The following is a 52,724-nucleotide window of genomic DNA, read 5'->3' as shown; positions in this document are numbered from 1 at the left end:
ATCGCTCCATTCAATCCGAAGGTACTTTTGGCATCATGAAAAATAACCGCTGGTACAAAAGAATCGTTCGAAAAGGCATGGAACAAGTACGTTTAGAGATTTTCCTGGTTTCTATCGGGCATAATCTTTATAAATACCACAATAAAAGACTACGTTTGAAGAAAGCCGCATAAACTGTAGAAAAACAGTTTTTATGGGGAAAGGGGTTGTGTACCCTTTTTAAGGTAATTGCCCGCTTGTTTACTCAATATGCATAGAAAAAGAGGATGTGGACAAAATGATTTCTCATTTTGTCACATCCCCAATTTTTTGTTAAAATACGATTTGTGAAGAATTATCTTTCTGTAACTGTTGATTTTCTTGAGCGGGTTTCAATTGTTCCTGTTTTGTTGGATCTGTTTTTCCTGATATAAGTGAACCTTGTGTCGTTTGATCTTCTTTATTTGATTTCAGTTGATCCTGTTTCTTTTGATCTTCTTTATTTAATTTTATCTGATCTTGTTTCACTGTGTCTTTTTTAGTTAATTTAGCCTGATCCTGTTTTTTTGTGTCTTTTTTAATGAATTTGCTATCTTGTTTCGTTTGGTCTTTTTTATCTTGATTTAATGTATCTTGTTTCATCGGATCCGCTTTACCCTGATTTAACGTATCCTGTTTCATTGGATCTGTTTTATCTGGATTTAACTGATCTTGTTTCGTTGGATCTGCTTTACCCTGATTTAGCGTATCCTGTTTCATTGGATCTGTTTTATCTGGATTTAACTGATCTTGTTTCGTTGAATCCGCTTTACCCTGATTTAGTGTATCTTGTTTCATTGGATCTGTTTTATCTGGATTTAACTGATCTTGTTTCGTTGAATCCGCTTTACCCTGATTTAACTGATCTTCACCCTGTTGGCCTGTTTGAGTTGGAGTCTGCCTGATTTGATCTTCATGCTGTTTCTGCTGAGTAGCTGGTGGGATTGTCTCCGTTTCAGGTATTGCGGCACTCACACTTGCTGCTGATAATGTAAACATAAACATACCAACAATCAACATCGATATTTTTTTCATCAATAAACCATCTCCTAAACTAAATTTTACATCCGTATGGTGTAACTCATTTACGATACAAGTCTTATATTACAAGGATACTATTGGATTTCCTTTTGTTTTACATTTGATTTTCATTTTAAAATAAAAAAGCAAAAAATACCTATAGATTAAACAATTTTTAATCTATAGGTATTTTTTTATATAGCGAAACGCTATTCTCAATATAAACGTTTTCCATAGTAAACGTTCATTTAAATTCTTACTTCAATTTCCCCGCACGGATATCATCCGTCATTCCCACATAAGGTTTTTTTGATATCAATGTTTCATTATTCACACCAGCATTATGCAAAAATGTTATATCCGCAAATTCTGGAACAACATACTTCGGATACGTATCATACTTTTCACGAGATGTTCGCATGAGATCAAGATGATCATTTTGATAACACACCGTAATTTCCGGATGTTCATGGACCCATTTCGGGAAAAATATAATCCCATGCATTCTTTTTTCATTTGGCATAAAATTCAAAGCAACATCGGTTCCGGTAGGCTCAGTCCAAGCAACTTTATAAACACCTTCTGTGAGTTTCACAATATTGACTTCTTGATCACGCACCCATCGTCCTGCAACCATACCACTATGAATACGATAGTCAATTGTATGATCATTTTTTATATAGATTTCATATTCCCAACCATTTTCATACGTATAAATCATATGACTGCCAATAAATTGTTCCATCTGTAAATCCTTCTTTCATTTTATTTGTTACATGTTGTTTTTGACATGTTTATATTGTAACTCATAAAAATAGACCAAGTCAAGCATCTTCTGCCAGTCTTGGTCTATTTTTATTTAAAAAACAAAATGAACATCGGCTAACCGCTGTTTTACAGTTGCAATGATCTCCTGTTCTTCTGCTTCACCACCTGCTTCAAATGTCACAGAAAATCGGACATAGGCGCCTGCGTCATCCCACGGAACCGTTGAAAGCATTTTTTCGACAATAAGATATTCGGAAAAATCTTCTGCACTGGCAAAACTGCGGCCTCCTTTGATTCCCTTTGGCACCTTCACATAAAGATAGAAAGAAGCCTTCGGTTTCTTTACTGAAAAACCAAGACTCTTTAACGCTGCGACCAGTAAATTGTGGCGACGTGAATACTTCAGACTCGTTTTTTCGGTAATTTCAGGATGCTTGAGACAATATACCCCTGCTTTTTGGATGGCTGCAAACTGTCCGGAATCATTATTATCCTTAACTGCAGCAAACGCTTTCACTACCAGCTCATTTCCACAAATAAAAGCCAATCTCCAGCCTGTCATATTATATGCTTTAGACAACGAATGTATTTCCACCCCTACATCCTTTGCACCATCCATTGACAAAAAGCTAAATGGAACTTCTCCATCAAACGTGAGTGCAGCATAGGCGGCATCCGATACAACAATAATATTATGTTTTTTGGCAAACTCAATAACCTTTGCAAAAAATTCTCTACTTGCCACAGCTCCAGTCGGATTGTTTGGATAATTTATATAAAGCAATTTTGCCCGCTTACACTGCTCAACCGTCAAAGAATCTAAGTTCGGTAAAAAGTTATTTTCTGCTAAAAGCGGCAGATTAACCACTTCACCACCGATTGCCTGTGTTGTCGTTCCCATCACCGGATATCCGGGAACCGTCATAAGCGTAATGTCACCCGGATTAATGAAGGCCAATGGCAAAAGTGCCAAAATAGGTTTAGACCCGATACCATGATTCACCTCTGACACAGGATTTAACCCTTGCACATGATAAACGTTATTCATATAATCTGCAGCCGCTTCTTTGAAATCAAGCAAACCATTATCGGTATAGCCACGATTTTCTTTGCATTTAGCCGCTTTATATAAGATCTCGATCACTTCTGGTTCTGCCATCCAATCCGGTTCGCCGACCCCAAAATCAATTAAATCCATATTAGGATTCTTTTTCTGTGCTGCCCGTTTTGCTCTCTTAATTTTTTCAAATTTATACAAAACTGTATCTTTGCCAAATTGATTCCCGCCAATTCTTTCTGCAATCATCTGTTGAATAAAACTTTCCGTCATTATAAATCCCTCCAATTTTATCTGTGTTTTACAACAAATATTTGTATCATACAAGTATTTGTTGTAAAAATACTTTACTCTATTTTGGCTTTCTCCAATGCTCCCAATAGTGCTTCAACTGCACTCATAATCTCACGCACATGGCCGCGTGGTAAATTTTTGATGACATTACGATAATACATTTTTATACTCGCTTCCAGACGAATTGCCGCTGCGTGCCCTTGCTCAGTAAGTATCGCTTCTACAATCCGTTTATCGAATGTAGATCGCTGACGCATAAGCAGGTGATCCCGCACTAAATTATCCATGATCCGGGTAATCGTACTCGCTTCCAGCTTCATCTTCACACTAATTTCATTAATCGTAAGCGATCCATGCTTAAGAATTTCCAATAAGATATAACACTGCGAATGTGTAAAGCCATGTATGCGAATTTGTTCTTTCTCAAACATCTGAAATCCCCGAACTGTTTTTTGCAACAACTCGCCGATATCTTCGATACAACGATTATATTTCTCATCATTCAAAATTACATCCAGCATCTTTATCACCCTCTTATATATTTGTATCATACAAATATATAAGAGTCAAGAACTTAACAATAAATTTCCTTATTTCCTTAAAATTTTACTGACATAAAGCAGGGCAGGTCTCTTTTATAGATTTATAACTGTGACCTTACCCTCTTCATTTTACAAAAACATTCACATATCAGCTTACGATATGCACCGTACCTTCTTTACGAGACACAGCTTTAGGAATATTCCCCGCTATATAACCAAGTGCAGCTGCACCACAAACTTTATGATTTTCCGGAATTCTAAGTGAAGTCAACATAGATCTTACAGGTATATCATCACAAAACCAAGTCAGTTGATTGATCCAGCATGAACCAATGTTGAGTGCATGCGCCGCTAAAAAAATATTCTGCAAAGCTGCGCCCGTATCCGCCAATGCATTTGAATACTCTCGTTCATTCGATACAATAATCAAAGTCGGTGCGTGATAATAAAAATTATAAGATTCATTTGCCGCTGCTGCTTTTCCGGCTTTTTTAGAACGGTACATCGTATTATCAATAACTAAATTTGAAAAAGCGTTCCGTACCCATTGATTCAATTCTTCCAGCTTATCTGTATTTTGTACAACTGTAAAATGCCACGATTGTGAATTACCCCCACTTGGTGCATATTTCGCTGCTTCAAGAATACTTTCAAGTTCAAGATCGGCTATTTGTTCTGTTTTATATTTACGAACACTGCGACGTGTCAAAATATTTTCTAAAATAGGATTCATCGTATCTTCCTCTCATAAAATCTGCATGCTGTTTCACAGCTCAATCATAAGACAATTAAAACGTAATTGTTTTAGCAGCACCTTTCATATCTTTCAAAGTTGCCTCAGCATTTTCTATGTAGAAAAGTTCAAACAGCGAATCTTCTACGCTGTAAACGTTTTTCAGCATCGGCACAGCATCCAAGGCCGCCTGCTTTATTTGTGGTGTTGTATTAAAAACAGCGTTGCCTTTTAAACGTAACCATTCTCCTGTTTTAGAAGCTGTGCTGATTTCAATTTTCGGATTTACTTGAAGCTGCTGATATACAGGCTTTTTATTATTGGTACCAAAATATAGTTTTCCTTCAAATTCCATCGCTAATCCAAACGGACGAACCTTGGGAACATCGCCATCAACCGTGGCCAGAAAAAACGGTGAATTATCCTGCAAAAATTTTAAAACCTCATCCATTATACAACACTCCTCATAATAAATTTGATCGTACTTTTAATATAACGCAGGACTCATCAATTTATTGCATAAATTTTTAAATTTCTTAAACAAACTTGCCTTAACGTTGATAAGACTAGTCATTAAATGAAAAATAGGAACATAAATTTATGCTCCCATTTTTTCTGTTTTATGTCCAGATAGTACAATTACGCTTAAAAGCATTTTTGTACTCTATCAGTTTCACAACCTATTTACTTTTGAGTTCTTTATAGATCGCTTTCGCTGCCTTAACAGGATCATCTGCGTGAATAATACCACTTCCAACAATAATAATATCAGCACCTACTTTCTTATATTTATAAAGAGTACTTTCTTTGATTCCTCCCGCTACAGAAATCTGAGATTTTTTACTTACTTTCTTCATTTCTGCCAAATCTTCTAATGCTGTTCTGCCAACAGCCTGTTGATCAACTCCTGTATGAACTGTAAAACAGTCAACACCAATTTCCTCCAATTCTAAAATTCTTTTTTCCATATCTTTTACACAAATCATATCAACAAAAACTTTTTTCCCATATTTTTTTGCAGATTCCAGACAGCCTTTTACTGTCAAAGTATCTGTTACACCAAGAACTGTACAATAATCTGCTCCTGCTAAATATGTTAGTTCTGTCTCGTAATCTCCAGCATCCATAATTTTAGTATCTGCCAAAATATATTTTTCTGGGAAATACTTTCTAAATTCTCGTACGCTTCTCATGCCTTCTTCAATAATAAATGGCGAGCCAATTTCAATAATATCAATATACTCTCTTATTTTTTCTACTAATACTAATGCATCGACTAATTTTATGTCATCTAATGCCAGTTGTAGTTTCATGAACAATTCCTCCTAATTTATCTTCATTTATAGAGGATATACTAATTAAAAATATCTTCCATAATTTCTATATCCAGCTCTAGTATTAATGACTTATTTTTCATCTGGATGAAGTATAACTTTACCTATCAATTCTTTTCTTTCCATTAATTTTTTAAAAATTTCTGGTCCTTTACTTAAAGGTAATCTATGTGTAACAATATGCTCTGTGTTGATTTTGTGCTCCGCAAAAAACTTCACGCTATCCGACCATTCTTTTCCAGGAAAAGGTGCTGAAACATTACTCCATGAACCAAAAACTGTTAATTCACTTCTTAAAATTTTTTCAAAATAATATCTCTTCACATGAACATCACCATAAGGGATGCCTAAGAACAATATTTCCCCACCTTTTTTAGCATAAGCAAAAACTTGTGAAGCAGTGATAGGTGACCCCGCAGCTTCAATAACAAGATCTGCTTTCAGTCCATCCGTATTTTTTGCAATAAGTTTTTCCGTATCCTCATTTAATGAATTAATAACGACATCTGCACCAACCTTTTTTGATAGTTCTAACTTAGCATCATCTATATCAATTGCTATAATTTTTCCTACACCGAAAATCTTAGCCCATTGAATAGCAATCAGACCAAGAGTTCCGCCCGCGCCAACTATTGCTACACTCTTGCCAACGGTTAAAGATGTTCTATATAATCCATGAATTACAACAGATGAAGGTTCAACTAAAGATGCTGCATCAAAAGAAAGTGTATTCGGTATTTTAACAAGATTTTGTGAAGGCAAACAAATATATTCGGCAAAAGCTCCTGGTCTTTTGGCACCAATAGCATTGTTAAAATCACTTCTATTAAATTCACCTTTTTTATAATAATAATCTTCTCCGTCAAATACGACTGGGCAGCCTACGACTCTATCATTAATTGAAACATTTGTAACTGCTTTGCCAATCGCTACTACTTCTCCAGAAAATTCATGTCCCCAAATCATTCCTATAATATAAGGTCCTAAAAGTCTATATCTAGATACATCAGACCCACATATCCCTGCTGCTTTAATTTTTACAATGACATCATTGTCACTGTGCATTATCGGTTCTTCTGCTTTTTCAAATCGTATATCTCTAACTCCGTATAATTTTAAAGAATCCATTTTAATCTCTCCATATTCAATTATTTTAATATTTTTTGTAATTTTAAAATATTTTCTTTTTTATCTCCATCAAACAAATAACTTCCGACAACAAACATAGAAGCTCCAATATTTGAAGCTTTTTTAATTCGGTTTGGGTCCATTCGACCATCTATCTCAATTTCAACCATTCGATTATCAATCAGCTCCTTTGTTTCTTTGATTTTACCGTAAATATTATCAATGAATTGTTGATTCCAATGTCCTGGATTAATAGACATAAGTAAAACAAAATCGATGTCTTCAATCATATATTTTAAAACAGCAGGTGGCGTCGCTGGATTAAGTGCGATACCTGCACGTACCCCCTTGTTTTTAATATTTTTCACCACTTCATGAGCATGAAGTGTAGATTCATAATGTATAGAAATGAAATCAGCACCAGCATCTATAACTCTATCAATTATTTTTTCTGGTCGAGCAACCATCAAATGAACATCTATTTTCATAGATGTATTTTCTTTTATTCGTTTTATTTGGTCAGGACCAAATGCAATATTAGGAACATAGTTTCCATCCATCATATCAATATGTAAAATATCCATATGATTTTTTTCTAAAAAGACAATATCATCTCTTAAATTTAACAAATCAGCATTAAAAACTGAAGGAATAATTTTTATCATATTCATGTAAATTTCTCCTATTATTAACTCCATATATATTTTATAGATTTAATATTAACTATAATTTTCTTACATTTATTGGAATATTGTACTTAACCAATAAATAAGAACGCCCCAAATAGGTGAACCAACAGATACATCTGTTCCTAATCCGTTAATACTCAACCCAGCTGCATTGAGCATTGCTGTAGCTCCAGGTGCCACATAAGCACAGGTATACATTGAAATTATGCAATAAATGAGCGTAGAAATAACCGATCGAAATAAATTACCATTACTAGCAAGTGTACAAACTACTGCAAAATAACAGACTGACGTCAGCATTCCCACCGGGAAAAATTGAACACCTGGTAAAATTAAAGCAAACAAAATCACGAGCGGTATCGTAACAACTGTTGTTGTAATAGTCGTGGGGTCCCCCAACCCTAGAGCAACATCCATCCCAATAATTATTTCTTTTTCTGTTTCTATCCTCTTTTTTATAAAACTATTTGCTGCTTTTCCAACCGGAGCTAAACCTTCCATCATAATCCCAACCATTTTAGGCATCAATAGCATAACTCCTGCAATTCCTATCCCCATGGTGACCGTATTAGAAAAATTTTGTTTTGTTAGGATACCAAGTAATGCTCCTACAAACAAACCTATAAGAACTGGATCTCCCATAATTCCTAATCTCTTATTTGCCTTTTCTATACTGAAATCTATTTTGTTTAAGCCTGGAATCAAATCAATAATCTTATTAATAATGAGAGCTACAGGAAAAGTCCACGCAATTAAATTAACGGTTGTACAGGTAGTTCCTTCCAACCCAAAGTATTTTTGCCATCTTGGTGCTAATTGATCTCCTACAAAAATTGCAATAACTGACATTAAAATTGTAACTAAAAACCCAGCAATAGCACTACTAAATAATACATATGTTAAAAATCCTGGTATTAAAAAATGCATATAATTCCATATATCAATATTCATTGTTCTTACGGCACCAAATCTAATTAATGCTAAATTGATAAATAAACCGACTGGAATTGCGAGTGCTGCGAAAGGAGCCATCCATGAAGCTGCACCAACAGCAGCCCAGCCAATATCAATAATCGTATAACCTGATCCTAATTTTTGATAAAATGAAACAGCTGGTTCTAATGTCGAAGTTAATAAAGTTATAATTAAACCTAACCCTAAAAATCCTAACCCAACTGTCAGCCCTGCTTTAATAGCATCTCTTAATTTCATTCTAAAAAACAAACCTAATGAACAGATAATAATAGGCAAAATAGCCTTAGCACCTAATCCTAAAACCTCTTGAATACCTGCCAACATTGTTTCCAAAATAAAACATCCCCTTTATATATTTTTCACTGAATCGAATAAGCATCAGGAATGATATCCTTCCTATTTCATTGTTTTAATTGTTGATAAATTCCCAATATTTGTTTTTTGACTTTTTCTCGCAAAGCATCTTCATTAATTCCTGTAATAAACCCTGTAATACTTATATGAGGTATTTGCGTTTTACCCGTATAATTATTTGTTGTCAAAATAAGATCTACATTTTTTTCCATGGAAGATATTTCAGTCATAGTACACTTAATAATCTCAAAAGAAGAAATCTTTAAATTCTTACATATTTCTTTTACTACATCAGCACCAATCGTAGAAGTAGCTATTCCACTGCCACAAGCAATCAATATTTTAATTTTTTTCATGTTCATCATCCTCACTTTAGTATTGATCATTATGCTTTGTCTTATAATATGGACCTCAAGAATCATGCTGGATCTAATAAACGCCCCCCCAATGAATCAGTTGATAACAAGCTTATTATTTTTTCCGAAGAAGCAGCTTTTTTCATTTTTAAAATTAATTTTTTATTTTTTATAATACAAATAACCTCCTTCAAAAACTTTATATGATCTTGATCATTGTTCATACCTAAAAAAAACACATATTCGACCGGTATTTCTATCTCTGGATCATCCATTTTATTCATGATTACAGGTTTATCTAAAATAACAACACTTACAAATGATTTTTTTACATTTTTGCAATCACTATGAGGTATTGCTACAAAATAATCTTCCAATGCTAACCCTGTAGGAAACTTAATTTCTCTTGATATAAGACTTTCAGAATATTGCTCATTGACAAAACCCTTATTATATAAATTTCTTGCAACTGTCTTGAATAAATCTTCTTTGTTGGGAAATAATTTATGAACCCATACAAGTTCTGGATAAACATATTGATCGATCATGTTAGTAAGCTCCTTTATTAATAAATTTATACCATCAAACTTTAATCCATAATAGTTAAGATGTTATGATTTAATGTTTTACTAAATTCTAAATATTTTAACTATTTTTTTTATAAAATATTGATAAGATGTACCGTTTAAAAAAAACTGTACTCCTTTTTCTTTTACTAAAAAGTGTATCAATTTAGGGAAAAAGGTATCCCACACTTCAAATGTTTCTTTTGCAACATTGATTAACAACACCATCTGTACATATTTCGTATTCCAAAGAATCGGTTTTTTTAAAACCAACACTGGTATAATTGTCTTATCAAGATCATTATATAAACAATGTGGAATTGCCAATAGATTGCTCATTTCGGTAGAAAACAAAGATTCTCGTTCCTTGATTGAAACTTTCCCAATTTCACTTATCATTCCTTTTTGTATCATCTGATCTGTCATAAAGTCTAAAATATCCTCTTTATTATCAAAATCCATTTGTGTATAGAAAAAATCCTCTCGAAAAAATTGTAAAATAAGATCTTTATTAAACATCTCTTTATTAAATATTTTTGACTCAATAAAGACAATTTCATCTAAATTTAATAAATAATTAACGTTTATTATTTTATCAGATTTGATATGATCGATAGGTATTGTTGTTAAGACCACATCCACCAAACTTATGATTTGTTCATTTAATTTATAACCAGGTATAGTGTTTACTATCTGTATACGATCTTGAAAATATTCTTGTATCCTTGCTTTCAATAAAACTGTAGTTCCAATCCCCGATCCACATACTAACAAGATTTTTTTTACATTTGCATTCTTTAAATTACCACGACGACTGAAGGCAGCCGCAAAATGAATTGCAATATAACCGATTTCATTTTCATTAACTTTAATATTTTTTTCCTGTTCAATAACTTTTCCTGCCATTGCTGCAATTTGAAAGGGCAATGGATATTCTTTTTTTATTAAATCTAAAGCCTCATTGTGAATATTCATATTGTTTTTCAGTCGGTTCATGGCAATGTCAAGATGCAGCGACAACCAATGGAGTAAGGTTTTATCTTCTGAAAAATCAATTCCACAAATTTGATTTATCATATTCATTATATTTTTTATCAAATTTTCTATTTCAACATTCACCTTTATATTTTCAAATTCAGAATATTTTTTGCTAGTAATGATATGTTGAGCAAGATAGCAAGTCTCATTTAAATTAATTTCCAAGCCAAAGCTAAGATAGATTGATTTAACAATATATCGTGCTGCCTCAAAAGATTTTGTTTGCTCTATTTTTGCAATTTGATCATCATTATAAATAATTAACTGTCCAAGACTAGCTCGTTTCATTAAAATAACAATATGTATTAATAAATTATCAATAGATAAATCCGTTAGCTTTAACATATTTTGCTCAATTACTTGAATTACAATTTTTTTCAGCAAAAGTAAATCTATATTAGCAAAAAAAGGCTGATAAACTTGACATACACTGCTTTTATATTTTGTGAAAATGTATTCAGAAATAGCATACCGGATTTGTTCTTCATTCCCGTATATTTTCATGCCCTTATTTTTGTAATTAATAATTTCCAAATGATATTTCTCCAAATTATTTTCTATCATTTTGATGTGTAGTTTTAATGTCGAAAGACTCATATAGAGTTTATCTGCCAACTCTGCCTGCGAAATACAAGTATCATTTAACGTGTTAATGATAAGTTGTTCTAAAATATAATCTGTTTGTTCACAATCATTCAGATTTTTTTTCAAAGTATTAAATTTATCTTCGTCCAAAATTTCTAAGGAATAACCATTTTTTACAGAGGAATGTATTATACAGCCCGAACTTTCGATATATGTTTGAATATATTTAATATCTCGCCGAATTGTACGCTCCGAAACACCAATAAGTTGTGCTAATTCATTACCTGATAATCCTTGAGCAGATTCCAATAACAATGATATAATCTGGAATTCTCTGGCTTGCAGCATGTTCATCACCTCTATTCGTTGATTTCATTTTAACAATAAACAATAAAGAAGCATAGCTATATTATGTCCGTTAAAACGGACATAATATAGCTATGCTTCGATTGAACTAGGCTTGTATACATCGACTTACTTAATACAATGATGCTTTCCCCAGCGTATTTAAGATATCAAATTTATGATGAATTACTTTTTTTGCTTCCTGTATACACGATGAGAAAATCATGTTTGGCTCATACTGATCTGGATTTTCCCGAAAAAAACGCTGACATTCTGTAAAAAAAGCACTTTTAACATCACTTGAAATATTAACTTTACAGATGCCTAATGAAACAGATTTCGTTACTTCATCATCGGGATTTCCCGAACCGCCGTGCAATACTAAAGGAATATCCAAACGTTTATTCAATTCTGCCAGCAACGGTAGATTTAGTTTAGGCGTAAAGTTTTTTGGATATAAGCCATGTGCTGTACCTATAGCAATTGCTAACGTATCAATGCCTGTTTTTTGAACAAAGTCCTGTGCTTGATCAGGGTCTGTATACGTAACATTGTCTACACCTTCATCCGCATAGTTCATAGCACCAATTGTGCCTAACTCTGCTTCTACTGAAACATTCAACGCATGTGCTATTTCAACAACCTTTTTAGTAACTTCAATATTTTCTTGATACGCATTTTTCGAAGAATCAATCATAACCGATGTATATCCATTTCGAATAGCACGCAACACATCATATAAATCAGCACCATGATCTAAGTGAATAACCACAGGTATTGGTGCTTCATAAGCAGCCTGCTTAACTGACTCTATAAAAACATCCGTTAAATATGCAATTTCATCAGGATGAATTTCCAAAATGACTGGAGAATTTGTTTCAGTTGCCGCATCTATAACGGAACGCAAGATTTCAAAGCTTCCAATATTAAAAGCAGGAACTGCAAATTGATTTTTTTTAGCTACGCACAGTAAGTCATTCATTGTATAAAGCATAGTTTTTCTCTCCTTTATTATAATTCATAGTTATTTTTTCTTTTTAAAAATGCCACACAGAAACAAGTTACAATACTTCCGGCAAGTAAAGCTGCGACATACATTGGTAAATTGCCGATGACATTTGGTATTGGCAATATCCAAATACCTCCATGCGGTGCCAAAGATGTACATCCAGCACCAAGTGAAATAGCCGCAGCTATCGCTGAACCTGCCATCAAAGAGGGAATAACACGAAACGGATCGGCTACAGCAAAAGGAATTGCCCCCTCGGTAATATATGAAAGTCCCAAAACCCAACACGACTTTCCCGCCTCACGTTCTTCGACCGTAAATCTTTGTTTAAATAAAACAGTTGCCAGTGCCAAGCCAAGCGGAGGTGTCATACCAGCAACCATACAGGCGGCAATGGGACCATAGACTCCAGAAGACATTAAAGCAATTGAAAAAGTAGAAATCGCTTTATTAATTGGTCCCCCCATGTCAGATGCCATCATCATGCCAATCAAAAGACCAATCCAAATCCCATTGGTTGTTCCCATATTATTTAAAAAAGTTGATAATGTATCCAGTAAAAATTTAACAGGTGTACCAATAATAAAAATCATAATAAACCCTGTAATACAAGTTGATAAGAGCGGTACAATAATAAGGCCTTTTAAGCTTTGTATTGATTTTGGTAAATGAATCTTTTTAAGTAAAAAAAGTGTTAAATATCCTGCGATAAATGCACCTGCTAATCCACCAATAAAACCTGCACCAATACTTTTTGCCAGCATTCCGGCAACCATACCCGAACAGATACCAGGCTTTCCTGCAATGGAATACGCAACCCCAGCGGCTAAGACTGGAACCATTAATCCAAAGGCAACCTCACCACCAATTTTATTGAAAGCTGCTGCCAAGATATTATAGGAAGGATCATTCGGATCACCGGCATGAATACCAAACATAAAACTACAAGCGATTAAGATACCACCGGCGATAACAAACGGCAGCATAAAATTAACACCCGTCATCAAATGTTTATATACACCTGTTTGCTGATTTTTTTGTTCTTTTTCCTCTTCAGCTAAATGAAATATACTAATATTTTTTCCTTCAACAGCATCCATGATAATTTGTCTCGCATTTTTAACAGCTTTGTCGATTGGTACTTCAATGACTCTTTTTCCTTCAAAACGTGTCAAGTCGACATTTTTTGCACAAGCAATGATAACAAGATCTGCCTCTTCAATTTCCTGTGGTGTTAAAATATTTTCAATCTCAATACCCTGTGTTTCAATTTTGACTTCATACCCCAATTCTTTCCCGCATTTCTCCAATGCTTCGGCAGCCATATAGGTGTGAGCAATCCCTGTCGGACACGCTGAAACTCCAACGATTTTCATACTAATCCCCCCACTTAAATTTTCTTATTTTAAAACATTTTATAATAAAACATGTTAAAAAATACGTAAAGCCTCAAACATAAAATCTTCATTTTCAGCTGCTAAAATGTTTTTTCTAAAATTCTCATCCATAAATTTTCGGGCAAGTTTATTTAAGATTTTCAAATGGGCATCATTACCATTTTCCGGAACTGCAATCATAAAAAGAATCCGCACCGGTTCATTATCAATCGAATCATATACGATATTATGTGCTAGTTTCCCTACCGCAATAGCTGTTGTTTTCACATATTTTGATTTAGCGTGTGGTATCGCGATGCCATAACCAATGCCTGTGCTAAATTCTGCTTCACGCTTTAATACATCTTCTACATACCCCTTGACATCCGTAATAATATTGTTTTCTTTAAAACATTGTGCAAGTTCAAAAAAAGCATCACTTTTTTCCTTTGACTGCATAGCCAAAATTATATTTTTTTTATCAAGAATGGATGAAATATCCATCTGCATGACCTCCTATGTATCATCTCTACGTTTAGAATACGCCAGAGTAACTTCCATATTCAAGCTGTTATAGATCTCGAATTTTTCCATATTCAATTCATAAATAAGGTATTTATCTTGATTTTTCAAGATGCTCTAACTCTGTCAATATTTTCTTAATATCCTCCAAATTAGCTGATTTTTTTATTTTCTTAATCAGAACATCATCTTTTATAATCTCATAGAGTGTTTTAAAAAAATACTGATTTGTCATACTGGTCGAAAAATTGACAGCCAAAATAAAAATCAAATCAACATTATATTCATCCCAAACAATTGTTTTTTTCAAATTAACAATCACTAAAGCAGAAACTAACACCAATTCTCTCGACCCATGTGGTGCAGCTATATATCTTCCCAATGCTGTTGATGCACGATTTTCACGCTCTAGCATACTCTCTGCGTAGCCTGCTTTTACATAACCTTTCTTAAATAAATATTCCCCATACTTCAAGAAAACTTCTTCCTTCGTTTTTAAGTCATCATTAAAATACAATAAATTTTCTGATTCTGATTTTCCTTCTTTAAAAGCATCTAAGACAAATTTACCTAAAATCCAATGACGAATCCGAGAGACATCCTCTTTTGTAAACATTTCCTGAATCTGAATCAATTTAGCCTGATCATTTTTAATCATATAGGTTGCATCAAGAATTAAATCATATTGTCCGATTGCCAAATAATTAAAATCATCACTAACACAAGTTTTGACGATCTGAATTTCCCGCACTTCCTTCTGAATGGCACTCTCTAAATATTGTGTAATCGTAATACCCCCATTACAAATCAAGCAAGTCTTAATATAGTTCCCCCGTTCGCGTCGATTAATCGCAGCAGCAATATGAAGGCAAATATATCCAATTTCATTTGAGTCAAAAGCTACTTGCTCGTATTTTTCTAATTCTTCAATAGAAGTCAACACCGCAAGATATATATTTGTAAACTCATGTCGAATCCGATAAATCAATGGATTTTCGATTTTTGCCCCATATTTTATTCTACGAATAGCAGGTTGCAAATGTAGCAGAAGATTATGGATCAAATCCTCATCATTCGCTAAATCAACCTGCAAGCACTGTGATACATTTTGTAAAAACTTCTCAGCTAAAGGTTGACTTAATTTTGTCGGATTCTTCTCGATAAGATTGTTTTTTTGCAAACGTGTTTCCAAAAGATATTCTGTTATTTCATACAATTCATTTTCAGGAATCTTAATTTTGAACATTTCTTCAATATGAATTTTCATCACCTGTGCCCCTAAATATTCATGAAGCTTTTTTACATCCTGCAGTGGTTTTATAATGATTTTGTGTATACATATCCTATTAATTAAAATATTAAGTTTTATAATTAAATAAAATAAGGAATTTTCTGTCATTTTTTGATTCAGTATAATTTCTGCCAGTAATGCAATTTGAATCGTCTTATCCGTAACCTCTTTGGTAAAAATCATGACAATTCTATTGTAATGATTTCGATCCAATCGATCAAAACTTGTAAGATTTAAGGTATCTTCATTAAGTGGAATATTAAGGCAATAATCTTTATAGGCCTCACGAATGAACCGTTCATTTCCCTCAAGCCAAATTCCATGATTTTCTTTTTTCATCAATTGAATATTTCGCCTTTTTAACCAATCTTCAATAGCAATAAAATGGGTATGAATGCTTGTTTTACTCATAAATAACATATCGCCAAGTTCCTGTGTAGTACATGGCTTAGCCGAAGTGAATAACACCTGTAAAATAAAAGAATAATCTGATAATTTTAATAAATTATTTTTAACAATCCTATTTATATTTTCAGCAGCAATCATACTACGAAGAGCATCTAACTCTTCCTCTGTTCCAATAAGTCGAATTCCTAATTTTTGTTTTTTTTCAAATACCACAGGTCGGATAAACGCTTGAAGTTGGTGCTGATTTAAATAATTATGGATTGTTTTTGTGGATACATGAAGTTGTTCCGCAATTTGCGCTACGGACATATAACTGCCACATTCCAAAAGAATCTCAATGATATTTTTTAACAATTCACTTTTCACCATACTTCCCTCCTGGATCTTTTATTTTATTTAAATATATGTTCATGATTAAATCATACCAGTTCATTCCTACTCTATACAATCTGTAAAAGTTCTTTTTTTTTACATGATTACCACAAAAATTATAAACATTACTTTTCTATAGACTTACAATTTTAAAAGCACCTTTCAAATTCGAAAGGTGCTTTTTCGTACAGTCAATTTATATTCATAAGCGTTTTGTCAATATTCCATGTGCGCTTAACATTTTTTGTATGCATCGATCGCTCAAACATAGAAACATATTACTTTATATACCTTTGATAAGCTGCAAGCCAAACAAATAACCGAAAAAACTTTTGCTTTAAAATTCACACAAATCACACACGAAATTGATTAACAGCCATTTGTAAATCTCCTGCCAAAGTAGCCAAAGACTGACTAGCTGTTGCAATTTCTTCCATCGACGCCAATTGTTCTTCCGTTGCTGCAGAAACACTTTGTGTCTCACTAGCTGCTTTTTTACTGAGATCATCAATTTTTTGTACAGAAACGACAATTTGCTGGCTTCCAGATGCCATTTGCTGTATAGATGATGAGATTTCCTTCACCTGATCAGAAACCTCACCTACAGCCATCATAATATCCTTAAATGCGATTCCTGTATCCCTGATTACTTTCGCACCAGTTTTAACTTCTAGTGTACCTGCATTCATAGCAATGACTGCTTGTTCTGTTTCACCTTGAATATGAGCAATCAATTCAGCTATTCTTTGTGCAGCTTCCTGAGACTGTTCGGCCAGCTTTCTCACTTCTTCGGCTACTACAGCAAAGCCTTTGCCTTGCTCTCCTGCCCGAGCGGCTTCAATTGCTGCATTCAAAGCCAGCAAATTCGTCTGACCAGCAATTCCTGAAATCGTGTCCACAATTTGTCCGATTTCTTTTGATCTCTCGCCCAGCTGAACTACAACCTGAGCGGAGCTATTTACTGTATTTTCAATTTGATTCATCTGACGGACTGCATCTTCCGCTTTTTGGTCACCATCTTTTGCTTTATCCGTAGCCTTCGCTGAACTTTCGGCAACTTGGCTGGCATTAGCCGCTATTTGTTGGATTCCAGCTGACATTTGTTCTACCACTGCCGATGCTGAATTTGCTGCATCCATTTGTTCGGTCGCACCAGCGGCCACATCCGTAATAGACGTAGCAATTTGGGTTGTTGCTTGAGCCGACTGTTCAGAATTTGCCGTAAGTTCCTCACTAGAAGCCGCTACCTGTTCTGCATTGATATTGACTTTTTTTATTAAAGTTTTCAATGCCACTACCATAGTATTAAATGCGACTGCCAGTTCCCCTACTTCATCTTTTCGATCAATTATCACCTGTTGTGTCAAATCACCGGCCGCCACTTTTTGTGCAACCCCAACCAATTCATTAATCGGACGCGATATACTACGAGCCGAAAAGAGCCCGATGAGCATACCTAAAATGGCAGCAAATATTCCGGCAAAAAGTGCTATCATCTTCGCATGACCTGCCAGTTCAACAGATCGATCCAAAGAAGCGGTAACGTTCTTATTTCGCAAATCTTGGTATTCATCTACTTTATCATTTAGAGCTTTCGCTGTCGGTGTCATTTCATTGATCATAACCTGCAAAGCTTCTGCATCCGCCCCTGCTTTTAGCAGGGGAAACAGCTTGTTTTCTGCAATAGAAGAATATTTATCATCTAGAGCTTTTACTTCTTTACTTAACCTTTTTCCATCTTCAGTGACAGAACTATTAATAAGATCATCTTCAATATTGCTATTCTCTTGAACGATTTTCTTATAATCATCCAGCATTTGCTGGTTTTTTGTAATAAAATAACCTCTCACATACCCAACTTTATCAGAAACATTGTTATTTAGCTTACTCGTCGTAAGTGTACGAGGTAAATCACGTGTTTTAACAGTATCGACAATTTCTGCTACATCGTTTACTTTCCACACCGTATATGAAAATCCCACTAAAGCTACCATAACCACCATAAAAAAATAAATCAACATTTTTGCCCTTAAATTCATTCTCACATTCTCCATTCCCCTATAACAATTTCATTTTCGTAACGAATCAAACCCAAATTCCGTCAATGACGCTGCTTTTCAAAACCATCCCCTGACTTAAGTCTCAATTTCTAGATTATTCTTTCCAATAGCGATGTAACACAATTGTATTATGTTACATATATCTATATACTAATGTATTATAATGTATTATATTTATATAATAAGAAACATTAGATAAGGTGAGAGTAATAATGAAATATGTAGAACCAATTCGTGACAAACAACAAATTAATGAAATGAAACAGTATTTAAAAAATCGAAATATCCGTGACTGCCTGCTTTTTGTCCTGGGAATTAACAGTGGTTTAAGAATTTCTGATTTATTATCACTAAAGGTAACTGATATTAAAAATCGTGATCGAATTATTATCCAGGAGAAGAAAACTGGTAAAATAAAAGATTTCCCACTATCTGAAACGTGTAAAAAAACGATAAATGAATATCTTTTAAGTACAAACCGCGACAGTGGCTGGCTTTTTAAAAGCAAAAAAAGTCAGCAGCCAATTACCCGCGTACAGGCTTATAGAATCATGAATATTGCGGCTCGGGCAATCGGTATAACGGAAGCAATCGGGACACATACACTACGAAAAACATTTGGTTATTGGGCATATAAAGGCGGTGCCGATGTAACCAGAATTCAAAAACTTTTGAATCATTCTGCACCTAGTGTTACTTTGGCCTATATAGGTATTACAAAAGATGAATTAGATACAATTTATATAAATTTAAATTTATGATAAATGACATTATTTAGTATAAATAGAAGGAATAGAATTGGAAATGTCGTATCTAAGATATAGAGTGTATTTTTTTCTCTTCAAGTAACACAATACAATTGTGTTACTTGAAGAGAAAAAAATGTCAAAAACCCGCTTACGTAGTATATTTCAAAACTAAAAAATCACTCATTTGATGAAGATAGGTGTGTTTTTCTAAAAATAACGGCCAAAACAAAAAGCAGCAGAAAAATCGCAAGGATTTTTCTGCTGCTTTTCTTACATCAAAAACGATTTATGAACCAAGTTTAGGACGAAAGTGTCTGTATAATAACACGAGCGACAAAAACAGCGTCAAGACTTCCGCTGCTGGCACCGTCAGCCAAATACCTTTTATGCCAAAAAATTGCGGCAAAACAAGAACGCCCACCCCAATCCAGACAATACCTTTACTTAACGCAATCAAAACGGAACTTTGAGGGCGGCAAATAGCCGTAAAATAACCTGATGCAATGATATTAAATCCATTTACTAAAAATGCCAGTGCATATAAGTGTGCACCATATACGGCAAACGCAATCACACGTTCATTGCCTGATTCAATAAACACTTGAATAATTTCCTGCGCATACAGTGAAATCACCGCAAACAAACCGATACCAATCACTACAGCCGAACCGCAAGCAAGCTTCAAAGCCTCTTTGACCCGTTCCATTTTTCCGCTGCCATAATTATAGCTGATAATGGCCCCAACACCGTCTGATAAACCGATCAGTATATTATTACCGATAAAAGACAAATAGCCAATCGCGGTAAAAGCAGCTACACCGACTTCGCCAACATAGCGCATGAGCGTAATATTAAACAAAAAAGTCGTGACACCCGTTCCGATTTCGGCAACGCCTTCAGAAGAACCCGTATAAAGAATCTGGTGTGCCAAAGGTTTTTTAAAGCTGCCCTGAAATAATTTCAGACTGGTTTTACCCATAAGAAACGGCAACAGCGACAAGATAAAAGCGATTGTATAACTAATTCCGATAGCAAAGGCCGAACCTTCTATCCCCCAGCCCAATTGTACAATCAACAAATAATTCAACAACATGTGCCCGATGACAGCCACGACCAGAATCATCATCGAATAGAAGGGATTCCCCATAATTTTTAACACATAATCCAAAACAAACATAATAGCAAAAAACGGTAAAAACCAGCTCGTATAATAAATATACATCGTTACCATTGGCAGCAAATGTTCATTCGCCCCCAATAAACCAGCCATTTCTTTTGTAAAGCAAAGAGCCGAAGCTGCCAGCAGAACCGAGCTGCCCGTAATCAAACTAAGTGCTGTTATAAACGTATCATTTGCCGCCTTAATATTGTTTGCACCCAAATATTTACCTACCAGACTTTGCGTACCAATACCGATAACGACACCCAATGCAATTAACAAACTCAAAAAAGGCATCGCAATATTCACACTTGCTAATGCATCTACGCCAATATAGATACCAACAAAAAAACCATCAACAATCGTGTTTAAGCCCAAAAACAACATTCCTGAAACGGCTGGAATTGTATATTTCAGAAACAATGTCGTAATCTTCTCTTCACCTAAGATATTTCCATTCATCATTATCACCCAATTAAGATGATAAAGCTTGGAGTAGATCCAATGTCAAGTTTTTGCCAAAGCAATCCATATTTCATAGTAATCCAGACCATCTTTATGAGAACTGGCCATATAACGACCAACCATATCTCCGGCGACTTCTCTTCCTGATTCTTGAATATATTGTAAGGTTTTTTGCAATATATCATTTTCACTCTCTACATAAGTCGTTCCAAGAATCGTATATAAATACTCTGCTTCCGGCAGCGATAAAAAGTTTTTAGCCTCCCACGACGGAAGCATACTAAAATTTGCTTTTTCAATACTAAAGCCAACATGTGCTAAACAAAAATTTGCATTTTCTACGAGATCCGCCGCATCTACAAACAGCATGTAACGTATACGATCATCAATCCAGTCTTCTTTTTTATATTCGCGAATCATACTAACAAGATCGTCTTCCTGATGACTCATAAGTTTATATTGAAAGCTTGGTGCCGTAACTATTTTAAACTGCCCCAAACGTTCCTCGCATGATTTATATTGTAACGCAACCTGTGTAATCATCGTCTGCAACTTTTGCAGTTCCTGTATCCTATGCTCAACAAGTTTTTGATTTTGATAAAGGATATTTTTGATATCACCAACATCCATTTTCGTGATCATCTGTTTAATATCCTGAATTGATAACTCCATATTACGAAAAAATAAAATATCCATTAAAACGACAATTTCATCATATGAATAATACCGATACCCATTTTCCTGATTTTTGTGTGAAGCCAACAGTCCCATTTTCTCATAATAACGCAGCGTATCCGTCGAAACAGAAAAAAGCTTTGCCACTTCACCGATAGACCATGTTTCGTTCATATGTAAAAACCTGCCTTCATTAATAACAGCCTATCTATGTAGAACTGTTGACTTCCGTCCTGGATGATTGTTGCCCAGTTGTTCCCATTGTTCAGGGGAAAGATCACTTATCTCACCGACCGTTTTTGCCATTTGATAAATTTTCATAACTGCTTCCGCGGCTTCCAGAATACTTACTGCATTTTCCATCGTTTTGCCAATACAAACACAGCCATGATTCGCTAATAAAATAAGTTCATGCTCTTTCATTGCCTCTTCAATACCATCGGCAATATGAACCGTACCTGGTTCACCATATGGCAAACAGGGAATATCTCCAAAAAACAAACCAAACGTCGTCGAACATCTGATATTGATACTTTTATTACAATAAGCATAGGCTGTTAAATAAGGCGCATGAGCATGTACTACAGCATTGCAATCAGGACGAGCCCGCAGGGCTGCTTCATGTAAAAGATATTCACTTGATCTTTTCCGTGTCCCGCCAATTTGCTGTTCCCCTTTCATAACAGCAATCATATCTTCTGTAAGTAAAGTTTTTCTGGTACCGGATGGAGTAATATAAAGCTCACCTGCCGTTCGATCCAAAATTGATATATTACCTTCAAGCGGATTTACGAGCCCCTGCGCCTCTAAAATTTTTGCATACTGAATAATTTCTTTTTTTAAATTATGATCCATATCCATACTCCTCAACAATAATTTAACGATTCATGAAATAACTCTATGTTCTTATTATATAAGACCCGATTGCTGCAAACAAGAAAAAGCTAGTGGAATGCGATTTACAAAAAATATTACTTCATAATTAAACCTGTGATTAATATTTCTTCTCAGGCAAAACCTTTAGTTTATTTTGTCGCAGCATTACACATAGATGTCTTTCGCCCCTCTCGATTTCCCTTCTATGCGGAAATTTTCAGACTATGGCGTAGAGAATCTTTTTGTTACACTTGGTTTGTCAAAAAAGTGACAAAATACAAAAGGAGCGATTTTATGAAAACAATGAAAGCCCTTCTTGTCGAAGGCGTAAAGGAACTTGTCTATAAAGACGTTCCCATTCCGCAAGTAAAAGAAAACGAAGTTCTCATTAAAGTACATGCCTGCGGTATTTGCGGGTCGGATATTCCCCGTGCCAAAGACGGCGGCGTCCATTCTTATCCCATCATCATTGGTCATGAGTTTTCCGGTGAAATCACTGAACTTGGTACGCAGGTAAAAAATGTAAAAAAAGGTGACCGCGTGACAGCAGCGCCGCTGATTCCTTGTTATACCTGTGATAATTGTGCCAAAGGAAAGCCTGCGATGTGCATGAATTATTCATTCATTGGCTCGCGTCAAAATGGGGCCATGGCAGAATATGTAGTTGTACCAGCACGTAATGTTGTACCAATTGCTGACAACGTTTCTTACGAACAAGCAGCCTGTATTGAACCAATTACCGTAGCTATTCACGGCATCGAACGGGTCAAGCAACTGGATAGCGGCAAATCCGCCATAGTTTATGGCTGCGGTACGATTGGCATTCTCACACTGCAATGCCTCAAAGCCAAAGGTATCGAACAAGTTTATGTCATTGATATTGACGAAGCCAAACTTACGCTTGCCAAAAAGCTTGGCGCATATAAGACCATCAATTCGGGAAAAGTGAATGTAACCGCCTATTTTGAAGAACATGGTAAAGTAGATTATGCATTTGAAACAGCCGGAGTAAATGCTCTCCAGACGCAAATACTCACGCTTGTAAAGAAGAACGGCCATGTAGTCTATATTGGTACGGCACAGCGTGATATCACAATTCCGGCAAGTACATTCGAACTCATCCTGCGTGGTGAACTCAATATCACCGGCTCCTGGATGAGTTATTCGGCCCCATTTCCTGGTAACGAATGGACCGCAGCTGTTGAATACCTCAAATCAGGTAAAGTAAAAGTAGACGAAATCATCACACACACATTTCCGCTTTCTGCTGGCTATGAAGCTTTTGATACCTTGTTAGCAAAAGAGAAAAAAACATTAAAAGTTATGTATATAATGTAATATAGTATATACATGACGAAGCGGTATAATTTCCTCATGAAAAAGTACTTTAGGAAAAACATAATAAATTCACAAAATATTTCCTCAATGAAAGGAAATAGACAGCCTATGCGCTTTTACCGCTTTTTGATACACTTGTTTTAAGGCAGAAAGGATTGACAACGATGCTAAGTGAAAGACAGCAAAAAATCATAAGGCTGCTCCAACAACACCAAGATGGTCTGACGGGCGAGGAACTTTCTAAACGGATTGGCGTCTCTTCCCGAACAATCCGCACGGATGTTAAAAACACTTCCACTACACTTGAATCAAAGGGGGCCAGAATTCATTCAGACACCCGTTCCGGATATACACTAGAAATATTTGATACAAATTTATTTAGAAAATTGACGGATCAAATGCCTGGTATCTATATTGGATCCATGGACGACAGAGTAGCCTTTATCCTGCAAAAATTTCTACAAGGTGCATTGGAAAATAAACCTCTCACACAGCAACAATTGGCAAATGATCTTTTCATCAGCCTTTCCACCCTAAAAAACAGCTTAAAAGAAGCTGCAAAAAAACTGGCCGTATATGATTTAGAATTCAGAACCTACAAAACACAAGGTATGCAAATTAGTGGCAATGAGGCAAAGCTCCGCTATTTTTTGGCAGAATATTGTTCGGATCGAAAAGAAACAAATGCCATCGCCAAAGAAGATTTCTATCGACAGCTATTTAAAACAATAGATCTGGATGCTGTCGAAAAAATTATTTTACGTGTCATTACAGCCTATGAAATTCGACTAACCGACATGGCTGTGCAAAATCTGCTCATCCACATAGCAATCGCTATGAAGCGCGCCAATCAAGAAAACTACATGGTCTACACCGTCAGCCAAACAAAAATGATGGAAAAAACAAAAGAATTTGAAGTTGCTGCTTCGATCTTTGAAGAAATCTATCGCGAAATGTCCATTGACGTAGCTACAAGTGAGGTGTACTACCTAACGCAGCATCTTATGACTAGTAAAAAATACATGGATGTCGATGATGCAGCGCTTGATCGTACTATAGAAATGGTAAAAAAAATACTCCTTGTTATCAACGAAAATGTAAGCATTGATTTTTCTAAAGATGAAGTGCTCATCCAATGGCTGGCACTGCACTTAAAAACATCCATACCACGCATGCGTTTTCAAATGAATATCCGCAATGATGTATTGGAAGTTATCAAATCTGAATATCCATTAGCCTTTCAAATTGCGGTTATCGCCAGCCACTACCTTGAAACACAGGAGAACATTACCGTCAACGAAAACGAAATTGGCTATATTGCGGTTCATTTTGGTGCCGCTCTCAGCCGTATGGATATCAAAAATGATGCTTGCGTCAAACGAGCACTGCTCGTTTGTGCAACAGGTATCGGTACCGCCGTTCTACTTAGAACATGTCTTGAAGAAAACTTCAAAAGCCGCATAAAAATTGTCGATACAATTCCTGGTTATCAATTAGAACAACGTATCATTGACGATGTAGATATGGTAATCACGACCGTTCCCATCAAACATATTCAATCTGATAAAATTATTTTGATTCAGCACCTTTTAAATCAAAATGAACTCCAGCTACTGCAGCAAAAGTTTTTTTCGCCACAAACGAATGCCGGTACTGAAATTGAGACATTCTTTCATAAAGACTGTTTTAATACCGGTCTTCAGTTTAAAACCAAGGAAGACATTCTTGAATTTCTTACAGAACAGCTTAAAAGTAAAAATTTTATGAATGACGAAGCAAAAGCCTCTGTCTTCGAGCGAGAAGAAGCCTCCCCAACTGAAATTGGCAATCTGGTAGCAATTCCGCATCCCATTTACAACGATCCTCCCGTCTCATCCATTGCTGTTTTAATCTTAGACAAACCAATTATGTGGGATGAACATCATGTCCAACTCGTATTTCTGATCAGTATTGCAAAATCACAATTCAAATTATGGGAAACGATTTTCCTCAAATTATTTAAATATCTTGTCCAAGACAATGGAGTTAAAGAAATCCTTCATGATGCTAACTATGAAGCATTCATCAAAAATTTCAAAAAGCAGTTTTCTTAGAGGTGATTAAAATAATGAATATGACAAATTTATTGAATGAAAAGTTGATTTGCCTGGACGGAACAGCTGCTGACAGTACTGAAGCAATTAACCTGCTGGGTACTATGATGGTACAGGACGGTTATATCCATCCTTCCTACATTGGAGCTATACACAAAAGAGAGATAAACTTTCCTACAGGTATCGTTCTTGCAAGCTGCGGCATTGCTCTCCCGCATGCAACTCCGGAAGATAATGTATTTAAAAACGGTATTGCTGTATTACGCCTGAAACAGCCAGTCCAATTCCACAGCATGGAAAATCCTGATGACAATGTATCTGTTACCTTACTCTTTATGCTTGCTTTAAATGGCAGCGAAAATCATTTAAATATGCTGCAGAAACTCTTTGCCATATTTCAACAAGAAACACTGGTTCAATGTATGCAGCAAACAACAAGTGCCAAAGAAGTGTGTCAGCTTATGCTGGACAATCTCAAGTAACACTCGATTCGAGAATATATGAAAAAGGCGGACGTTTAACATGAAAAAAATTATTGTAGCCTGCGGCGGTGCCGTAGCAACTTCAACAGTAGCTGCAAGTGCAATTAAAGACCTTTGCAAAGCCAACCAGATTCCTGTGGAAATTATCCAAATACGTATGTCAGAAATTGAAAGCAATCTCGACGGTGTGGATCTTATTGTTACAACCATGCGCATAAAAAAAGATTTTGGCAAACCTTATGTGAATGGTATGGCTTTTCTCAGTGGTATCAATAAAGAAACAACAGAAGAACAAATTTTATCCTATTTAAAGTAATCCCCTGCCAGTATTTATTTTAAAAGCATAATTCGAAATAGGAGGTTTTTTATTTGGAAACAATACTATACTGTGTACAATATTTTGTCGATCTCGGTGCAGCGGTCATGCTGCCTATCGTTATCTTCATCGTTGCGATGTGCCTTGGACAATCCTTTGGCAAAGCTTTAAAATCTGGTATATCCATTGGTATCGGCTTTATCGGCATCGGACTTGTTATTGGGCTCATGCTCAATAACCTGGCCCCGGCAGCGAAAGCAATGTCAGCGAACTTCGGTATCTCTATGAACATCATTGATCTTGGCTGGCCTGGTTCCTCCCCTATGACCTGGGCAAGCAGTATAGCCCTTGTTGCGATTCCCGTTGCTATTGCCGTCAATATTCTCATGCTCATATTAAAGCTCACACGTGTAGTGAATATTGATATCTGGAACATCTGGCATTTTGCCTTTACCGGTGCCATTATCAATATCGCTACAGGCAGCTATACACTTGGTATTCTCGGTGTAGCTCTTCATGCCGCTTATGCTTACAAAATCGGTGACTGGTTCGCACCTGTAACTGAAAAATATTTTGGTCTTAAAGGAATTGCCATGCCCCATGGAACAACCGGCTGGTTCGCTCCGATTGCAGTTCCGGTAGATTTGATTCTCAATCGTATTCCTATTATAAAAGACATCGACATCAATCTGGAAAGCTTCGAAAAACACTTTGGTTCACTTGGCGATCCAGCTATTATGGGTGCTATCATGGGTATTATTATTGGTATTCTCGCAGGCTATGATGTCCGTGGTGTTCTCACACTTGGCATTCAAATGGCAGCAGTCATCATTCTGATGCCACAAGTTGTAAAACATATTATGTCTGGTTTGCTGCCTGTATCTGAAACAGCAAGAACTGTACTACAGAAACATTTCAAAAACTCGACCTTCTATATAGGTCTTGATTGCGCACTTTTACTTGGCGACCCAGCTGTAGTTGCAGCATCTTTGCTCTTCATTCCAGTTACCATTTTTATTGCAGCCATTGTTCCGGGCAATCAGATTCTACCTTTTGGTGATCTGCCAACGATTGGTTTCTTCATCGCTATGGCAGTTGGTGTTCACGGTGGCAATCTCTTCCGTACACTCATTACTGGCTCCATCGTTATGTTCATGACGATCTGGATATCCAATCAAATGATTGGGCTCCATACGGTACTTGCGGCAAATGCCGGCCAAGTAACCTCTTCCGTTTCACAGTTCGCATCCCTTGATCAAGGCGGCAGCCCTGTAACCTATATCTTGACGCAGATCATGAATACAACCAATGTTACCGGACTTGCTCTCATTGGAATTTTCTATGGTGCCTGTGTTGTCTGCACCTATTTCTGGCACAAAAAACAACTCGCAGCAATGACACAGGAAGCAGAACTTCGCTTAGAAAACAAATAATTTGAAATCAGCCCGCAAACAAAATTTGACGAATAGATGTTATAGCCTATAAGACAATTTTTATAGCGGGCAATTTTCTGCCCAAAAGTCGGCAAAACTCACTTAATTTATGGAGGAAAAAATCATGCATAAAATTTTATCAACCAAACAAATGCTTCTAAATGCCCAAAAAGAAAACTATGCGGTCCCCGCTTTTAATATTCATAACCTGGAAACCCTGCAAGTTGTTGTTGAAATAGCCAGTAAAATGCATTCACCGCTCATAATCGCAGCCACGCCTTCTACCGTAACCTATGCCAACTGCGATTACCTGATTGCCATGGCTCAAGTCGCCGCCAGACAAACGGATATTCCCATCGCCCTTCATCTTGATCACCATGAAAACGTTGCAACAATCAAAGCGGATATTGATGCGGGTTTTCGCTCTGCTATGATCGATGCTTCACATGAATCCTTCGAGAAAAATATAGAGATTGTCAAAGAAGTTGTTGCCTACGCTCACAAATATGACACTACCGTGGAAGCCGAACTGGGTAAACTCATTGGACAAGAAGACGATCTCATTGTAAACGAAGCAGACAGTGCCTATACCAATCCAGATGCAGCTAAGCTTTTTGTTGAAGCTACTGGTATCGATTCCCTCGCCATTGCCATCGGCACCGCGCACGGTCTCTATAAAGGCACACCAAAACTTGATTTTGATCGGCTGCAGCAAATTCGTTCGAAAGTTGATATTCCCCTGGTACTTCATGGGGCCTCTGACGTACCGGATGAACTTGTACAAAAAGCGATTACTATGGGTATTTGTAAAGTCAACGTTGCCACGGATCTCAAAATCCCGTTTTCTGGCGCAATCAAAGAATTTTTTCTGGCAAACCCTTCTGCGAATGACCCCCGTCGTTATATGACGCCGGGTAAAGATGCCATGGCAAAAGTTGTAGAACATAAAATCAAAATATGCGGTAGTGCAAATCGCTATTAAAACAAGGAGAAATTTTATGATTCTAGTTATAAACCTCAACCCGTCTTTAGATAAAATCTATACCATTCAAAGTTTAAAATATGGACAAGTCATGCGAACTGAAAACGTACAAAACACCGCGGGCGGCAAAGGAACCCACGTTGCCAATGTTATAAATATTTTGCAAGAAAGCTGCACCATTACAGGTTTTCTCGGTGGTCATATCGGTAAATTCATCGCGGATAACTTGGTAGAAAAAGGTATTACCAATCAGTCAACAAACATACAAGCGGAAACCCGCGCCTGTATCAACATCGCCACCGCAGATGGTAAACAGACAGAAATCCTCGAACCAGGTCCCTGGATCACGTCGCTGGAACAAACAGATTTTCTCACAACATATAAAAATTTGTTAAAATCTGCCGATATCATAACAGCTTCAGGCAGTCTGCCGAAAAATATAGAACCGAATTTCTACAATGAATTGATCACACTAGCCAATGCCGCCGGAAAAAAATTTTTGCTGGATACAAGCGGCAAAGCCTTACAAGAAGGTATCAAAGCAAAGCCATTTTTCATAAAGCCAAATAAAGATGAAGTGGAAGCACTCACGGGCAATAAAATCAACTCCATCGAAGATGCCGTTCGTGAAATAAGAACCCTTGTGCAAAAAGATATCAAACTGCCTGTTATTTCACTCGGTAAACAGGGATCCATTGCTGCTTTTGCCGGAAAAATATATCATGCCCTGCCGCCAACACTTGAAGCTGTCAATGCCGTTGGTTCTGGTGATGCCTATGTTGCAGGTATTGCCAGTGGACTGCATCGCCAGCTTGATATTCAGTCCATTCTCCGTCTCGCCTCAGCCTGCGGCACCGCAAACATTCTTGAAAAAGAAAGCGGCTTCATCCGACAACAGCAAGTACAAACACTATTACCTGATATCGTAATAAAACAACTCGCATAAATTACAAATCAAAAAGAGCCATCGATTTGAAACCGATGGCTCTTTTGCTATGAACGACGTATAAATTTGTACAATCAATTTTTTTATTCATCAAGAACAACCATTTTGCATTTTCACTTGCAGCATCTTTTTCTCTAAAAAACAGGCTATTTCAAAATAAAGCGAGATTCTCTCGTCTTTAAGTAAGACGCAATCTCCTTATAAAGCAATGCTGTATCTTTATTCATCAAAATGGGTAATCCACTAAAAATCTTAATATCTTTTAAATCAAGCGCATCAAGCGGGGTTGTATAAATAATAAAATCTGGACGGCTGTTTTGTACGAATCGTTCTAAGTCACGAATGCTACATTCCATAATAACAAAAGATACAATCCCTTCTTTTTCCAATCCAGTTTTCAAACGATTCGCCAGTAAGGTTGACGTAGCTACCCCGCTGCCACAAACTGCATAAATTCTAAATTTATTTATCATTATTACTCCCTCTTATAAATTTAGTGCTTGCTGCTTTTTATAAAGGCTGCGTTCCTTGCCCATAATGTTCAAATACCTCGACTGCCTGATCAACCTGGCTGGCATCTAATTCAACGACTTGACTGCTGATAGATCGTGCCAACAAATAAGTTTTTGCCGCTTCTTCTACATAAACGCAAGCATATAACGCTTCTTTCAAATCTTTTCCAATAGCCATTACGCCATGATTTTTTAAAATAACGGCTAATTTATTTCCTATATTATCAACCGTTTCAATCCCCATTTGAATACTGGCTGCCGAACTGAATGGACAAACCTTGACAGATCCTTTTGCTGCATTAGCAAGTGTCGTCACTACACAAGGAAGCTTATCTGAAATAAGTCCAACTGCCGTTGCATAAGGTTGATGCGTATGAATAACTGCCCGAACAAAAGGCATATTTTGATAAATATACAATAAAGCTACCGTATCTACAGAAGGTCTTCTAGTTCCTTCCAAAATCCCCCCGTTTATATCGACAACCAGCAGGTCCGATGGTATCATATCTTCATAAATCATACCGGACGGCGTAAGTAAAATTTCACCTGATGGCATACGTGCACTGACATTGCCTCCCGATAAAGCAATCAAACCATAACGATCAAGCTTCATGGCAGTTTTTATGATTTCCCCCTTTTCTTTTTCAAACATAAGCCAGCCTCCCCAAAGTTCAATTTTTTGCTTCTATTACTTATCGTTTTCTCGCCATTGCTTTCAGTGATGACGGATGTATTTTATACTCTAATGTCAAAATAAACCGATGCAGTTCTTCTCCTTGATTAAAATAATCTGCATTCAACCAAAATCGCCCTTTATAAAAAGCAGGATCATTTATTCTTATAAACATATCTTTTGAATAAAATGCATCCCGAACACGAAATTGTTTAATCTGATCAAAAAAATATTCCTGACAATTACCATAAGAGAAGAACGCTATCGATTTATCCCGGATAACAATTCGATCCGGATAGCTTGAAGTTACTACTGTATTCCAAATCACATAAATACAAACGAGCCCCACAAGTCCCAATAGTAAACGATAATTTGAATAAAAGCTTACTACAGCACATATAACCAATAAAAATAAGGCAAATAGCGCTGGAATTGTTACTTTCCAAAAAAACATTTTTTTATTACAGCGATATTCTTTCATTTCTATTCTCCTCTCTCAATTTATCAGTATACATGCCTACGCATCTACCATACTCTTTTGTGCTATTCTACAGTAGTTTCACTATGCAGCATTTTTGCTTCTTTAATAATTCGATTCCGATTCATAACAGCCAGTCCAGCAGCTACAACTAATAAAGCTCCCAGACCTATCATGCCAAAATCATTTAATCTTACAATAATCCAAGTTAAAGGATTCGCTCCATCACAAATACTGGAAATTGCCATTGCGCCTTCCGGCATTTTAAAATGTGCATTAATAGCAGCTTCCGTCATCATGGGCGCAAGATTTGTCGAAATCAATAAACCTGATGCAATCGTAATAATACCAGTGATCAAAGCTCTAAATCCATTTCCCCCTACCATCGGAATAATCAAAACAAACATAAAGGGAATAACTGCCAAATCAGCAAAAGGAAGAACCTTATTCCCTGGTAACACCACTGCCAAAAACACGGTCAATGGAACAAGAATCAAGGATACCGCTAATGTTATTGGATGACCAATCCCTACAGCTGAATCAAGCCCTATATAAATCTTACCGCGATTTTGAAATTTAGTTTCAATGAAGGTCGATGCCGCATCTGAAATCGGCAGTAATCCTTCCATCAACATAGCTGCCATTTTAGGAATTAAGACCAAGACCCCGCCTAAGGTAATTCCCAGCGTTAAGACCCCGCCGATCTCATATCCAGCAACAGCTCCAATAATAATGCCTAAAACGGTTCCCACTAAAATCGGCTCTCCAAAAACGCCAAATTTCCTTTGAATTTGATCCAGATCAATATTAATATCACGAACTACCGGAATCTGATCGATCACTTTATTTACAATCCAGGCAATCGGAACATATGCCGTAGAAAAACCATGTGGCAATGATATCCCCGCCAGCCCATTATGTTTTTCCAACCCAGGTGCAGTATAATCTGCAATAACCATAACAATAACCATGTTCAATATAGCAGCCGCCATACCGATCAACTGGCTTCCTGTCAAAATCGCTGTCAACGCCCCTGTAAAAGCAAAGTGCCAATAATCCCATATATCTACATCCACTGTCTGTGTCGTATTTGTTAAAAGCATAGCAATATTCACAAGCAGACAAACCGGAATAATTAAAGTTCCAACCGTCGATGCAAAAGCAATCGCTGCGGCTGCCGGCCATCCCACATCAATAACCGATAAAGTAAGTCCATATTTTTCAATCATTTGTTGAGCTGCCGGGCCTAAATTTGAACTCATCAAGCCTATGACTAAATTTAAGCCAATAAAACCAACACCAACCGTTAATCCGGAGCGGATAGATTTACCAATTCCAGCCTTTAAACATACGCCTAATAAAAATATGATAATTGGCATCATAACTGCCGGTCCCAGTCCTTGTATAAACTTAAAGCCTTGCAATATAAGATCCATTCTACTTCACTCCTTATAAAATATTTTTTAAGAAATTTTTATTTAGTTTCAAAAATAGTTAATATTTTTTCAATAATAGGATTTAATCCCATACCTGTTAAAAAAGCGACTCCCATAATAAACGGACATTTGACGTCTCCAGAAACCTGCGTAGTTGCAATGCATAAATCAAAATCTGCTGACTTCATAGGGACTTCGGCAATTTTGCATTGTGCAATCTGATACTGTCCTTTTAATCCTTTTTCATCCAATATTCGCTGCAATTTTGCACTCACTGCTGTTGACGTACAAATACCAGTTCCGCATGCTAATAAAATCTTCTTCATCATAGATTCCTCCTGTTATATTTAATATTAGACCAAACACGCTATAAATTTTTCCGTCAACTCTTCCGCTGTATTACATTTCATCAACCTCCTTAAAAGATTTTCTTCCTGAAATTTAGTCATCAGCAACTGCAAAAACTCAATTTGTTTATGCGGTTCCTTTATTGCTAACATAAACATAATTTCTACTTTGACTGGAGTATTCGGTGCTCCCATAGATTGAAACACGACTGGATTTTCTAATTTTCCAATCGCTACTGCCGGATAATTTACATGTATGGCATCCGTATGTGGAATTGCAATTCCAGCCTCCTCAAACTGCAACCCTGTACAAAAATTTTTTTCTCGCAGTAAAATTGCTGGAACAAACGTATCTTTTACAGCCCCTGCCTTAAAAAAATTTTCTGCTAAAATCTTAATAGCTTCCACATCTGTTGATGCTTTTATATTTAACATCATATATTCTGGTTTTATATTCATCCCAAGACAAAAAAACTTTTCTGTTTCACACATTCACATTTTCTCCTTTACCTTATATTTTTATACTTTGTATAAATCTCAAAAAATCGGAAAAACTATCTGTATTTATAATTTTTTGTACATCTTTCGGTGTATCCATTAAGAAACTAATAAAGTTAAAGAAATCTTTTATAATAGATTTCTCTTCAGGTTTTACAGCAATCAAAAAAATAATTTGGACTTTATACTTCCCCCACAAAATCGGTTTCTTTAATATTGCCACTGCAAAAACAGTATGGTAGGCACAAGCTGTAATTGGATGAGGAATCGCAATTGAATTCGCTAAAGCAGTAGAGGCAAGTTCCTCTCGCTCAAAAGCAAACTTTCTAAAACTTTTAGGAACCATGCCCCCCTGCTCCAACTGATCACATAGAAAATCAATGGTCTCTTTTACTGTCTGGCAGTGTATATTTTGAAAAAATAAAGTTTTATCAAATTTACTAAAAATAGAGTCTTCTGTTTTTTTGCTATAAATAATATTCTTTCTGATTTTTGTGAGCAATATATTTAAAGCCATTTCATTATCAGCCGAAAACAGCGGACCTATTTTTAATATGGGAATTTCACTTTTACTTTTACGAATCAATATTTGTGAAACAGAGGATGTCACCAAAATAATAGAAGGCTTTGCAGCTAACGCCTCTTTCCAACGGTATATAGGAAACAATCCAACAATTTGTATTTTGGATGAATAAATAGAATGCAGCTTTAATACCAACAAATCGGAATAACTTGCACTTAAATGACTGATAATAACAATTTTTGTCTGATTTTGAGAATGCTGCATGCTCAAACGTTCAACCGCTCCAGCAATATGTATTGTTACATAACTCAATTCATCCTCCGTTAATTTTATTCCCATAACATCGTTAAATATCTCATAAATGTGCAAAGATAATTCAAAAACAAAAGGATACTGACTTTTTATACTATCTAAAATAGGATTTATTTCTTCATGACAATATCGGTTGCGGTTAACTAAAGCCCTAATATGCAAAATGAGCCCAATATACAACTCTTCATCATTTGTCAAATCCAAATAAAAGTCTTTTTTAATTACCTGTACCAAAGAATCTACGATGTTGATAATCAGAGGCGACGTATTTTTTATCAGCTCTTCTTTAGAAAAATCTTTTGTTTGAAACAAATTAACAAACGAAAGCTGGATTGCTATTTGATAAATTTCTGCTTTTTCTATTTCCACTCCTAATTTATCGAAAATAATTGCACCATACATCTTTTTTGCCACAGCATAGACCAAATCATCATTATCATATTGGTTTGGATTCCTAAAAGTATCATGATACTCTTTATTTTCAATAAGCTGTCCCTCTTTAATTCTTTTTTTAGAAATTGCCAGATATAGAGCTATACTCACAATCCCATTTTCGTCTAAAAATAGATTCGATTTTTTTATACACGAAATAACATAACTATATACTCTTAAAAAATCAGTTTCAGCAATATATTCATTTTCACAATAAAATTTACCTAATTCATGATCGTATTGAATTTTTAAAATTTCATTCAACATAAACCGAATTGAAAATTCGGGTCCCGACAACTTAATTTTTCCATGCTTTCTCGCAATTTTTAATGAGGAAAAATCCACAAGAATTTTTTCAATATTCTTTATGTATGATTCCAAACTTGTCCGACTGATAAAAAGTTTTTCCTCTAAATCATATAGATCTATTTCTGTATTTGTTGTTAATAGAAGTAATAAAATTTTTCTAATACAAGTTTCTTTGGAAATGTTTTTAAATTCAGAATTTTTAGATAAAACAAAATACAAAGCTTCTTTATTTTTCGACTGCAAATAATAACCTTTTCCACGGGCCGAAAGAATCGAAGAATTATATTGCTCTAAAATATAATTTAAAACACTAACATCACTACGAACAGTCCGATCTGTAACATGCAGCATACAAGAAAGTTGTACACCTGTAATCCATTCATTTTTAGTCAATAAAATCTTCAACAAATTACGTTGTCGAGGAACACAATATGAAAGGTTCATAATTAACTCCTTTCTCCGGTTATAAATTATTTCACCTATTATAAACCGCACATTGTCTTATCTAACTATACTATTCTTAACTGATATCATTATAATATTATTATGAAGTGTTTATCAAATATAATACTTCCGCATAGAAGCGGAAATGATGCAATTTCTTTAATTTTATATAACATCTAACGAACTGGTATTTTCACTTTTATGCTGTTTTAGATAGTTTCCTCCATTTTAATTATTTATAGTTCAAAAAAATAAAGAGCACTTATATAAATAAGTACCCTTTATAAAAATAAATTATCGTAATTTTCACTTATATTTTATAAAAACTAAACTATTTTACTAAATAACCACCATCAACTGGAATAATAGCTCCCCCCATATAATCACTAGCATGAGATGCAAGAAAAATGCAGGCGCCCTTCATATCATCACCAGTCCCCCATCTATGGGCTGGAATTCTATCCGTAATTTCTTTGTATCTTGGATTGTTTTGATCCAGTAATGCTTCATTCATTTTAGTTGCCATATAACCAGGTGCAATAGCATTTATATTGATTCCCCGACTAATCCAGTCATTGCTCATCTCTTTCGTCATTTGAGCAACACCACCCTTGGCAGCTGAGTAAGCTGGAACAGTTTGTCCTCCAAAGAATGAAACCATTGAAGCAATCGTAATGATTTTTCCATAGCCTTTTTTCAACATTATTTTAGCAGCTTCTTGGCAGAGAATAAAAACTGAGTTTAGGTTTACATTTAAAACGCTATCCCATTCTTCTATAGGAAATACCTCTGCACTATGGCGCCTTTGAATTCCATGCGCTGTTACCAGAACATCCAAATCACCGCCTAGTTTTTCTATACAAGCATTAAAAGAACTGTATACTTCATCTCTTACTTCAAAATTCCCTTTCACTCCATAACAGGTAAAACCTTTGCTGCAAAACTCATCGGCTACTGAATAAACCTTATCGGTTGTTCCAACAATGGCGACTTCACAGCCAGCTTCCATCAAGCCTTCTGCCATTCCATAACCCAAACCTCTAGTTCCACCTGTAACAATTGCTTTTTTCCCTTTAATATCAAAAATTTTCATTATAATATTTCCTCACTTTCTATTATTCGTCTATTCGTCAAAAAGTATTACCATTTTCTTTACGGCTGGATTTGGATGACTCATATATTCAAACACTTTGTCTATTTCACTAAATTTGATAAATGTTGTTGCAACTCCTTCTAATATAAAATCATGGTTTTCCATATGCTTAATCGTTGGCTCAAATTGATAGCAAGACATTCTTGAACCAATAATATCTATTTCTCGCTGATTAATCATAGCCTGGGTAATAGCTTCCGGTTCCGTAACAAACCCCATAGGTACTACCCTGCCTGCATTTCTCAAAATCCCCGGCTGCATAAGAAACGTAAGTGAACCGGGAAAACAAGCTGAATCAAATCCAATACTTATACCTTTTCCATCCGTGATTTCTTGAACTCTTTTAACTACATCTTCTTTTTTAGAGTTAATAATATAATCTGCACCATAATGCTTTGCTCTTTCCAATGAGTCATCATTGATATCACAGCAAATAATTGTTTTACATCCCTTAGCTTTACAAGTCTGCAAAATAATTGACCCAATTGTTCCCGTTCCAAGAATGAATACAACATCATCTTCGACTACACGTCCTCTATTCGTACAATGCGCACCAATAGCAAATGGTTCAACTAACGCAGCATCTTGCCATGGTATTTCATCAGAAATTTTATAAACTTCATCTTCCGGGGCAGTGAAGTATTCTCGCCAGCCACCATCAGCACCTGATCCTCTTACCCGTACATTTTCACATACGTTTTTTCTGCCTATTTTACACTGATAACATTCTCCACAAGTCATAATGAGATCTACAATTACATGATCTCCAACTTTAACATTTGTTACCATATCCCCTATTGCTGCAACAATCCCAGCATTTTCATGTCCTGGAATTCTGGGATAAGTTGAACAAGGGTTTGTACCATGATAAATATGAAAATCACTTCCACATACGCCTGCTGCTTGCATTTTTACCAAAACATCATGATTATTTGATATTTTAGGGATTGGTACCTCTTTAACTTCAACTTCATGTGGTCGTACAACAACAACTTCCTTCATTATTAACACATCCTTCTTAATATTATGAAAATTTTTATTCTTAAGAATATTATTCTTCTGGAACTACAATACGTTCGACTTTTCCAACAATAAAGATATATGATAAGGCTCCAATTAAAGCTAATGAACTAATAAATACCAATGCTGGCTCAAAACTTCCGCCCTTTGCCAAAAATCCAATAATGATGGGTACAGCTATAGCCGAAAGATTACCCATAAAGTTAAAAATGCCACCGGTAAGCCCCAGTAAATGAGATGGTGCCAATGCAGACACAAAAACCCATGTAATGGACGCCAACCCATTACCAAAAAACGCCAATGCCATAAATGCAATAACAGCAGTTTGGTCGTCAACATAATTAGCACCAATAATAGAAGTCGCTAAAATAAGACCGCTAACAATAGGTACTTTGCGTGCAAATCCAATAGAGTGACCACGTTTGATGAGATAATCAGAAATAAATCCAGAAAACAATATACCAACATAAGCAGCTAAAAATGGTAATGAAGCTAAGAAACCCATTTTAATAAAACCCATACCACGATATTGGACGAGATACGTTGGAAACCACGTCAAGAAAAACCAAAGAATCGATGAAAGACAGAATTGTGCGATAAATACACCCCAAATATTGCGATTTTTCAAAACGTACTTCAACTGTGACCAACTAGCTTTTCTTACATTTTGTTTACCATCCATATCAACAATGCCACCGCCCTGGCGGATATAATTTAGTTCAGCCTCATTCGCTTTACTATCTTTGGGATCTCGATACATAAGATACCATACAATGCTATAAATAACCCCGATAACACCTGTAATAAATATCATACCTCTCCAGCCAAAAGCATTTTGTATGTATACAAGAAGCGGGGTAAAGAAAGCAATGCCTACGTATTGTCCTGAAGTGTAAAAAGCAGTAGAAGTAGCCCGTTCTTGTTCAGGAAACCACGAAGTAACGACTCGATTGTTCGTTGGATAAGATGGAGCCTCAAAAATACCAAGAATTACACGTAGACCCAAAAAGGCAGAAAATCCATTCACCAAGGATTGCAAACACGTAGCAATAGACCATCCCCCCAACATAATTGCATATAAAATACGTGGTTTGACTTTATCTACAATTAGACCACCCGGAATTTGCAAAATAGCATATGACCAGCCAAAAGCTGAAAAGATAAGACCCATTTGTACCGAGTCAAGATTCAGATCAACTCCTATCACTGGTGCTGCGAGTGCAAGATTACTGCGATCCATATAGTTGATTATAACGCCAAGAAAGAGAAGTAAACCTACAATAAAACGTTTTTTAGTAGCTTTGTCTGTTTGTATTACCCGAGAAGTTACAGCCATTATAATAAAACCTCCTTAAATTCTATGAGTTTTCTTATAGCTTTTTCTATTTGCATTACGATAAAGTTACAGCCATTAAATAATACCTCCTCATTAGCTAAGTCTTCTTGAATAGTTCCTTTCTCATGGAGTTTGTAATGTGCCATCAATCAACCTTGTCTGTGTCCATCTTGTAATCGTATTTTCACAGGGGTATTTTGCAGCTTCAGCTTCATTAATTTCCACCCCTAATCCAGGCTTATCATTTGCATATACATATCCATTTTTATATTCTGGCAGACCAGGAAATACATCTAACAAGGCTTCTTTAGGTCCTTTTAGCTCTTGTATCACAAAATTCGGTGGCTCTGTTCCAGACCATTCCTGCACGCCAAAATTAGGTGCAGCCAAATCAATATGAATGTTAGCCGCATGCCCTAATGGCGACATATCACCAGGGCCATGCCATGCAGTTCTGACACCAAATTGTTCAGCAAAAATCTGTAATTTACGTGCTGGTGTAATACCACCAATTTGACTGATGTGGACACGAATATAATCAATCAATCGTTCTGTGATCAAAAACTTCCATTCATAAGGATTCGTAAATAGTTCTCCCTGAGCCAGCGGAATCGTGGTCTTGCTACGAAGCTGATGCATCCATTCACTATTTTCTAATGAAATCGCATCTTCCAAGAAAAACAAATCATATTTTTCTAGCTCACAGGCAAATTTAATGGCTTCACTTGGTTTTAACCGTTCATGTACATCATGACACAATGCGATATCAAATCCTATTTTGCTGCGAATGTTATCAAATAGTTTTAGCGTATCGCGCATATATTTTTTACTGTCAAGATAAACCCCCGCCAAAGCACCACTAGGTGAATTGAGAGGTTTCTTACCATAACTGCTGCCACCATAGCCGCCACTTTGACAACGAATATGAGTTATACCCTGTTCTTTGTATTTTTGAATGTTCTCACATAACTCATTTAAATCTTTACCATCAGCATGACGATAGATAGGTACCCCGCCACGACATTTACCACCAAATAATTGGTATAATGGCATATTTGCCATTTTTCCTTTGATATCCCACAGTGCCATATCTACGCCAGCAATGGCACTATTTTCAATTGGTCCGTTGCGCCAATAAGCATTTTGATGCATCAACTGCCACAATTCTTCAATATTTTCTGCACATCTACCAATCAGCAATGGTTTGAGGTATTCTTCAATCAAACACTTAACCGCCAGATGCCGATAAGCAAAAGTTGCACACCCTAAACCATATAGGCCATCCTGATTTGTTTCTACTTTGACAACAATAAGGTTGATTCCCTCAGGTGCTGTTAGAATCACCTTAACATTCGTAATTTTTATTCCCATTTTCGATCCCCCTATTTTATTAACATTTATATAATTTTCTATGTTGTAGGTCGTCATACAAGTTAAAATAAAAAAAATATTTTTTTATTTTAACTTCAAGCGATCTATTGCCTGCTGCAAATGTTCTTTCATTAAATTTTTTGCTTTTCTAGCATCTTTTATTTTAATCGCCTTCACTAATAAAGCGTGAAAATAAATCCCATCATTATAACCAAAGGCCTCATTCATCTGTTTATGATTTTTTGTTGTCTTCTGAAAAACTTCTTTTAAGCAATTATCCAATAAATGATTGCCCGTAGCATGACAAATTTCTTCATGAAAAAGAATATCCTGTTTGACAAATTCTTCAGATTGACCAATATTATTTTTCATATTCCCCAAGTATATTTCAAGATTGTTTATGGTCTCAGTTGTTGCATGTTGAGCAGCAATATACGCACATTCGGGTTCAATGATTCGTCTAAATTCTAAAACTTGGTTTATATCATCATAATTAGCATCATTGATTGCATTTAAATTCTTGTTTACACCCATAATCTTATTCGTTCTTACAAATGTACCTTTTCCATGAACGCTCTGCAATACATCTAAGGCAATAAATTGCTGAATTGCAACTCTTATACTGGAACGGCTTACACCTAAAATTTCCGTGAGATTATTTTCTGACGGAATTTTTTCTCCCACTGACCATGTACCATTCTCAATATTTTCCTTTAAGTATTCGATAACTTGTTGTGTAATATTTACTTTAATAATTTGCAATAATAATACCTTCTATCTCCAGTCTTGCTCATCAGTCGTTACTCTTCATACATGTTTTTCTTTATTATAAACTACCACTCGAAACTAATCAAGTGAAAATACAGAAAATTTAATTTAAAATCGCAATACAGTAACTCACTCGGCAAGACACAAAAAGAAATAACTTTTTTAACATTTTCCCTAAATTATAAACTAGAGATAGTAACCACAACGTGCTGATTTCATAAGGTAATACATATATTACCAAGGCACCGATATATTTAAAAAGTTCTTTAAATATATCGGTGTTTTCATTCCACTAAAAGCTATTGTAAAAATAATGAAATTTATGCATTACTATTTTTATGTTCAACATATTCAATTATAGTGCCATCTAAATGTTTCACAGTCAAATTCATTCCTGTTGGAACTTTTTTTAAATCTCTAACAATAACAGCACCATTTTGTAACAAAAATTCCCTAAATTCAATGACAGAATCTACTAAGAAAGTTGCACTTGTATCCCTAAACGGTTTTAAAGCTTCATCCGTACCACTTAAAATTAAAATGTTACCGATTTGTGCTAATTCCAATTGCATCTCACTATACTTAACTATTAGATCACAATCTTGATTTAATAGTTTTTTGTAAAAATCTATAGATGTATTTATATCATGTACATATAAACGAGTTAATATTTTCTTTATCTTCACCTATTAGCATCTCCTGTATTCATATAAGTGATACTATGAATTCTTCTTTCAAAAGCCTCACCTAATAAATAATCTAGGATAAAAAACCCTCATCCCCGTGATTTACCTGTAATTTGAAGAATCTCGATCTTAAGCACTTTCGTCTTTTCACTGGCATTATCAACATACTTGACACCTGCTTCATAAAATTCCGGACTGTACTTTTTCACAATAGCGATAAGACCCTCCCGTTTTTCTTCTGGATCTTTCACTTCATGGATTTTGCCAACCACAATGGCTGATTTATATTTCGTCGAAAAAGCTTCCGGCATGAGTTCCACCGCATCATACACGCTAAAACAAACGTTGCTGTTCATACCTATATTATCCAGTTTCTTACCTTCTACGGCACTATGCAAATAAATCGCTTCTTTTGCATAAACAAAATTAAGCGGAACCACATACGGTGTATGATCTGGATTCACTGTAGCCAATGACCCGACCTCTGCTGTTTCCAAAAGCTTTATAGTTTCTTCTTTCGTTATTTCTCTATCTTTTCTTCTCATTTCATGTGCCTCCTCATTTGTTGAAAAACCTTCTATCTATAAATATACAATAAAATATGGAAATATAGAAGTTTTATATCAAATTAGACATAAAAATGAAGGCTGGAAAACACCATACAGCATGTTATCCAGCCTTCATTTTTAAGATTAAATTACCGATTAAGATTTTCCAAAAATCTCATTTTCTATCGCGGCACAAAGCATATGATAAATCATCACATGATACTCCTGAACTTTATACGTTTCCCTTTCGGGAACTTGAATACAAATATCCGCTACCGCTTCCAGTTCACCGCCATCTTGGCCGGTGAGTGCCAGAACCGTCAAATTTCTTACTTTTGCTGCTTTGGCAGCATAGATAACATTTTCCGAGTAACCGGACGTACTGATCCCCAGAAAAACATCCCCCGCATTCCCCAGTCCCAGAACTTGTTGCGCAAAACAGAGATTCGGTGCCTGATCATTGGCAAACGCTGTATTGAACGCAATTTGATTCACCAAAGAGAGCGCCGGTAAACTTCCCTGTAGATTTCCGATAAAATACGCTGCATCCTCAGGAAACATAAACTCAAATTGATCCTGCACCGCCCTTTTTAACTTACGCGGCAGAAGGAAGCCTTTCATGAGTTCCCCAACAATATGTTCCGAATCTGCCGCACTGCCGCCGTTACCGCAGACCAGCAGTTTATGCTGTTTGCTATAACAAGCATACAGTGCTTCTACAGATGGCAAAAAAGCATCTAGGCAGACTGATAATGCAGGCTGCCGTTTTATAAGCATCTCAATGATGGATAAAGTCGTCTTTTTCAACATCGAATACCGCCCCACAAACTGTGTTTTTATGTTTGTAAACCGTAACAATACTATGTTCTATGATTAAATGAAGATCTTCAATTTGTTCCGTAATGATCGAGTCAATCGAAATATTATAATCCGACTGCGCTTTCAGTTTTCCTCCTGTAGCTCCGGTCAGACTGATGATCGTTCCTTTTTTCCTTTTTGCATACTCTACGGCACAAAGTACATTTTCTGAATTTCCGCTTGCCGATACTGCAATGAGAAAATCTCCCGGATTCATAAGATTTTTGAGTCTTTCTTCAAAAACATGTTTATAGCCCAGATCATTGCCAAAAGCAGTAATCGTTTCAATATTATCGCACAACGAAATAATTTTAAAACGCCCTTCATCCCCTTCAATGGCGTTTTTCCCTAAATCACAAACAAAATGATTGACCGTTGCCGCACTGCCGCCATTACCCAAAACAAAAATATTTTTATTACGAACTCTAGCTTTCTCCATACATTTAATCAACATTGCAATATTTTCTTCATCAAAATTTTCTAAAATCTCAGCAATTTGATCCAAATACTCCCGAATCATACTCTTCATCGTTTTTCACCTTTCATGAAATCCAACAGACAAGATAAAGTGTGAACACAAACCCTATCTGCTGAATCTAAAATAGTTACAACTTATTCTTTCACAGGTGGTGACAGCTTCGCTTTAAGCTGCAAACCTGCAAAAACTACAAACAAGATGGCCAATAAAGCATAAATACCTTCTTGCGAGAAAATCTTGCCGATCGTCCCAATAATAATACCCGTCAAAACAAAGTCTGCATCACCAAACGTGGAATTCGCATACCCCAAACTCCCGAGCAGCGGCAATAAGAAAGCTGGCAATACATTCAATATAGCACCATTGACAAAACAGCCGATAATTGTACCGCGAACACCGCCTTGTGCATTCGTCAAAACCCCCGCTGCCGCACCAACAAAGAAAATCGGAATTAATCCAGGAATAATAATTGCCAAACCCGTAAACGGAAGAATTAAGAACATGACAATTGCCCCCGCCAAAGAAGACAAAAACCCGATAATAACCGCATTCGGAGCAAAAGGGAAAATGACCGGACAATCCAATGCCGGAATCGCATTCGGTACCAGTTTTTCCGAAATCCCCTTGAAAGCAGGAATAATTTCAGCCAGCATCATCCGTACACCCTGCAGAACAATAACGAATCCACCCGTGAACTTCATCGCTGCCATAATGGAAAACATCCCCGCATTTTTCCCGTTCGCCAATTTTGCCACCACGCTCGTATCCGCAAGCAGAATCGTAATTACAAAAAGCAACAGCATAACAAGCCCTGTCGATATTACATTATCTTTAAAAAAGCTCAAATTTTCCGGTACATGAATATCTTCTGTCGAATGTTCTTTGTTTCCGGTCCATCTGGCAATCAACGCCGCCAAACAATATGTCAAGGCATTATAATGTCCCATAGCAACACTATTACTGCCACTTGCCGCTCGATAAAAAGGCTGCACCAGTGCTGGTGTGATAACCATCGTCGCTCCCAAAAGCAAAGAACCGATAACAATCAAGCTCGTTCCCTGAAATCCAATGACGGTTAAAATAGCCGCCAGTAATCCCGCCATAAAAAGCATATGATGTCCTGTTAAAAAGACATATTTTAACGGTGTAAATCGCGCCAGTAATAAATTGGCAACAAAACCAAATGCCATGATTAAAGCCATCTGCATACCAAACTGCTCTTGAACCAAAGCAATAATAGCCTCGTTCGTCGGAACTACTCCCTGCATATGAAATGCACTTTCAAAAGCAGGTCCTAACTGCCCCAAAGCTTCCGCGATAGCACTCGATCCAATCTGGAAAATAATAAAGCCGATAATGGTTTTTAAAGTTCCGCTTACAATCTGTGATACGGATTTTTTAAGTGAGATTAACCCGATTAAGGCCATTAACCCTACAATAATAGCAGGTTCATCAAAGAAACTAAAAATAAAATTCAATTTTATTCCCCCATCGATAAGGATATAAAAGTATTATATCTTTATTCTTATTTTTTTAAATTTCCAATCGCATCCATTATGATCGTTTCAAGAGCTTTCTTGTCAATCACACTGCGAACATACGCCACATTATAGCCTTTGTCTTCTACCTGTGACTTCAATTCATTCGTCGTTACAACAAGATCCGCGACCTTCCCCACCAAAGAACCAAGGTCACAAGCTTCTACCTCGGCTTTGATTCCTTTTTGTTTTAAAATATCATCTATATTCATCTTCAAGACCAAACTCGAACCCATTCCCATCCCGCAAACCGTTACAATGTTCATAGAAAATCCCTCCTTTTATCATTTCAAACCTGTATTAAAGCTAAAATATCGTTCACTTCCCGCGTGGATTTTATTTGCCTCATTTTGTCCGCATCATTCAAAAACACAGCCAGTTCACGCATTGCCTTAATATGCGTTGTGTGGTCGACAGCCGCCAGACAAATCACCATTGCAACCGGATCATTATCCGGATTACCAAAGGCAACAGGACTTTCCAAGGTCAATAAACTCATGGCAATCTTTTTCACGCCATCCTCCGCTCTTGCATGCGGCATAGCAAAACCCGGTGCAATCACAATATACGGCCCCAGTTCTTTTACCGCACGTACCATTGCCTCCACATAACTTTGCTCCACCGCATCTTCCTGCACCAAAAGCTGACCTCCCATGCGGATAGCCTCTTCCCAGTTTTTCACCTTTACGTTTAGACGTACGGTATCTTTCGTCAATAACTCACCTAACATTTTCTCTCACCCCCTTTTTTATTTATTCAGCACAAAGCCATGACGGACCTCACCTCCTCCAGCGTCTTTGCCTCTGCCAGCTGATCAAGCACATCGTACTCGATTAGATCAAGGGCAAACGACACCATATGCCAATAATCCTGGATATTCATTGCCGAAAAACAAAGCACCACCTTGACCTTTTCTTCTGATTCGGCAAAAGACAACGGTGTTTTCAATGTAACTAAACTCACACCCACCCGAAACGCTCCATCTTCATATCTTGTATGCGGGATTGCAATCCCGTCCGCAATGACAACATCCATCCGATGTTTGTTGACCTTTTGAAGCATTCCGTTAATATATGAATCTTCTACACACCCCTGTTCAACTAACAGTTCCCCGCCAATCTCCACCGCTGCTTCCCAAGACTCCGCTTCAATTTGCAGTCTCGTATTCTTTTCGTCAAACAAAATCTCATCCAATGCCATCGCCCCTTATTTCGTAAAATAGATAAAACGCTCGATTTAATTAATAGAATTTTCCGATTATTATAATTCTACCCTCCGCCACGTTTCGTTTTTTTTCCCTTAGCAGCTTTGTGAACTTTCAAATGCAAAGTAATGTCAAAGCCCAAAACCTGAGTAAGCTTTTCCAAAGTCTCAACCGTCGGCACAGCTTTCCCATTTTCGATATTACTGATGTGTTTTTGACTGACCCCGCTTTTCAAAGACAATTCTTCCATCGTAACTTTTTGCTGAATACGTTCTTTTTTTATCCGGCTTACAAGTTCCTGCATCACTTTTATCACCTCTGTGTTTTAGTTTCCCTTTATCTTATCACCTATAAGTTATTATTTCAACACGCTTTATATTCTATAGGTAATATTTAAAAAATATTATTTTATCTATTCCTATATCGAGTTATAATGGAATTATTACCTGCAGGTTATTAACGGAGGATCTTATATTATGATTAATGTTGGTGAAAGAATTCGACAACTACGGAAAGCAAAAAACATAACATCGACCAACCTTGCACAAAAGCTTGGCGTAACGCAAAGCTTTATATCTGGCATAGAAACCAATCACAAGAAATGTTCATTAGAAACATTGGATGCAATCTGCACCCTGCTGGATATTTCCCTCACGGATTTCTTTCAGGAAGATGAAACCGAACTGGAAGCAAACTTAAAAGCGCTGCTTGATGCCAGTAAAAACCTAACAATAGAACAACGTGATTTAATGACCATGTTTTTAAAATCGCTAAAATGAACCATCTTTTGAAATGATAATAAAATTCAGGAGATTATCTATGAATAAATTCGCTGAACGATTAAAGGAATTACGAAAACTTCATAAAGTAACACAAAAACAAATTTCTAATGACACTTCTATTGCAGAACGTGTTTATCAATCCTATGAATACGGCAAAGTAATCCCAATGGCAACAAATCTCGTCACACTTGCTGATTATTTTGATGTATCGCTTGATTATCTCGTTGGTAGAAGCGATATTAAAGAACGAAGATAAAACATAATCGAGTTCTCTTATGCCATGGTATAATAAATTTATGCAAATAATTTTCATACCTTATGCCCTTTTATCTAGTTTATGGAGACTTAATTTCTTTTCTTGTATTTTTTTAGTTTTTCGTTCTTAAATAAGAACGTTTTCCTTTTTCTTTATTATATCGTTCTTATTTAAGAACGTCAAGTTACTTTTTACATTTTAGGAGGTTTTTATGAAAAATACTTTTCCTGTCCTATTTTCTGATAGATTACAAACCTTACGTAATTTGCATCAACTTTCGCTCTCTAAATTTTCTAGAAACATAAATGTATCAAAAAGTATGATTTTTAATTTTGAAAATCAAGTTACTTTACCATCAGTCGAAGTTTTAATAAAAATATCTAACTATTTTTGTTGTTCCATGGATTATCTTATTGGTCGTTCTGACAATCCATCTTGGATGGACTATTTACCACAGGCAGAGAATAAGTTTTTTAATCATCTTGACACAACTCCAGATTTTATTAAAATGTATCAAGATGAAAAAATCATTGAGCCTATTTCCCTTGCACCTGTATCTTTAAGAAAAATTGAATTTATGCGTGATAATCACATACAACCACAGGCATAAATTATGTCTATATTGGCTATTGCAAATTTTATGAAAGGTCGGGATTGATTTGACTACATTTGCAAATAGATTTAAATTATTACGTTCTCTACATAACCTTTCGGCGGAAAATTATCAAAAACTTGGCATTAGTCGACGAATGGTCTTTTCATATGAAAATGCCCCATCTAACCCAACATTAGAAAAGCTTGTGACTTTAGCGAATTATTTTTGCTGCTCTTTAGATTATTTAGTTGGACGATCTGATATTCCTGAATACGAAAAATATCTACACCTCGCAGAAGAAGCGTTTTTTAATCATCCAGCTACTTCAAAAAATTTAATTGATAAATATAAACAGGATAAAGCAGCGCACCCGATTGAACTTGCGCCTGTTTTCTTACGCGACCATGAAGCTGCTCGGGATGAGCATCATCCATACTGAAAATTTCACCAGATTTTTTGATTACTAAAATAAACGCCCCACCCCCTTTTCAATATCGAAAACCTTCATTTTCAGCGTTTTTGCTTCGTGATATAATAATTTGATGATATCTATAATTATTGTTAATTTACGTACACTACAAATAACGAATTTAACTGGTTATTTAGCCATATATTAAATATGCTTTATTTAATTATCCCTTTCATTACAATTTTAATTATCCGAAAACAACTATTACCTTAATTAATTTTATTCCCTCTAGGTATTCTGATAGAATACCTTTGATTAATTTAATTATAAGTATTCTTTTAGAATACGTCAAGTCTTTTATTTCAAACTTTTAAAGAGGTGTTTTTATGAATACACGCACGGTAGGAACCAATCTACGTAAAATTAGAACATTATCAAAACTATCCTTAAAAGATGTTGCTGATGACCTCGGTATTCAAAAAGGAACCCTTGGAAATATTGAACGTTCTGACAAATCCCCTAGCCTGGATATGCTATTTAAACTAGCCAACTATTTTTGTATATCTGTCGATTATTTACTTGGTCGCACGGACGATCCCCAATACGAAAAATACATACAACCCGCAGAAGAAGCTTTTTTTAATCATCCTGCTACTTCAAAAGATTTAATTGCTAGATATAAACAGGACAAAGCAACACATCCAATTGAACTTGCACCTGTCTTTTTACGTGACTATGAAGCTACTCGAGATGAACATAGTCACGAATAAAAATTTAATTTCCCACATTTTTGATTGTTAAAATAAGCCCCCTTCCCCGTTCAACATCTAAATCCATATTTTCACAGTTTTAGCTTCATGATATAATAATATGGTTCATATATTGCTATCCATAATTTGTTGTAATACCTCAAAATATACTATATTTTCATTCGCCCAAAAGTACACTGTAAGTTTACTTTTATAATTCAGATTATAGTACACTTAAGGTGTACCGTCAAGGAGGTTTATTTTATATTTTGAATAATAATAACTTTGCTAACATTTTGCATGACCTAAGAAGCAAGCATAATCTTTCTATGTCTGAATTAGCATCTATATTAGGATTTAAAACAAAATCTGCCATAAATCAATTTGAGAAATCCGCTAGTTTACCGTCTTTTCATACATTATTAAAAATGGCTAACTTTTTTTGTGTTTCATTAGATTATCTGACCGGACGTTCTAATGACCCAGAGTATGAAGAATTTCTCCCCCCAGCAGAAGAAGCTTTTTTCAATCACCCTACTACCTCTCAAGATTTAATTGACAAATATAAACATGATAAAGCAACATATCCTATTGAACTTGCACCTGTTTATTTGCGTAGCTATGAAAGTGTTCGAAATGATCATAGTCAAGAATAAAAATTTAATTTCCAACATTTTTTTGAGTACTAAACTAAGTCCTCCTCCCTTTTCAACATCGCAAACCATAATTTTCAGCGGGTTAGCTTCGTGATATAATAATTGATGAATAAATCTTTTATTATCTTCAAAACGTAAATTTCTTATTGAACAGTTATTCTAAAACTAAAAAAGAGTATCCCTAGTAGTTCTCTGCTATCCCCTCCGTGATTGACACCCTTCATTAAATTTTTGTATATAAAAATTTAATGATATGTTTCGGCTTCAAATTTCATTTTTATGTGGCTCTCTATGTGATTTTAAATCACATATTTATTATAAGTTATTTTAAGTCACACGTCAATAAAAAGTTATTAAAAATCACGTATATTATGTTTTACAAAAAGGAGTGCTGTATATGAGTATTGGAGAAAAATTACGACAGCTTCGTTCTGATAAAAATTTAACCCAGAAAAACTTAGCCGATATTTTACACATAACGCGAACTACATATGTAAAATATGAAACAGATTCTATTAAATTAAGCTTTGAAAAAGCCTCTAAACTCGCTGATTTTTTTAACATAACAACTGATTATCTTCTCGAAAACAAGCATGAAACAGTTCCTACATTAGAAACTGACCTTCCTCCTATAGACCTTATAAATGTTCTTGACCACACAGAAATTGTTTTTGATGGTATTACTTACAAGTTAAACAACAGTTCCCGAAAAAAAATAATAGACTCTTTAAAAGATGTATTTCTAAGCATTCAAAAACAAAGCACCGCCCAGTAATACCGTAAATATATAATAACAGCCGTTAATTTATACTCATAAAATCGAATATAAATTAACGGCTGTTATTTATCTTAAAAACTATTATTTCCATCAAAGAAAAACTCCTACCATTTTACAAGGAGTTTTTATAAGCTTTGAAACACCCCCATTCGCCCAACGGTTAATTGCATAACGAAAATTTTTTCTTATCGAGATTGCTTTCTAAGTGCCTCTATTGCTTCACTTATTACATCTTTATTGGATGTTTTCTGCCATTCATCCCAAAAATCTATAGTTGCACTATTAGGTTTGCATCTCGGGCTTGTTATTTTTATTCTACTAGGGAGTAATGAAGCATCGCCTACTACCAATGCCTCCCCAACATCAAGAATAGGTAAAAGTTCTGAAAATCCGCCAAGACTATCTGGTAAAAGTCTCTTAATTACTGCTTGATCTTCAGCGTTGGTTAATCTCATTGCTATGAAATTATTACTTTGACTCAAAATAGTTCTATTTACTTCTGCTGGTCTTTGACTAATTACAACAAGTCCAACTCCATACTTTCTACCTTCCTTTGCAATACGTTCAAAGTTCTCCAAGCCAGCATTTTCAATAGAAGTTCCAGTCTTCTCTGGAAGATAAAGATGTGCTTCATCACAAAATAAAGCGATTGGATGTCTGTCTTCTTTTTTAATCCATTGTTGAATAGAAAACACCAATCGTCCTACCAAGCTCACCATTAGTGGGAGTACATCAGATGGCACTTCTGAAAAATCAATAATCTTGATGCCTTTTTGGGGCTGAAGACTACTAGAATGCATTAATTTTTTACTAAGATTATCCATGTAATCATATGAAAGGACTTCTTTACCTTCATTAAACAAAAAGTTTAACCTTTTATCACTTTGTTTTGATTCAAGTCTCTTGTTTATGGCATAATGAAATAGGACAAAGTTGCAAATAAAAATCCCCACTTATGCAAAACAGAATTCCTCAAAAATGCAAAAAGCCATTGCGAACAAGAACCAAATAACCTACCCTTATTAGGTGACAAAACACTAACGGGGGAGGACTGGAGGATGCTCACAATGACCCAAATTGATTATATCAGAAAAGCGTTCTTTGAGGAAGGTCTCAATATTTCACAAATTGCAAAAACCTTTTCTTGTGATCGCAAAACGGTGCGCAAGTATTTGGCAATCGAAGATTTCAATCAACCATTCCCTAAAGCAAAACGCGTAA

General features: G+C 35.8%; 59 protein-coding genes and 1 pseudogene. 16 read left to right on the top strand and 44 right to left on the bottom strand.

The window, feature by feature from the left end; translation table 11 throughout:
* Nucleotides 1-8 precede the first annotated feature (8 nt).
* Complete coding sequence (locus BMY14_RS19395) at nt 9-173, top strand: transposase (protein WP_281246470.1); 165 nt, start codon at nt 9-11, stop codon at nt 171-173.
* A 139-nt stretch (nt 174-312) separates the two neighbouring features.
* Here BMY14_RS19395 and BMY14_RS19390 read toward each other — a convergent pair whose 3' ends face one another.
* The 18 genes from BMY14_RS19390 to BMY14_RS19305 all read right to left on the bottom strand — a co-directional run bounded on the left by BMY14_RS19390 (nt 313) and on the right by BMY14_RS19305 (nt 18,819).
* On the bottom strand, nt 313-1,053 hold the full coding sequence (locus BMY14_RS19390) for a hypothetical protein (protein WP_091835622.1): 741 nt from the start codon (nt 1,051-1,053) through the stop codon (nt 313-315).
* 241 nt (nt 1,054-1,294) lie between these two features.
* Nucleotides 1,295-1,783, bottom strand: a complete 489-nt coding sequence (locus BMY14_RS19385) for a phenolic acid decarboxylase (protein ID WP_091835619.1) — start codon at nt 1,781-1,783, stop codon at nt 1,295-1,297.
* Between the two features lie 114 nt (nt 1,784-1,897).
* Nucleotides 1,898-3,136 (bottom strand): LL-diaminopimelate aminotransferase, encoded by a 1,239-nt coding sequence (locus tag BMY14_RS19380; protein ID WP_091835616.1) that lies wholly within the window; start codon nt 3,134-3,136, stop codon nt 1,898-1,900.
* 74 nt (nt 3,137-3,210) lie between these two features.
* Complete coding sequence (locus tag BMY14_RS19375; protein WP_245741498.1) at nt 3,211-3,678, bottom strand: MarR family winged helix-turn-helix transcriptional regulator; 468 nt, start codon at nt 3,676-3,678, stop codon at nt 3,211-3,213.
* A gap of 169 nt (nt 3,679-3,847) precedes the next feature.
* Nucleotides 3,848-4,432 (bottom strand): nitroreductase family protein, encoded by a 585-nt coding sequence (locus tag BMY14_RS19370; RefSeq protein ID WP_091835613.1) that lies wholly within the window; start codon nt 4,430-4,432, stop codon nt 3,848-3,850.
* A gap of 55 nt (nt 4,433-4,487) precedes the next feature.
* Entirely contained in the window at nt 4,488-4,883 is a 396-nt protein-coding gene (locus tag BMY14_RS19365) for a pyridoxamine 5'-phosphate oxidase family protein (protein WP_091835610.1), read from the bottom strand.
* Between the two features lie 229 nt (nt 4,884-5,112).
* Complete coding sequence (gene hxlA, locus BMY14_RS19360; protein WP_019552972.1) at nt 5,113-5,745, bottom strand: 3-hexulose-6-phosphate synthase; 633 nt, start codon at nt 5,743-5,745, stop codon at nt 5,113-5,115.
* A 93-nt stretch (nt 5,746-5,838) separates the two neighbouring features.
* Nucleotides 5,839-6,894 carry a galactitol-1-phosphate 5-dehydrogenase gene (locus BMY14_RS19355; protein WP_091835607.1) on the bottom strand — a complete coding sequence of 352 codons (1,056 nt, stop codon included), beginning with the start codon at nt 6,892-6,894 and terminating at the stop codon, nt 5,839-5,841.
* A 20-nt stretch (nt 6,895-6,914) separates the two neighbouring features.
* Complete coding sequence (rpe, locus tag BMY14_RS19350; protein WP_019552970.1) at nt 6,915-7,565, bottom strand: ribulose-phosphate 3-epimerase; 651 nt, start codon at nt 7,563-7,565, stop codon at nt 6,915-6,917.
* Nucleotides 7,566-7,634: 69 nt separating this feature from the next.
* A complete protein-coding gene (locus tag BMY14_RS19345) occupies nt 7,635-8,882 on the bottom strand; it encodes a PTS transporter subunit IIC (protein ID WP_245741499.1) in 1,248 nt (415 codons plus the stop codon).
* Nucleotides 8,883-8,959: 77 nt separating this feature from the next.
* Nucleotides 8,960-9,268: a PTS sugar transporter subunit IIB gene (locus tag BMY14_RS19340; protein WP_091835601.1), complete on the bottom strand. Its 309-nt coding sequence runs from the start codon at nt 9,266-9,268 to the stop codon at nt 8,960-8,962.
* A 62-nt stretch (nt 9,269-9,330) separates the two neighbouring features.
* Nucleotides 9,331-9,816, bottom strand: coding sequence for a PTS sugar transporter subunit IIA (locus tag BMY14_RS19335; RefSeq protein ID WP_091835598.1), 486 nt, complete (start codon nt 9,814-9,816; stop codon nt 9,331-9,333).
* A gap of 81 nt (nt 9,817-9,897) precedes the next feature.
* Nucleotides 9,898-11,805: a BglG family transcription antiterminator gene (locus tag BMY14_RS19330; RefSeq protein WP_177177673.1), complete on the bottom strand. Its 1,908-nt coding sequence runs from the start codon at nt 11,803-11,805 to the stop codon at nt 9,898-9,900.
* A gap of 130 nt (nt 11,806-11,935) precedes the next feature.
* The gene (locus tag BMY14_RS19325; protein ID WP_091835592.1) at nt 11,936-12,796 is read right to left on the bottom strand and encodes a ketose-bisphosphate aldolase; all 861 of its coding nucleotides are present in this window, start codon (nt 12,794-12,796) and stop codon (nt 11,936-11,938) included.
* A 17-nt stretch (nt 12,797-12,813) separates the two neighbouring features.
* Nucleotides 12,814-14,187, bottom strand: coding sequence for a PTS fructose transporter subunit IIC (locus BMY14_RS19320; protein ID WP_091835589.1), 1,374 nt, complete (start codon nt 14,185-14,187; stop codon nt 12,814-12,816).
* 54 nt (nt 14,188-14,241) lie between these two features.
* Complete coding sequence (locus BMY14_RS19315) at nt 14,242-14,691, bottom strand: PTS sugar transporter subunit IIA (RefSeq protein WP_177177672.1); 450 nt, start codon at nt 14,689-14,691, stop codon at nt 14,242-14,244.
* A 112-nt stretch (nt 14,692-14,803) separates the two neighbouring features.
* Nucleotides 14,804-16,777, bottom strand: coding sequence for a BglG family transcription antiterminator (locus tag BMY14_RS19310; protein ID WP_091835583.1), 1,974 nt, complete (start codon nt 16,775-16,777; stop codon nt 14,804-14,806).
* A gap of 356 nt (nt 16,778-17,133) precedes the next feature.
* Nucleotides 17,134-18,819: a methyl-accepting chemotaxis protein gene (locus tag BMY14_RS19305; protein ID WP_091835580.1), complete on the bottom strand. Its 1,686-nt coding sequence runs from the start codon at nt 18,817-18,819 to the stop codon at nt 17,134-17,136.
* A gap of 233 nt (nt 18,820-19,052) precedes the next feature.
* Between BMY14_RS19305 and BMY14_RS19300 the strand changes: the two genes are divergently transcribed.
* Nucleotides 19,053-19,601, top strand: a complete 549-nt coding sequence (locus BMY14_RS19300) for a site-specific integrase (protein ID WP_019552955.1) — start codon at nt 19,053-19,055, stop codon at nt 19,599-19,601.
* A gap of 274 nt (nt 19,602-19,875) precedes the next feature.
* Here BMY14_RS19300 and BMY14_RS19295 read toward each other — a convergent pair whose 3' ends face one another.
* The 3 genes from BMY14_RS19295 to BMY14_RS19285 are packed head-to-tail and all read right to left on the bottom strand — an operon-like array spanning nt 19,876 to nt 22,743.
* Nucleotides 19,876-21,213 (bottom strand): MATE family efflux transporter, encoded by a 1,338-nt coding sequence (locus BMY14_RS19295; RefSeq protein WP_026329270.1) that lies wholly within the window; start codon nt 21,211-21,213, stop codon nt 19,876-19,878.
* A gap of 42 nt (nt 21,214-21,255) precedes the next feature.
* The gene (locus tag BMY14_RS19290; RefSeq protein ID WP_091835577.1) at nt 21,256-22,062 is read right to left on the bottom strand and encodes a MerR family transcriptional regulator; all 807 of its coding nucleotides are present in this window, start codon (nt 22,060-22,062) and stop codon (nt 21,256-21,258) included.
* A 30-nt stretch (nt 22,063-22,092) separates the two neighbouring features.
* The gene (locus BMY14_RS19285) at nt 22,093-22,743 is read right to left on the bottom strand and encodes a class II aldolase/adducin family protein (RefSeq protein ID WP_091835574.1); all 651 of its coding nucleotides are present in this window, start codon (nt 22,741-22,743) and stop codon (nt 22,093-22,095) included.
* A gap of 315 nt (nt 22,744-23,058) precedes the next feature.
* On the opposite strand from BMY14_RS19285, the gene BMY14_RS19280 reads away from it, so the two are divergent.
* From BMY14_RS19280 to BMY14_RS19250, 7 genes are all read left to right on the top strand, one after another.
* The gene (locus BMY14_RS19280) at nt 23,059-24,102 is read left to right on the top strand and encodes a galactitol-1-phosphate 5-dehydrogenase (RefSeq protein WP_091835571.1); all 1,044 of its coding nucleotides are present in this window, start codon (nt 23,059-23,061) and stop codon (nt 24,100-24,102) included.
* A 164-nt stretch (nt 24,103-24,266) separates the two neighbouring features.
* Nucleotides 24,267-26,195 (top strand): BglG family transcription antiterminator, encoded by a 1,929-nt coding sequence (locus BMY14_RS19275; RefSeq protein ID WP_091835568.1) that lies wholly within the window; start codon nt 24,267-24,269, stop codon nt 26,193-26,195.
* 14 nt (nt 26,196-26,209) lie between these two features.
* The gene (locus BMY14_RS19270) at nt 26,210-26,677 is read left to right on the top strand and encodes a PTS sugar transporter subunit IIA (RefSeq protein ID WP_091835565.1); all 468 of its coding nucleotides are present in this window, start codon (nt 26,210-26,212) and stop codon (nt 26,675-26,677) included.
* 40 nt (nt 26,678-26,717) lie between these two features.
* Entirely contained in the window at nt 26,718-26,993 is a 276-nt protein-coding gene (gene gatB, locus BMY14_RS19265; RefSeq protein ID WP_019555100.1) for a PTS galactitol transporter subunit IIB, read from the top strand.
* A gap of 53 nt (nt 26,994-27,046) precedes the next feature.
* Nucleotides 27,047-28,426, top strand: coding sequence for a PTS galactitol transporter subunit IIC (locus tag BMY14_RS19260; protein WP_091835562.1), 1,380 nt, complete (start codon nt 27,047-27,049; stop codon nt 28,424-28,426).
* A gap of 124 nt (nt 28,427-28,550) precedes the next feature.
* Nucleotides 28,551-29,408: a tagatose bisphosphate family class II aldolase gene (locus tag BMY14_RS19255; RefSeq protein WP_091835559.1), complete on the top strand. Its 858-nt coding sequence runs from the start codon at nt 28,551-28,553 to the stop codon at nt 29,406-29,408.
* Between the two features lie 16 nt (nt 29,409-29,424).
* Nucleotides 29,425-30,354 carry a 1-phosphofructokinase family hexose kinase gene (locus BMY14_RS19250; protein ID WP_091835556.1) on the top strand — a complete coding sequence of 310 codons (930 nt, stop codon included), beginning with the start codon at nt 29,425-29,427 and terminating at the stop codon, nt 30,352-30,354.
* 146 nt (nt 30,355-30,500) lie between these two features.
* On the opposite strand, the gene BMY14_RS19245 is transcribed toward BMY14_RS19250, so the two are convergent.
* From BMY14_RS19245 to BMY14_RS19145, 22 genes and pseudogenes are all read right to left on the bottom strand, one after another.
* Nucleotides 30,501-30,827, bottom strand: a complete 327-nt coding sequence (locus BMY14_RS19245) for a PTS sugar transporter subunit IIB (protein ID WP_091835553.1) — start codon at nt 30,825-30,827, stop codon at nt 30,501-30,503.
* Nucleotides 30,828-30,864: 37 nt separating this feature from the next.
* Nucleotides 30,865-31,518, bottom strand: a complete 654-nt coding sequence (locus tag BMY14_RS19240; protein ID WP_091835550.1) for a class II aldolase/adducin family protein — start codon at nt 31,516-31,518, stop codon at nt 30,865-30,867.
* A 40-nt stretch (nt 31,519-31,558) separates the two neighbouring features.
* Nucleotides 31,559-32,020, bottom strand: a complete 462-nt coding sequence (locus tag BMY14_RS19235; RefSeq protein ID WP_091835547.1) for a hypothetical protein — start codon at nt 32,018-32,020, stop codon at nt 31,559-31,561.
* A 62-nt stretch (nt 32,021-32,082) separates the two neighbouring features.
* The gene (locus tag BMY14_RS19230) at nt 32,083-33,453 is read right to left on the bottom strand and encodes a PTS galactitol transporter subunit IIC (RefSeq protein WP_091835544.1); all 1,371 of its coding nucleotides are present in this window, start codon (nt 33,451-33,453) and stop codon (nt 32,083-32,085) included.
* A gap of 38 nt (nt 33,454-33,491) precedes the next feature.
* Nucleotides 33,492-33,782, bottom strand: coding sequence for a PTS sugar transporter subunit IIB (locus tag BMY14_RS19225; protein ID WP_218144938.1), 291 nt, complete (start codon nt 33,780-33,782; stop codon nt 33,492-33,494).
* A gap of 24 nt (nt 33,783-33,806) precedes the next feature.
* Nucleotides 33,807-34,292, bottom strand: a complete 486-nt coding sequence (locus tag BMY14_RS19220; RefSeq protein WP_091835539.1) for a PTS sugar transporter subunit IIA — start codon at nt 34,290-34,292, stop codon at nt 33,807-33,809.
* 19 nt (nt 34,293-34,311) lie between these two features.
* Nucleotides 34,312-36,093 carry a BglG family transcription antiterminator gene (locus tag BMY14_RS19215; protein ID WP_245741497.1) on the bottom strand — a complete coding sequence of 594 codons (1,782 nt, stop codon included), beginning with the start codon at nt 36,091-36,093 and terminating at the stop codon, nt 34,312-34,314.
* A 39-nt stretch (nt 36,094-36,132) separates the two neighbouring features.
* Nucleotides 36,133-36,318: pseudogene (locus tag BMY14_RS21240) on the bottom strand (HTH domain-containing protein); the annotation flags it as partial.
* A 331-nt stretch (nt 36,319-36,649) separates the two neighbouring features.
* On the bottom strand, nt 36,650-37,411 hold the full coding sequence (locus tag BMY14_RS19210) for an SDR family oxidoreductase (RefSeq protein ID WP_091835533.1): 762 nt from the start codon (nt 37,409-37,411) through the stop codon (nt 36,650-36,652).
* Nucleotides 37,412-37,441: 30 nt separating this feature from the next.
* On the bottom strand, nt 37,442-38,473 hold the full coding sequence (locus BMY14_RS19205) for an alcohol dehydrogenase catalytic domain-containing protein (protein WP_091835530.1): 1,032 nt from the start codon (nt 38,471-38,473) through the stop codon (nt 37,442-37,444).
* A 49-nt stretch (nt 38,474-38,522) separates the two neighbouring features.
* Nucleotides 38,523-39,827, bottom strand: coding sequence for an MFS transporter (locus BMY14_RS19200; protein ID WP_091835527.1), 1,305 nt, complete (start codon nt 39,825-39,827; stop codon nt 38,523-38,525).
* Between the two features lie 123 nt (nt 39,828-39,950).
* Nucleotides 39,951-41,198: an enolase C-terminal domain-like protein gene (locus tag BMY14_RS19195; RefSeq protein ID WP_091835524.1), complete on the bottom strand. Its 1,248-nt coding sequence runs from the start codon at nt 41,196-41,198 to the stop codon at nt 39,951-39,953.
* Between the two features lie 84 nt (nt 41,199-41,282).
* Nucleotides 41,283-41,960 carry a FadR/GntR family transcriptional regulator gene (locus tag BMY14_RS19190; protein WP_091835521.1) on the bottom strand — a complete coding sequence of 226 codons (678 nt, stop codon included), beginning with the start codon at nt 41,958-41,960 and terminating at the stop codon, nt 41,283-41,285.
* Between the two features lie 326 nt (nt 41,961-42,286).
* Nucleotides 42,287-42,652, bottom strand: coding sequence for a VOC family protein (locus BMY14_RS19185; protein ID WP_091835518.1), 366 nt, complete (start codon nt 42,650-42,652; stop codon nt 42,287-42,289).
* Between the two features lie 89 nt (nt 42,653-42,741).
* On the bottom strand, nt 42,742-43,197 hold the full coding sequence (locus BMY14_RS19180) for a pyridoxamine 5'-phosphate oxidase family protein (protein WP_091835515.1): 456 nt from the start codon (nt 43,195-43,197) through the stop codon (nt 42,742-42,744).
* Between the two features lie 159 nt (nt 43,198-43,356).
* On the bottom strand, nt 43,357-44,010 hold the full coding sequence (locus tag BMY14_RS19175; protein ID WP_091835512.1) for a D-sedoheptulose-7-phosphate isomerase: 654 nt from the start codon (nt 44,008-44,010) through the stop codon (nt 43,357-43,359).
* Nucleotides 43,979-44,587 (bottom strand): D-sedoheptulose-7-phosphate isomerase, encoded by a 609-nt coding sequence (locus BMY14_RS19170; RefSeq protein WP_091835509.1) that lies wholly within the window; start codon nt 44,585-44,587, stop codon nt 43,979-43,981. The genes BMY14_RS19175 and BMY14_RS19170 overlap by 32 nt, the downstream gene beginning before the upstream one ends.
* 83 nt (nt 44,588-44,670) lie before the next feature.
* The gene (locus BMY14_RS19165) at nt 44,671-46,014 is read right to left on the bottom strand and encodes a PTS ascorbate transporter subunit IIC (RefSeq protein ID WP_091835506.1); all 1,344 of its coding nucleotides are present in this window, start codon (nt 46,012-46,014) and stop codon (nt 44,671-44,673) included.
* 47 nt (nt 46,015-46,061) lie between these two features.
* On the bottom strand, nt 46,062-46,340 hold the full coding sequence (locus BMY14_RS19160; protein WP_091835503.1) for a PTS sugar transporter subunit IIB: 279 nt from the start codon (nt 46,338-46,340) through the stop codon (nt 46,062-46,064).
* Nucleotides 46,341-46,363: 23 nt separating this feature from the next.
* Nucleotides 46,364-46,804: a PTS sugar transporter subunit IIA gene (locus BMY14_RS19155; RefSeq protein ID WP_091835500.1), complete on the bottom strand. Its 441-nt coding sequence runs from the start codon at nt 46,802-46,804 to the stop codon at nt 46,364-46,366.
* A gap of 26 nt (nt 46,805-46,830) precedes the next feature.
* A complete protein-coding gene (locus BMY14_RS19150) occupies nt 46,831-47,268 on the bottom strand; it encodes a PTS sugar transporter subunit IIA (RefSeq protein ID WP_177177671.1) in 438 nt (145 codons plus the stop codon).
* 74 nt (nt 47,269-47,342) lie between these two features.
* Nucleotides 47,343-47,582 carry a helix-turn-helix domain-containing protein gene (locus BMY14_RS19145; RefSeq protein WP_091835494.1) on the bottom strand — a complete coding sequence of 80 codons (240 nt, stop codon included), beginning with the start codon at nt 47,580-47,582 and terminating at the stop codon, nt 47,343-47,345.
* Nucleotides 47,583-47,754: 172 nt separating this feature from the next.
* Here BMY14_RS19145 and BMY14_RS19140 point away from each other — a divergent pair, with 172 nt between their 5' ends.
* The 7 genes from BMY14_RS19140 to BMY14_RS19110 all read left to right on the top strand — a co-directional run bounded on the left by BMY14_RS19140 (nt 47,755) and on the right by BMY14_RS19110 (nt 51,500).
* Complete coding sequence (locus BMY14_RS19140) at nt 47,755-48,057, top strand: helix-turn-helix domain-containing protein (protein ID WP_091835492.1); 303 nt, start codon at nt 47,755-47,757, stop codon at nt 48,055-48,057.
* A 40-nt stretch (nt 48,058-48,097) separates the two neighbouring features.
* On the top strand, nt 48,098-48,316 hold the full coding sequence (locus BMY14_RS19135; RefSeq protein ID WP_091835489.1) for a helix-turn-helix domain-containing protein: 219 nt from the start codon (nt 48,098-48,100) through the stop codon (nt 48,314-48,316).
* Nucleotides 48,317-48,527: 211 nt separating this feature from the next.
* Nucleotides 48,528-48,926 carry a helix-turn-helix domain-containing protein gene (locus tag BMY14_RS19130; RefSeq protein WP_091835486.1) on the top strand — a complete coding sequence of 133 codons (399 nt, stop codon included), beginning with the start codon at nt 48,528-48,530 and terminating at the stop codon, nt 48,924-48,926.
* 49 nt (nt 48,927-48,975) lie between these two features.
* The gene (locus tag BMY14_RS19125; RefSeq protein ID WP_143063197.1) at nt 48,976-49,350 is read left to right on the top strand and encodes a helix-turn-helix domain-containing protein; all 375 of its coding nucleotides are present in this window, start codon (nt 48,976-48,978) and stop codon (nt 49,348-49,350) included.
* Nucleotides 49,351-49,706: 356 nt separating this feature from the next.
* Complete coding sequence (locus BMY14_RS19120) at nt 49,707-50,090, top strand: helix-turn-helix domain-containing protein (RefSeq protein ID WP_091835483.1); 384 nt, start codon at nt 49,707-49,709, stop codon at nt 50,088-50,090.
* A 248-nt stretch (nt 50,091-50,338) separates the two neighbouring features.
* Nucleotides 50,339-50,725, top strand: a complete 387-nt coding sequence (locus tag BMY14_RS19115; RefSeq protein WP_218144937.1) for a helix-turn-helix domain-containing protein — start codon at nt 50,339-50,341, stop codon at nt 50,723-50,725.
* Between the two features lie 397 nt (nt 50,726-51,122).
* A complete protein-coding gene (locus tag BMY14_RS19110; protein ID WP_091835481.1) occupies nt 51,123-51,500 on the top strand; it encodes a helix-turn-helix domain-containing protein in 378 nt (125 codons plus the stop codon).
* Between the two features lie 188 nt (nt 51,501-51,688).
* Here the strand turns inward: BMY14_RS19110 and BMY14_RS19105 are convergent, their stop codons facing one another.
* A complete protein-coding gene (locus BMY14_RS19105) occupies nt 51,689-52,456 on the bottom strand; it encodes an ATP-binding protein (RefSeq protein ID WP_218144936.1) in 768 nt (255 codons plus the stop codon).
* Nucleotides 52,457-52,724: the final 268 nt, after the last annotated feature.

It is taken from the genome of Propionispira arboris (genome assembly GCF_900109225.1).
Lineage (GTDB): Bacteria > Bacillota > Negativicutes > Selenomonadales > Selenomonadaceae > Propionispira > Propionispira arboris.
Note: the sequence above shows the minus strand (reverse complement) of the source record. Positions and strands in the feature narration are given on the sequence as shown.

What these genes read in the sequence shown, in the direction of transcription:
- BMY14_RS19340 (WP_091835601.1), bottom strand. Translation starts at nt 9,268, where the DNA reads ATGAAAAAAATTAAAATATTGATTGCTTGTGGCAGTGGAATAGCTACT.
- BMY14_RS19230 (WP_091835544.1), bottom strand. Translation starts at nt 33,453, where the DNA reads ATGGATCTTATATTGCAAGGCTTTAAGTTTATACAAGGACTGGGACCG.
- BMY14_RS19345 (WP_245741499.1), bottom strand. Translation starts at nt 8,882, where the DNA reads ATGTTGGCAGGTATTCAAGAGGTTTTAGGATTAGGTGCTAAGGCTATT.
- BMY14_RS19195 (WP_091835524.1), bottom strand. Translation starts at nt 41,198, where the DNA reads ATGGGAATAAAAATTACGAATGTTAAGGTGATTCTAACAGCACCTGAG.
- BMY14_RS19315 (WP_177177672.1), bottom strand. Translation starts at nt 14,691, where the DNA reads ATGGATATTTCATCCATTCTTGATAAAAAAAATATAATTTTGGCTATG.
- BMY14_RS19275 (WP_091835568.1), top strand. Translation starts at nt 24,267, where the DNA reads ATGCTAAGTGAAAGACAGCAAAAAATCATAAGGCTGCTCCAACAACAC.
- gatB (WP_019555100.1), top strand. Translation starts at nt 26,718, where the DNA reads ATGAAAAAAATTATTGTAGCCTGCGGCGGTGCCGTAGCAACTTCAACA.
- BMY14_RS19390 (WP_091835622.1), bottom strand. Translation starts at nt 1,053, where the DNA reads ATGAAAAAAATATCGATGTTGATTGTTGGTATGTTTATGTTTACATTA.
- BMY14_RS19280 (WP_091835571.1), top strand. Translation starts at nt 23,059, where the DNA reads ATGAAAACAATGAAAGCCCTTCTTGTCGAAGGCGTAAAGGAACTTGTC.
- BMY14_RS19320 (WP_091835589.1), bottom strand. Translation starts at nt 14,187, where the DNA reads ATGAAAATCGTTGGAGTTTCAGCGTGTCCGACAGGGATTGCTCACACC.
- BMY14_RS19130 (WP_091835486.1), top strand. Translation starts at nt 48,528, where the DNA reads ATGAAAAATACTTTTCCTGTCCTATTTTCTGATAGATTACAAACCTTA.
- BMY14_RS19375 (WP_245741498.1), bottom strand. Translation starts at nt 3,678, where the DNA reads ATGCTGGATGTAATTTTGAATGATGAGAAATATAATCGTTGTATCGAA.
- BMY14_RS19155 (WP_091835500.1), bottom strand. Translation starts at nt 46,804, where the DNA reads ATGTTAGGTGAGTTATTGACGAAAGATACCGTACGTCTAAACGTAAAG.
- BMY14_RS19225 (WP_218144938.1), bottom strand. Translation starts at nt 33,782, where the DNA reads ATGATGAAGAAGATTTTATTAGCATGCGGAACTGGTATTTGTACGTCA.
- BMY14_RS19210 (WP_091835533.1), bottom strand. Translation starts at nt 37,411, where the DNA reads ATGAAAATTTTTGATATTAAAGGGAAAAAAGCAATTGTTACAGGTGGA.
- hxlA (WP_019552972.1), bottom strand. Translation starts at nt 5,745, where the DNA reads ATGAAACTACAACTGGCATTAGATGACATAAAATTAGTCGATGCATTA.
- BMY14_RS19290 (WP_091835577.1), bottom strand. Translation starts at nt 22,062, where the DNA reads ATGAACGAAACATGGTCTATCGGTGAAGTGGCAAAGCTTTTTTCTGTT.
- BMY14_RS19135 (WP_091835489.1), top strand. Translation starts at nt 48,098, where the DNA reads ATGAATAAATTCGCTGAACGATTAAAGGAATTACGAAAACTTCATAAA.
- BMY14_RS19270 (WP_091835565.1), top strand. Translation starts at nt 26,210, where the DNA reads ATGAATATGACAAATTTATTGAATGAAAAGTTGATTTGCCTGGACGGA.
- BMY14_RS19240 (WP_091835550.1), bottom strand. Translation starts at nt 31,518, where the DNA reads ATGTTTGAAAAAGAAAAGGGGGAAATCATAAAAACTGCCATGAAGCTT.
- BMY14_RS19365 (WP_091835610.1), bottom strand. Translation starts at nt 4,883, where the DNA reads ATGGATGAGGTTTTAAAATTTTTGCAGGATAATTCACCGTTTTTTCTG.
- BMY14_RS19170 (WP_091835509.1), bottom strand. Translation starts at nt 44,587, where the DNA reads ATGAAGAGTATGATTCGGGAGTATTTGGATCAAATTGCTGAGATTTTA.
- BMY14_RS19160 (WP_091835503.1), bottom strand. Translation starts at nt 46,340, where the DNA reads ATGAACATTGTAACGGTTTGCGGGATGGGAATGGGTTCGAGTTTGGTC.
- BMY14_RS19110 (WP_091835481.1), top strand. Translation starts at nt 51,123, where the DNA reads ATGAGTATTGGAGAAAAATTACGACAGCTTCGTTCTGATAAAAATTTA.
- BMY14_RS19355 (WP_091835607.1), bottom strand. Translation starts at nt 6,894, where the DNA reads ATGGATTCTTTAAAATTATACGGAGTTAGAGATATACGATTTGAAAAA.
- BMY14_RS19335 (WP_091835598.1), bottom strand. Translation starts at nt 9,816, where the DNA reads ATGATCGATCAATATGTTTATCCAGAACTTGTATGGGTTCATAAATTA.
- BMY14_RS19295 (WP_026329270.1), bottom strand. Translation starts at nt 21,213, where the DNA reads ATGATGAATGGAAATATCTTAGGTGAAGAGAAGATTACGACATTGTTT.
- BMY14_RS19370 (WP_091835613.1), bottom strand. Translation starts at nt 4,432, where the DNA reads ATGAATCCTATTTTAGAAAATATTTTGACACGTCGCAGTGTTCGTAAA.
- BMY14_RS19300 (WP_019552955.1), top strand. Translation starts at nt 19,053, where the DNA reads ATGAAATATGTAGAACCAATTCGTGACAAACAACAAATTAATGAAATG.
- BMY14_RS19120 (WP_091835483.1), top strand. Translation starts at nt 49,707, where the DNA reads ATGAATACACGCACGGTAGGAACCAATCTACGTAAAATTAGAACATTA.
- BMY14_RS19310 (WP_091835583.1), bottom strand. Translation starts at nt 16,777, where the DNA reads ATGGTGAAAAGTGAATTGTTAAAAAATATCATTGAGATTCTTTTGGAA.
- BMY14_RS19380 (WP_091835616.1), bottom strand. Translation starts at nt 3,136, where the DNA reads ATGACGGAAAGTTTTATTCAACAGATGATTGCAGAAAGAATTGGCGGG.
- BMY14_RS19235 (WP_091835547.1), bottom strand. Translation starts at nt 32,020, where the DNA reads ATGAAAGAATATCGCTGTAATAAAAAAATGTTTTTTTGGAAAGTAACA.
- BMY14_RS19180 (WP_091835515.1), bottom strand. Translation starts at nt 43,197, where the DNA reads ATGAGAAGAAAAGATAGAGAAATAACGAAAGAAGAAACTATAAAGCTT.
- rpe (WP_019552970.1), bottom strand. Translation starts at nt 7,565, where the DNA reads ATGAATATGATAAAAATTATTCCTTCAGTTTTTAATGCTGATTTGTTA.
- BMY14_RS19385 (WP_091835619.1), bottom strand. Translation starts at nt 1,783, where the DNA reads ATGGAACAATTTATTGGCAGTCATATGATTTATACGTATGAAAATGGT.
- BMY14_RS19285 (WP_091835574.1), bottom strand. Translation starts at nt 22,743, where the DNA reads ATGGATCATAATTTAAAAAAAGAAATTATTCAGTATGCAAAAATTTTA.
- BMY14_RS19205 (WP_091835530.1), bottom strand. Translation starts at nt 38,473, where the DNA reads ATGAAGGAAGTTGTTGTTGTACGACCACATGAAGTTGAAGTTAAAGAG.
- BMY14_RS19250 (WP_091835556.1), top strand. Translation starts at nt 29,425, where the DNA reads ATGATTCTAGTTATAAACCTCAACCCGTCTTTAGATAAAATCTATACC.
- BMY14_RS19200 (WP_091835527.1), bottom strand. Translation starts at nt 39,827, where the DNA reads ATGGCTGTAACTTCTCGGGTAATACAAACAGACAAAGCTACTAAAAAA.
- BMY14_RS19220 (WP_091835539.1), bottom strand. Translation starts at nt 34,292, where the DNA reads ATGTGTGAAACAGAAAAGTTTTTTTGTCTTGGGATGAATATAAAACCA.
- BMY14_RS19255 (WP_091835559.1), top strand. Translation starts at nt 28,551, where the DNA reads ATGCATAAAATTTTATCAACCAAACAAATGCTTCTAAATGCCCAAAAA.
- BMY14_RS19245 (WP_091835553.1), bottom strand. Translation starts at nt 30,827, where the DNA reads ATGATAAATAAATTTAGAATTTATGCAGTTTGTGGCAGCGGGGTAGCT.
- BMY14_RS19175 (WP_091835512.1), bottom strand. Translation starts at nt 44,010, where the DNA reads ATGTTGAAAAAGACGACTTTATCCATCATTGAGATGCTTATAAAACGG.
- BMY14_RS19145 (WP_091835494.1), bottom strand. Translation starts at nt 47,582, where the DNA reads ATGCAGGAACTTGTAAGCCGGATAAAAAAAGAACGTATTCAGCAAAAA.
- BMY14_RS19325 (WP_091835592.1), bottom strand. Translation starts at nt 12,796, where the DNA reads ATGCTTTATACAATGAATGACTTACTGTGCGTAGCTAAAAAAAATCAA.
- BMY14_RS19305 (WP_091835580.1), bottom strand. Translation starts at nt 18,819, where the DNA reads ATGAATTTAAGGGCAAAAATGTTGATTTATTTTTTTATGGTGGTTATG.
- BMY14_RS19140 (WP_091835492.1), top strand. Translation starts at nt 47,755, where the DNA reads ATGATTAATGTTGGTGAAAGAATTCGACAACTACGGAAAGCAAAAAAC.
- BMY14_RS19330 (WP_177177673.1), bottom strand. Translation starts at nt 11,805, where the DNA reads ATGCTGCAAGCCAGAGAATTCCAGATTATATCATTGTTATTGGAATCT.